This is a genomic window from Rossellomorea vietnamensis (genome assembly GCF_008180415.1).
GTDB classification, from domain to species: Bacteria; Bacillota; Bacilli; order Bacillales; family Bacillaceae_B; genus Rossellomorea; species Rossellomorea vietnamensis_C.
On record NZ_VTEI01000020.1, the window covers coordinates 1 to 47375 of the forward strand.

General features: G+C 43.4%; 49 protein-coding genes and 2 pseudogenes. 24 read left to right on the top strand and 27 right to left on the bottom strand.

What is annotated here, in order from left to right; genetic code table 11:
- The 4 genes and pseudogenes from FZC78_RS24055 to FZC78_RS21570 form a co-directional block, all read left to right on the top strand.
- Positions 1-263: pseudogene (locus FZC78_RS24055) on the top strand (IS4 family transposase); the annotation flags it as partial.
- 154 nt (positions 264-417) lie between these two features.
- Positions 418-789, top strand: a complete 372-nt coding sequence (locus FZC78_RS21560; RefSeq protein WP_148942141.1) for a helix-turn-helix domain-containing protein — start codon at positions 418-420, stop codon at positions 787-789.
- Positions 790-1130: 341 nt separating this feature from the next.
- Positions 1131-2018, top strand: coding sequence for an alpha/beta fold hydrolase (locus tag FZC78_RS21565; RefSeq protein ID WP_148942142.1), 888 nt, complete (start codon positions 1131-1133; stop codon positions 2016-2018).
- A 662-nt stretch (positions 2019-2680) separates the two neighbouring features.
- A complete protein-coding gene (locus FZC78_RS21570; RefSeq protein ID WP_148942143.1) occupies positions 2681-3850 on the top strand; it encodes a MalY/PatB family protein in 1170 nt (389 codons plus the stop codon).
- Between the two features lie 151 nt (positions 3851-4001).
- Here the strand turns inward: FZC78_RS21570 and FZC78_RS21575 are convergent, their stop codons facing one another.
- The 3 genes from FZC78_RS21575 to FZC78_RS21585 all read right to left on the bottom strand — a co-directional run bounded on the left by FZC78_RS21575 (position 4002) and on the right by FZC78_RS21585 (position 5945).
- The gene (locus FZC78_RS21575) at positions 4002-4535 is read right to left on the bottom strand and encodes a superoxide dismutase family protein (RefSeq protein ID WP_148942144.1); all 534 of its coding nucleotides are present in this window, start codon (positions 4533-4535) and stop codon (positions 4002-4004) included.
- A 335-nt stretch (positions 4536-4870) separates the two neighbouring features.
- Positions 4871-5080 carry a hypothetical protein gene (locus FZC78_RS21580; protein ID WP_148942145.1) on the bottom strand — a complete coding sequence of 70 codons (210 nt, stop codon included), beginning with the start codon at positions 5078-5080 and terminating at the stop codon, positions 4871-4873.
- 118 nt (positions 5081-5198) lie between these two features.
- The gene (locus FZC78_RS21585; RefSeq protein ID WP_148942146.1) at positions 5199-5945 is read right to left on the bottom strand and encodes a peptidylprolyl isomerase; all 747 of its coding nucleotides are present in this window, start codon (positions 5943-5945) and stop codon (positions 5199-5201) included.
- Positions 5946-6331: 386 nt separating this feature from the next.
- On the opposite strand from FZC78_RS21585, the gene FZC78_RS21590 reads away from it, so the two are divergent.
- A complete protein-coding gene (locus tag FZC78_RS21590) occupies positions 6332-6730 on the top strand; it encodes a kinase-associated lipoprotein B (protein WP_148942147.1) in 399 nt (132 codons plus the stop codon).
- Between the two features lie 40 nt (positions 6731-6770).
- On the opposite strand, the gene kapD is transcribed toward FZC78_RS21590, so the two are convergent.
- Positions 6771-7388: a 3'-5' exonuclease KapD gene (kapD, locus tag FZC78_RS21595; protein ID WP_187442843.1), complete on the bottom strand. Its 618-nt coding sequence runs from the start codon at positions 7386-7388 to the stop codon at positions 6771-6773.
- A gap of 401 nt (positions 7389-7789) precedes the next feature.
- On the opposite strand from kapD, the gene FZC78_RS21600 reads away from it, so the two are divergent.
- Together FZC78_RS21600 and FZC78_RS21605 are read left to right on the top strand one after the other, a co-directional pair.
- Positions 7790-8998 (top strand): MFS transporter, encoded by a 1209-nt coding sequence (locus tag FZC78_RS21600; protein WP_148942185.1) that lies wholly within the window; start codon positions 7790-7792, stop codon positions 8996-8998.
- A 46-nt stretch (positions 8999-9044) separates the two neighbouring features.
- A complete protein-coding gene (locus FZC78_RS21605; protein WP_148942149.1) occupies positions 9045-10895 on the top strand; it encodes a transglycosylase domain-containing protein in 1851 nt (616 codons plus the stop codon).
- A 466-nt stretch (positions 10896-11361) separates the two neighbouring features.
- Here the strand turns inward: FZC78_RS21605 and FZC78_RS21610 are convergent, their stop codons facing one another.
- The 3 genes from FZC78_RS21610 to FZC78_RS21620 form a co-directional block, all read right to left on the bottom strand.
- A complete protein-coding gene (locus tag FZC78_RS21610) occupies positions 11362-11565 on the bottom strand; it encodes a hypothetical protein (protein WP_187442842.1) in 204 nt (67 codons plus the stop codon).
- A 380-nt stretch (positions 11566-11945) separates the two neighbouring features.
- Positions 11946-12524: a DUF5366 family protein gene (locus FZC78_RS21615; RefSeq protein WP_252183704.1), complete on the bottom strand. Its 579-nt coding sequence runs from the start codon at positions 12522-12524 to the stop codon at positions 11946-11948.
- 122 nt (positions 12525-12646) lie between these two features.
- Positions 12647-12898 (bottom strand): hypothetical protein, encoded by a 252-nt coding sequence (locus tag FZC78_RS21620; protein WP_148942150.1) that lies wholly within the window; start codon positions 12896-12898, stop codon positions 12647-12649.
- Positions 12899-13243: 345 nt separating this feature from the next.
- On the opposite strand from FZC78_RS21620, the gene FZC78_RS21625 reads away from it, so the two are divergent.
- Genes FZC78_RS21625 through mnhG form a run of 7 tightly spaced genes read left to right on the top strand, consistent with a single transcriptional unit; the run spans position 13244 to position 18978 of the window.
- The gene (locus FZC78_RS21625) at positions 13244-15634 is read left to right on the top strand and encodes a Na+/H+ antiporter subunit A (protein WP_148942151.1); all 2391 of its coding nucleotides are present in this window, start codon (positions 13244-13246) and stop codon (positions 15632-15634) included.
- Positions 15631-16053, top strand: a complete 423-nt coding sequence (locus FZC78_RS21630) for a Na(+)/H(+) antiporter subunit B (RefSeq protein WP_148942152.1) — start codon at positions 15631-15633, stop codon at positions 16051-16053. Before FZC78_RS21625 ends, FZC78_RS21630 begins: the two co-directional genes overlap by 4 nt.
- Complete coding sequence (locus FZC78_RS21635; protein ID WP_148942153.1) at positions 16053-16394, top strand: Na(+)/H(+) antiporter subunit C; 342 nt, start codon at positions 16053-16055, stop codon at positions 16392-16394. Before FZC78_RS21630 ends, FZC78_RS21635 begins: the two co-directional genes overlap by 1 nt.
- A complete protein-coding gene (locus tag FZC78_RS21640) occupies positions 16387-17868 on the top strand; it encodes a Na+/H+ antiporter subunit D (RefSeq protein ID WP_148942154.1) in 1482 nt (493 codons plus the stop codon). Before FZC78_RS21635 ends, FZC78_RS21640 begins: the two co-directional genes overlap by 8 nt.
- 6 nt (positions 17869-17874) lie before the next feature.
- Positions 17875-18351, top strand: a complete 477-nt coding sequence (locus tag FZC78_RS21645) for a Na+/H+ antiporter subunit E (RefSeq protein ID WP_148942155.1) — start codon at positions 17875-17877, stop codon at positions 18349-18351.
- The gene (locus FZC78_RS21650) at positions 18351-18635 is read left to right on the top strand and encodes a Na(+)/H(+) antiporter subunit F1 (RefSeq protein ID WP_148942156.1); all 285 of its coding nucleotides are present in this window, start codon (positions 18351-18353) and stop codon (positions 18633-18635) included. The genes FZC78_RS21645 and FZC78_RS21650 overlap by 1 nt, the downstream gene beginning before the upstream one ends.
- Complete coding sequence (gene mnhG / locus FZC78_RS21655; protein WP_148942157.1) at positions 18619-18978, top strand: monovalent cation/H(+) antiporter subunit G; 360 nt, start codon at positions 18619-18621, stop codon at positions 18976-18978. The genes FZC78_RS21650 and mnhG overlap by 17 nt, the downstream gene beginning before the upstream one ends.
- A 154-nt stretch (positions 18979-19132) precedes the next feature.
- On the opposite strand, the gene FZC78_RS21660 is transcribed toward mnhG, so the two are convergent.
- The gene (locus FZC78_RS21660) at positions 19133-19501 is read right to left on the bottom strand and encodes a DUF2188 domain-containing protein (protein WP_148942158.1); all 369 of its coding nucleotides are present in this window, start codon (positions 19499-19501) and stop codon (positions 19133-19135) included.
- 116 nt (positions 19502-19617) lie between these two features.
- Entirely contained in the window at positions 19618-20007 is a 390-nt protein-coding gene (locus FZC78_RS21665) for a hotdog fold thioesterase (RefSeq protein WP_215727418.1), read from the bottom strand.
- Positions 20008-20266: 259 nt separating this feature from the next.
- Between FZC78_RS21665 and FZC78_RS21670 the strand changes: the two genes are divergently transcribed.
- Positions 20267-20662: a hypothetical protein gene (locus FZC78_RS21670; RefSeq protein ID WP_148942160.1), complete on the top strand. Its 396-nt coding sequence runs from the start codon at positions 20267-20269 to the stop codon at positions 20660-20662.
- A gap of 327 nt (positions 20663-20989) precedes the next feature.
- Here FZC78_RS21670 and FZC78_RS21675 read toward each other — a convergent pair whose 3' ends face one another.
- From FZC78_RS21675 to FZC78_RS21690, 3 genes are all read right to left on the bottom strand, one after another.
- Positions 20990-21250 (bottom strand): hypothetical protein, encoded by a 261-nt coding sequence (locus FZC78_RS21675; RefSeq protein ID WP_148942161.1) that lies wholly within the window; start codon positions 21248-21250, stop codon positions 20990-20992.
- Between the two features lie 460 nt (positions 21251-21710).
- Positions 21711-23027 (bottom strand): Na+/H+ antiporter family protein, encoded by a 1317-nt coding sequence (locus FZC78_RS21680; RefSeq protein WP_148942162.1) that lies wholly within the window; start codon positions 23025-23027, stop codon positions 21711-21713.
- Between the two features lie 1677 nt (positions 23028-24704).
- Positions 24705-26210, bottom strand: a complete 1506-nt coding sequence (locus FZC78_RS21690; RefSeq protein ID WP_148942163.1) for a leucyl aminopeptidase — start codon at positions 26208-26210, stop codon at positions 24705-24707.
- A 188-nt stretch (positions 26211-26398) separates the two neighbouring features.
- Here FZC78_RS21690 and FZC78_RS21695 point away from each other — a divergent pair, with 188 nt between their 5' ends.
- Both FZC78_RS21695 and FZC78_RS21700 read left to right on the top strand, forming a co-directional pair.
- The gene (locus FZC78_RS21695) at positions 26399-26872 is read left to right on the top strand and encodes a divergent PAP2 family protein (RefSeq protein WP_148942164.1); all 474 of its coding nucleotides are present in this window, start codon (positions 26399-26401) and stop codon (positions 26870-26872) included.
- A 14-nt stretch (positions 26873-26886) separates the two neighbouring features.
- Complete coding sequence (locus FZC78_RS21700) at positions 26887-27678, top strand: cobalamin-binding protein (protein WP_148942165.1); 792 nt, start codon at positions 26887-26889, stop codon at positions 27676-27678.
- Between the two features lie 39 nt (positions 27679-27717).
- Here the strand turns inward: FZC78_RS21700 and FZC78_RS21705 are convergent, their stop codons facing one another.
- The 5 genes from FZC78_RS21705 to FZC78_RS21720 form a co-directional block, all read right to left on the bottom strand.
- Positions 27718-28428 (bottom strand): 3D domain-containing protein, encoded by a 711-nt coding sequence (locus tag FZC78_RS21705; RefSeq protein WP_148942166.1) that lies wholly within the window; start codon positions 28426-28428, stop codon positions 27718-27720.
- 592 nt (positions 28429-29020) lie between these two features.
- Positions 29021-29344 (bottom strand): YuiB family protein, encoded by a 324-nt coding sequence (locus tag FZC78_RS21710; protein ID WP_148942167.1) that lies wholly within the window; start codon positions 29342-29344, stop codon positions 29021-29023.
- A gap of 603 nt (positions 29345-29947) precedes the next feature.
- On the bottom strand, positions 29948-30070 hold the full coding sequence (locus FZC78_RS24655; RefSeq protein ID WP_162785043.1) for a YuiA family protein: 123 nt from the start codon (positions 30068-30070) through the stop codon (positions 29948-29950).
- A gap of 162 nt (positions 30071-30232) precedes the next feature.
- Complete coding sequence (locus FZC78_RS21715; RefSeq protein WP_148942168.1) at positions 30233-30715, bottom strand: NUDIX hydrolase; 483 nt, start codon at positions 30713-30715, stop codon at positions 30233-30235.
- Positions 30716-30982: 267 nt separating this feature from the next.
- On the bottom strand, positions 30983-32200 hold the full coding sequence (locus FZC78_RS21720; protein WP_148942169.1) for an NAD(P)/FAD-dependent oxidoreductase: 1218 nt from the start codon (positions 32198-32200) through the stop codon (positions 30983-30985).
- 409 nt (positions 32201-32609) lie between these two features.
- On the opposite strand from FZC78_RS21720, the gene FZC78_RS21725 reads away from it, so the two are divergent.
- Entirely contained in the window at positions 32610-33605 is a 996-nt protein-coding gene (locus FZC78_RS21725; protein ID WP_148942170.1) for an NAD(P)/FAD-dependent oxidoreductase, read from the top strand.
- Positions 33606-33954: 349 nt separating this feature from the next.
- Positions 33955-34596 (top strand): SDR family oxidoreductase, encoded by a 642-nt coding sequence (locus FZC78_RS21735; protein WP_148942171.1) that lies wholly within the window; start codon positions 33955-33957, stop codon positions 34594-34596.
- Between the two features lie 688 nt (positions 34597-35284).
- On the opposite strand, the gene FZC78_RS21740 is transcribed toward FZC78_RS21735, so the two are convergent.
- Positions 35285-35647, bottom strand: coding sequence for a HesB/IscA family protein (locus tag FZC78_RS21740; protein WP_148942172.1), 363 nt, complete (start codon positions 35645-35647; stop codon positions 35285-35287).
- A 198-nt stretch (positions 35648-35845) separates the two neighbouring features.
- Here FZC78_RS21740 and FZC78_RS21745 point away from each other — a divergent pair, with 198 nt between their 5' ends.
- Positions 35846-36538, top strand: coding sequence for a DUF2225 domain-containing protein (locus FZC78_RS21745; protein WP_148942173.1), 693 nt, complete (start codon positions 35846-35848; stop codon positions 36536-36538).
- Between the two features lie 39 nt (positions 36539-36577).
- Here FZC78_RS21745 and FZC78_RS21750 read toward each other — a convergent pair whose 3' ends face one another.
- Entirely contained in the window at positions 36578-36967 is a 390-nt protein-coding gene (locus tag FZC78_RS21750; RefSeq protein ID WP_187445053.1) for a VOC family protein, read from the bottom strand.
- Positions 36968-37664: 697 nt separating this feature from the next.
- Positions 37665-37901: a YuzB family protein gene (locus FZC78_RS21755; protein WP_148942175.1), complete on the bottom strand. Its 237-nt coding sequence runs from the start codon at positions 37899-37901 to the stop codon at positions 37665-37667.
- A gap of 371 nt (positions 37902-38272) precedes the next feature.
- Between FZC78_RS21755 and FZC78_RS21760 the strand changes: the two genes are divergently transcribed.
- Positions 38273-39340 (top strand): NAD(P)/FAD-dependent oxidoreductase, encoded by a 1068-nt coding sequence (locus FZC78_RS21760; RefSeq protein WP_148942176.1) that lies wholly within the window; start codon positions 38273-38275, stop codon positions 39338-39340.
- 704 nt (positions 39341-40044) lie between these two features.
- On the opposite strand, the gene FZC78_RS21765 is transcribed toward FZC78_RS21760, so the two are convergent.
- Both FZC78_RS21765 and FZC78_RS21770 read right to left on the bottom strand, forming a co-directional pair.
- A complete protein-coding gene (locus FZC78_RS21765) occupies positions 40045-40425 on the bottom strand; it encodes an ester cyclase (protein ID WP_148942177.1) in 381 nt (126 codons plus the stop codon).
- A 342-nt stretch (positions 40426-40767) separates the two neighbouring features.
- Positions 40768-41094: a YuzD family protein gene (locus FZC78_RS21770; RefSeq protein ID WP_148942178.1), complete on the bottom strand. Its 327-nt coding sequence runs from the start codon at positions 41092-41094 to the stop codon at positions 40768-40770.
- Between the two features lie 265 nt (positions 41095-41359).
- Here FZC78_RS21770 and FZC78_RS21775 point away from each other — a divergent pair, with 265 nt between their 5' ends.
- On the top strand, positions 41360-41596 hold the full coding sequence (locus FZC78_RS21775; RefSeq protein ID WP_113926752.1) for a NifU family protein: 237 nt from the start codon (positions 41360-41362) through the stop codon (positions 41594-41596).
- A gap of 45 nt (positions 41597-41641) precedes the next feature.
- Here FZC78_RS21775 and FZC78_RS21780 read toward each other — a convergent pair whose 3' ends face one another.
- Entirely contained in the window at positions 41642-42610 is a 969-nt protein-coding gene (locus tag FZC78_RS21780; RefSeq protein ID WP_148942179.1) for a 2-hydroxyacid dehydrogenase, read from the bottom strand.
- Positions 42611-42678: 68 nt separating this feature from the next.
- On the bottom strand, positions 42679-43680 hold the full coding sequence (gene yutH / locus FZC78_RS21785; RefSeq protein ID WP_148942180.1) for a spore coat putative kinase YutH: 1002 nt from the start codon (positions 43678-43680) through the stop codon (positions 42679-42681).
- Between the two features lie 263 nt (positions 43681-43943).
- Here yutH and FZC78_RS21790 point away from each other — a divergent pair, with 263 nt between their 5' ends.
- Positions 43944-44444, top strand: coding sequence for a phosphatidylglycerophosphatase A family protein (locus FZC78_RS21790; protein ID WP_148942181.1), 501 nt, complete (start codon positions 43944-43946; stop codon positions 44442-44444).
- Between the two features lie 625 nt (positions 44445-45069).
- On the opposite strand, the gene FZC78_RS21795 is transcribed toward FZC78_RS21790, so the two are convergent.
- Together FZC78_RS21795 and FZC78_RS21800 are read right to left on the bottom strand one after the other, a co-directional pair.
- Positions 45070-45834 (bottom strand): TIGR01457 family HAD-type hydrolase, encoded by a 765-nt coding sequence (locus FZC78_RS21795; RefSeq protein WP_148942182.1) that lies wholly within the window; start codon positions 45832-45834, stop codon positions 45070-45072.
- A gap of 302 nt (positions 45835-46136) precedes the next feature.
- Positions 46137-46574: a DUF86 domain-containing protein gene (locus FZC78_RS21800; protein WP_148942183.1), complete on the bottom strand. Its 438-nt coding sequence runs from the start codon at positions 46572-46574 to the stop codon at positions 46137-46139.
- Between the two features lie 212 nt (positions 46575-46786).
- Here FZC78_RS21800 and FZC78_RS21805 point away from each other — a divergent pair, with 212 nt between their 5' ends.
- Positions 46787-47101: a cytosolic protein gene (locus tag FZC78_RS21805; protein ID WP_148942184.1), complete on the top strand. Its 315-nt coding sequence runs from the start codon at positions 46787-46789 to the stop codon at positions 47099-47101.
- 74 nt (positions 47102-47175) lie between these two features.
- On the opposite strand, the pseudogene FZC78_RS24060 reads toward FZC78_RS21805, so the two are convergent.
- Positions 47176-47375 (bottom strand): annotated as a pseudogene (locus tag FZC78_RS24060) (group II intron reverse transcriptase/maturase); the annotation flags it as partial.

The window sequence follows — 47375 nt, forward strand, 5'->3', positions numbered from 1 at the left end:
AAGGCAACCTGGACCTTTCTAACTTATTTGGCAACTCCCCAAACGCTGTTTATAGCCAGGTTTACGGGACTCTTATCAGCTACTTCTTATTACGCTGGGTTTACAATGAAACAAAAGAAGAATGGGAAATCCTGCATTCATACACTTTTATAGAATTTACGCGCCGCTATATAGCGCACACTTTACCGATGGAAGTAAGGTGTGCCATTAAATCACTGTTTGGAAAATGGGGGAGTCTGTGTGTATCTACTGGAAAAATATAGCTAATCAACACCCGTGGACTGTCCCTTATCGTGCGGTGAAGCGTTAAGTCAGCAAAGCAGATTCCCTCACATTTTGTTCAATGATACGATGACTGATAATGGCGCTTACATGGTAATATAATAGTATAAAGGTTAATTTGATGGAGGGATCTATATGTCTCATTTCGGTCAAAATTTAAAGTTATTGCGTGAAGAACGGAATATCAGCCAAGAAGAATTAGCCATGCGGGCAAGACTCGGAAAGAAAACGATTGAAAAGTATGAAAGCGGCAATCAAATCCCTGATACCCAAACCATCCTGAAGCTGTCCACAGTCCTCGATGTTCCGGCTTCTGAAATGATGGAAAAAGAACTGCTGGAAAACCATCCCCAAGGAATCGATCATGAAATCGAACAGCTGATCAGCGAGATTGGCACGAAAAAAGCAAAGCTCATCCTGCGAAAAGCAAAAGAATTCTCTGAGGATGACTTTCTGCGGGTCATGCAGATGCTTTATGAAATCAAATACGGTTCAACCGTAGAATAATTTTTTAAACAAAATGTATAATTTTCACCTCAAGGGGCAATGCTTTTACTAAGCTTTCTAAGTATTCCCCCTTTTGTTTTCATTGTGGACGATATTTTATTATCGTCCTTTTTTTGTCTTTCAGCGGCTCTTATTTACTTCCTCCTCGATGCAGACCTTCTTTATCAAACTTCAGTCTGTTGAACAGCCTTAAGACCCAGTGGTGTAAAGAAGCCCAGTCTGCCGGCACCGCGGCTCTGTCCCCCTCCTAAAACAACATCACAATAATGCAATTTAATGGTGTTTTTTTATTCATGCAGGGTAAGATACAAGTACGTATTCTTATCAGGAGTGAGAGTAAAATGAATGATATCACTTACAAGGAAACCATTAATGGAGCAGAAATATTCTATGAACACCACCGCCATCCGTCTGCCCGGGAAACGCTTGTCCTTCTTCACGGGTTTCTTTCCTCTACTTTCAGCTTCCGGCACCTGACTCCGCTGCTGAAGGAGCAATATAATGTCATATCCGTAGATCTTCCGCCTTTTGGACAAAGCGGCAAGAAAACTGATTTTATTTATTCATATGAAAATCTCGCCAAAACCGTTGTCCTGCTTATGGAAAAGCTAGAAATAGACAAAATCCATCTCATCGGCCATTCAATGGGGGGGCAGATCGCTCTCAATGTCATGAAACAAAAGCCGGATCTTGTGGAGAAAGGGATTCTGCTTTGCAGCTCAGGTTATCTGAAGAAAATGAACTGGCCGGTAATGATGTTGAGCTATATTCCATTTTTCCATGTGTATGTAAAACTATGGCTTTCAAAATCCGGCGTGCGCCAAAACCTCGAAAATGTAGTCCACGATGCCAAGATGATCAATGATGAGATGATGTACGGCTATCTGAAGCCATTCCTGGATGATGATATTTTCCGTGCACTCACAAGGATGATCCGCCACCGCGAAGGCGATTTAAGCCAGCAGGATCTTCAGCAGATACAGACCCCCTGTCTTCTGGTGTGGGGGAAGCATGACCGGGTTGTTCCGCTCAGCATAGGAAAGAGACTGGATAAGGACCTGCCTAATTCTAAATTGATAGTACTTGAGAAAACAGGTCACCTGGTACCTGAAGAACGGCCGGAAGATGTTTTCAATTACATCCGCTCTTTTACAGACCGGGAGTACGAAGAACAGAAGGCAGAAACGAAAAGCAAGAAACCGATTTCAAACACCTTGCCCGTCACTTAAGTACTGTTTAAAAGAACAGCATTCAAGACATTTAGTGGTTATGGAGATGCATATGCAGTTCAGCCACTGGAACAGACAGCCTCATGTAAAGTTAAGAAATTACTTTTAAGAAAGGCTATTTTCGCATTTATTGTTGCTTTCGGATATCCCCGGATACTAAAGAGTTTTAACTCTAAACAGGGAAGAGCAGCTCTTTTCTTGTAGGTTTTGCCAGATTTCATCTTCTTAATAGGGTTATTTTTTTGAAAATTAGTATAGAATAGCAACAAAGTTTACGAAAAGAGCCTTATGAAAAAGGGATGTTCACCTGGGAGAAATACAGCTTTTCGCCGGCAGTATTCTCCTGAATGAACATCCTTTTTTTACAGAAGCGAAAGCACAACTGGGTAATTCCTGCTTCTTTACAATGACCTTCGAAGCTTCTGGATTGTCCCGCAAAAAGCTTCCATGGCCCTGAAGAAAGGTATAGTCCTTTTGAAAGTTTCTCACATGTAGTATTCATCATTTTTACATGTATGAAGTATATTTCAAGCATATGTTTTTAATCTTGCTTCTATCTGTTTTACCATATGATCTATAATTCTTTTTTGTTTTAACCCATTAACCCGCTTAGCCAAAAGGTGGACTCAGAGTAAAGCAGGCTTAAACTTAAAAAGGATGTGATGATGATGCATAATTTTGATAGCTCTCCTGACCGCAAAGGAACCTCTTCCGTAAAGTGGGATCTAACCAAGACGGTTTTCGGCCGTGATGATGTGCTTCCCATGTGGGTGGCTGATATGGATTTTCCTCCCCCCCCAGAAGTTTTGGATGCACTCCATAAAAGAATCGAGCATGGAATATTCGGCTATACGTATACCGGCGACTCACTGGGAAAAGCAGTCTGCAGCTGGATGAAGGAGCGGCACAACTGGGAGATCAAGGAAAGTTCCCTGTTGTACAGTTCCGGCATTGTACCGGCCATCGCCACCATTATCAAGGCTTTTACCGAGAAAGGTGATGGCATCCTGATGCATTCCCCGGTGTATACACCTTTTTTCAGCCTGGCCGAAAGTAATGGCCGCATACCGATAAAAGCTCCGCTGGTAATCAAAGAAGGCCAATTCACTGTCGACTTTCATGCATTTGAAGAAGCCCTTAAACATGGCGTCAAACTCTTCCTGCTTTGCAGTCCCCATAACCCGGGCGGCCGTGTCTGGACACAGGAAGAACTGTTGAAGATGGCGGAACTCTGTAAAAAATATAATGTCCTTATCATTTCGGATGAAATTCACGCTGACCTTGTTCATAAGCCACATACGCACATCCCTATCGCTTCACTAAAAAAAGAGATTGAAGATATCACCCTTACACTTGCTGCTCCAAGTAAAACTTTTAATATCGCAGGACTTCAAGCATCTGTAATGATCATCCCCAATAAGGAACTCCAGGAAAAGGTTGCCGAAGAGCACCAAAAGCAAGGCATCTTCACTCTGAATACATTTGGTGTCGTCGGCATGGAAGCGGCCTACTTACATGGAGGAGACTGGCTGGACAGCTTGATGTCCTATCTGGCTGATAATATAGAGGAAGTGAAAACCTTTGTAAAAGCAGAACTTCCTGAGTTGTCCGTCATGGAACCAGAGGCCACTTATCTCTTATGGATCGATTTCCGCGATACAGGCAAAACAGAAACAGAACTCCAGGACCTGCTCCTGAATAAAGGAAAGCTGGCTCTTGAACCTGGCAGCAAATTCGGCGAGGACGGAGAAGGATTTTTCAGGATGAATATCGCCTGTACAAGGGAAACACTGAGAGACGGATTAGAGCGGATGAAAAAGGCGCTCTCCTGAAAAACAAGCAAGGGGCAGAAACCCTTGCTTGTTTTTATTTGTCCAAGTGCACCCCTTTAAATTCAGCACACTTCAACTAAATTCACTCTCTGCTTCTTATTCCGATCAAGATTTTAATAGAAAAAAACCGACAACCAATCGGTTATCAGTTTCATTCTTTTTCTTTCTCACTCGTGATTTCTCCGCAGGCAATCCTATTTCCTGAATCTCCGGCAGGCTGGGACATTCCATCATCCTGTCCTTCATTAATAACAATGGATGTTCCATCTTTAGTGAAAAGAGAAGTCGGCCCTTTGGAAAGCGTCACTAATGGAGCCATAATTTGCCCTTTAAAAGATCCATCATCTTCCACAATCAAATTGGGCAGATCTCCTGCATGAGCTCCTTCTGGATGCAGCAGGCCATGTTCCTTATCCTCCGGGTTGAAATGATTTCCTGCCGATTCAAAATCAGGCGGATCGCACTTCCCCAGCTCATGAATATGGATGGCGTGAACACCCGGCGGGAGACCCACGAGATCCATGTCCAGCTCCACACCGGAAGCCTGCTCCTGGATGATGACCGTTCCTAATGAATCACCAACAGGGTTCTTTACATCAACCTCTGTTTTCTTTGGGTTCTCCAGTGCGCACCCTTGCAGCATTACGATCGAAGCCAGCAGTCCTGTCACTAACTTTGTATGCATCCTATCTCCTCCAACAACAAAATCGTCTATACCATTGTTGCCTTTGCTGGAAAAAAATATTCTCATACAGCGATTTTGCCCGGCTGATACCACTCATAAGCGATTTTATATTGTGAAGTTCGGCTTCATACTCGTCTCACTCTCAAAACAGGTGCTCTTGACCGACGCTGGCTCTGCTTCGGACACATCTCACCCGCAAACGAACAGCCCTTGACCGACGGTGGCTCTGCTTCAAACATACCTCACCTGCTAACGAGCTTCTCTTGCCCTCACCAGACCGCCAAGGAAGAATTACTTTTTACACCCAAATACCAGAAGCAGCCGACCGCAAACGCTCAACTCCTGCGGTCTTCCTCAGCAGCCTTTCTCGCTTCCTCTTCGGCACGTTTCGTTTTCTCTTCTTCTTTTTTAGATATTTTAATGAACCAGCGGAATGTCAGGACTGCGGCAGCCCCAAATAAAATCATCCAAAATGCAGCTGGGATATATTCTGTTTTGTCTTCTGGAAAATATAGAAACAGATTCAAGATAAATGCTTGAAGCATAGTAGTCTCCTTTCAAACTTGCAAACTGTAGCTATTATATCAATTCCTCTGGTGTAAAACCATGTCCAAAAACCAAACAAAAGCAGCTGCCTTATGGCTCAGCTGCTCCCAACTTTTCTTATTCTTTAACGACCTCTATTTTCTCAATGACGACATCTTCGGCAGGCTTGTCGTTGGCACCTGTTTCTACAGCCGCAATTTCATCGACAACATCCATGCCTTCGATTACTTGTCCAAATACCGTGTGTTTGTTATCCAGGTGAGGTGTTCCACCTCGCTCCATATACGTTTCAATCGCTTTTTTACCGAAGCCCGCTTGAACCATCTGCTGCTCCAATGAAGGGTCAACACTTGAATTCTGGACGATAAAGAACTGGCTGCCGTTCGTGCCCGGACCTGCATTGGCCATGGAAAGGGCACCGCGGATATTCAGCAATTCTTTAGAAAACTCGTCCTCAAATGGTTCACCCCAGACGCTTTCCCCGCCTGTGCCGGTGCCTTGCGGGTCTCCTCCTTGTATCATGAAGTCAGAGATAACGCGGTGAAAAATGACACCTTCATAATACCCTTCCTTGCTGTGTGTCATGAAGTTCTCTACCGCTTTAGGAGCTTGTTCCGGGAATAATTTAATCGTGATATCCCCCATATTGGTTACCATTTTTACAGCCTTTTCATTCTCTTGGATTTCGTCTGTCAATTGTGGATAGACGACATCACTGTCATCCACCGCTTCTGCCGTTTCCTGTTCACTTTCTTCAGGCTGGCTGCTGCCGGTATTCTGGTTATCTTCCTGTTCAGTCGAAGTCCCGCAGGCTGACAATAACAAAAGTAAGGCTGCAGCGACGATTGCTAAGTACTTTTTCATCAAAATTCCTCCATCATTTAAAAATTGTTTTGTATGTATAATAGTTGATAGTCCCTTTATATGGCAACACTCTCTATTATGAATTAGAATGAAAGTAAATGCTATATGTAATTAAGGCTGTTTTCGTCTATATTGTTTCTATTAAAAGGGCTTTGGCTTCCAGTTGAAATAGATGAAGCCAATCATCTTTAAAAAGAACTCAGCAAGAAGCAGCCGAAATAAAAGGCTCTTTTCTAAAGGATTGTTGCTTCTTAATGCTTTTTAACCTACTCCCCTTTTTACATAGAAGGATCTTCACTGCAGGCATGCGACCTCCTGCGGGATTACTTTTAACAAACACAATCTTTGCGAATAGAGCCAAAATAAAAATACTAGGAGGACGGCACATGTCTGATTTCAAAAACGGAGACATCGTAACAGCTCTCTATAAAACAGGAAAATACATAGGGGAAGTAACAGATTCACGGCCGGGGGTTTATGTGGTCAAAGTTTTGGCAGTTTTAAAGCATCCGCGGCAAGGTGACCTGCATAATCCCAAAGAGGTAGATGTCCCTCTATTTCATGAACGGAAAGCACTGGCTTTCAGAGAACGGGCCAATATCCCGGAAAAAATGGTCAAACCTTTTGAAGGAGATATCCCCGAATATAATGAGTCCCTGTCCAGCACTTTCAATGAATTGAAGGAACAGCTGGCCTCTGAGGATTCGGCTTTTGCAGCCAAGAGCCTTGAAACCCTTGAGAGCATTCAAAGGGAATATGAGTTGATGTATTCCATCAAGCTTTAGAACAAGTTAAAACCCAAATCAGCTTTTGATTTGGGTTTTGTCATGCCATCTGGTTAAAAAGCTTGGACAAGTCTATACGATCGCCGATTGTTGTGGGCTCCGCTTTATCCAGGTACTTTTTATCCTTTTCTACTAATTTATAGATGTGGTAAGTGGTCAAGGCATCATCCAGCGCTTTGTGATGCTTGCCTACACCCTCACGCCCATATTCCTGGACGGCTTTCCATAGGCCGGTTTGGTTCTGGTCTCCGAAGAACCGCTTGTATTCCATCGATAAGTCAATGAATTCCCCTGTAAAAGGAAAACTGATTCCCGCCTTGCTGCAGTTATTCCGAAGCACCTTCATATCCATATTGCCCCACGTAATAATCTTGTTCTTTCCTCTCCGGTTCAGTTCACTCAGGTACTGAATCAATGAATGAAACGGGATCCCGTTATCCACATCCTGTTGAGAGATTGATAAGAACTGCTTGCATCGCTTCGTTAACACCGGGAACGCTGCGGGTTTTACATAGGATGAAAACTTATCGGTGACTTTTCCATTTTGAACTGCTACCAGGCCCGTCTCAATAATTTCAGGAAAAAAGCCCCTCGGGTTCTGGTGCCTCTCCGGCATCGAAAATTCAAAATCAATGATGATCAATTGACTGCCTTTCAACTGATTTCCCTCCCGACATTCGGTTATCCTTCAAGAAAAAATAACTGCCAAAAACCTCTGCGTCTTTATTCTATTTATTATATCATGATTACACCAAAAATTATGACAATTTAAAAACTTTTGTCTAAAAAGGAATCATGACTGATGTACAGGCTTTCCGGGTACTAATTAGTGACAGTCACGCCCCGAAATATGTCGAAACAAAAGTGGAAGCGCCCTGAACAGCCCCGACAGGCAAATGCTCTCAAGAGAAAAAAAGCGGGCTTTCCTAGAGGTTGATTGACATTTCCCTAACCAAAAAGTATCAATGGTTGCATAGACAGGAGTATAGTTTATACTATTAATATTTAGTAATCCGAAATATATAATAATATTATTACGAACTAAAGAAGGTGTTGTGTATCTCTATAGAAAAAAGAAACTTAACGATCATGTGGTTCGCCAACTTCCTTGTCGCAGCCAGTGCCACTATGGTCCTTCCGTTTCTCTCTTTGTATCTTGAGACCTTTGGGGACTATAATAATGCATTTGTCCAGCGGTGGTCAGGCTATGTATTCGGTATAACCTTTCTCGTCGCATTCTTTATTTCTCCTGTATGGGGAAGAATCGGAGACAAGTATGGATTCAAACCGATTTTGCTGATAACCGGCTATGGCATCTCTCTCTCGATTTTCATGATGGGCTTTGTCGATTCTGTCATGGGCTTATTTCTGCTGCGGATGGCTATGGGAGCTGTGACGGGATTCATCCCTACCTCTCTTGCTCTCATTTCTTCTCAGACACCTAAGGAAGTTGCCGGCAAGACGCTGGGCACCTTGCAGATGGGGACCGTATCAGGAGGACTGTTCGGCCCGGTCCTTGGAGGAGTGATGGCCGATTCTTTTGGATTTTCTTATACATTCATCATTACATCCATTGCCATTGCCCTAGCGGCGACGGGTGTCTTGTTCGGGATTCAGGAAGTCAGAAAAAGTCCGGGTAAGACCAAGGCGACCCGCTATTCCAGCAAACAGGTATTTCAGCATATCTTGAGACACAAACTTTTATTTACAGTGATGGTCATCTCCTTCATCATCCAGGTAGCGAACTTCAGCGTCCAGCCGCTTTTAGCCCTTTATGTGGATGAACTGACCGCCACAACCAATATTGCTTTCCTTGCCGGACTGGCCTTTTCTGCTACGGGGGTAGGAAATCTGCTGGCCACGAGGAAATGGGGAAAGCTTGGGGATGAAATCGGATATGAAAAGGTTCTGTCCATTTTACTGATCCTGGCATGTATCTTTATTATTCCACAGGCTTTGGCCGATGAACTATGGCAGCTGATCCTTTTCCGCTTCTTATTCGGAATTGCGATTGGCGGGATGATTCCAAGCGTCACTGCCTATATCAGGCAGGAAGCACCCCTTTCCATGCAGGGTGAAGTACTTGGCTATAACCAAAGTTTTCGCTTCCTGGGAAATGTTGCCGGTCCAGTATTAGGTGGAATTCTATCAGGATTTGCAGGAATTTCCTCTATTTTCTATATTACGGGTGCTTTATTCTTAGCGGCTTTTGGATTATTATGGTGGAGTATGCGTCATTCCGAAAGCCAGGTAAAAGAACAATATTAGTTCTTTGCCTTCCAAACCTTACTAAAGCATGAGATGAGTTGAAAGCATGAGAACCGCTGCCGGTTATATATTAGTATTTTCACTGTTTCCTTTTTTCCTGTTCATCCTTTTTTCCACGGCAAAAGAGATTAATAAAGTTCAAGGCTTTCAGGGAGCTCTTGAGCAGGCTGTCAGTGAAGATAAGTTCAATATCACGAAAACCAGCTTGCTGACCGATAAAGACGGCAAAGTTTTTTCCGAGATGAACAGGCCGTTCCGGCTGTATGCGGATGATGAGGATATTCCTGACTTTGTTAAAGAGATTCTCGTCGCCTCCGAAGACCAGCACTTCTATGACCATGTCGGTTTTGATGCAGGCGCCATTATCCGGGCACTTGTTAAAAATCTGGTCTTCACCCATATTCAGCAGGGAGGAAGTACGATCACACAGCAGCTGGCACGAAACCTTTATCTCGGCCAGGAAAAAACCTATAACCGCAAACTGACCGAGTTATTCTACGCGCATGAAATTGAAAAGACTCTGACCAAAGAGGAAATCATGGAACTGTACCTTAATATCATTTACTTCAGCAACGGCGTATATGGTATCGAAACAGCTTCACAATACTATTTCCAAAAAAAGCTTGGGGACCTGAACCAGGCAGAGCTTGCCTTCATTACAGCCATCCCCAACAACCCAAATAAATATGATCCTGTCGACCATTTTGATCAGACAAAGATCAGGCAGGAACGGCTGCTGGACATCATGCAGCAAACTGGAAAGCTGACAGAAAAAGAAGCCTCCGAGCTAAAAGAGGTTCCGATCAAATTGAATGTACGGAAAAAAGTCGATCACTACCCCGATTACGCTGTGTATGCTCAATCTGAATTGAGAGAGCTCGTTGCCAGCCAGGAAGGGTATTTAAAGAAGCTGGAAGCAGCCGCCAGCCCTGAACAGAAGCAGAAGATTTACGATGATTTCGATAGGCGGATGAGTGAAGTGATCAATTCAGGCATCATTATCCACACCTCTCTTCACCGTAAAATGCAGGAAAAAAGCAAATCTGCTTTCCAGAACAGGTTGAATTATAAAGAAATTGAAGGTGCCAGCATTACGGTTGATAACCAGTCGCGGCAAATTGTTGCGATGATCGGCGGAAAGGACTACCAAAAGTATAATTTCCACCATGCCTATCAAGCCTTCCGCCAGCCGGGATCTTCCATAAAGCCGCTGCTTGTGTACGGTCCATATATCGAAGAGACCGGGGCATCTATTGCGGAGAGAGTTAACGCAGATAATTATTGCATCGGTAATTACTGCCCGATCAACTACGGCGGCAGACAGTTCGGAACAGTGACGTTGAACACGGCTTTTTCACAGTCCTATAACACACCGGCACTTCGCCTATTCGAAAAAGTCGGAATAGACAAAGCGTTTGCTTTCCTTACAAAGTTCAATTTTGAAAAAGTCCAGGAACAGGATTACACCTATGCAGCTTCCATCGGCGGCTTCACCCACGGGATGTCGCCGCTTGAGATGACAGATGCCTATACTTCCTTCATAGATGGAAATTATCAGCCTTCGCGTTCAATCACAAGAGTGACGGACTATAATGGGAAGGTACTGTACGAATGGAATGAACCCAAAGAAACCATTTGGTCGCAAGGTACAACAGAGAAAGTAAGAGCAATGTTATCCAACTCCATGCAGAACGGAACAGGAAAATGGGCAAAAATAAACGCCCCTTATGCCGGTGTCAAAACCGGAACAACCAACAATTATCATGATTACTGGGTTCTTGGCCTGACCGATCTGTACACGACAGGCGTATGGATCGGGTCCGACATCCCGCAAAACATGGAAAAGATCGAAAGCGACCGTCCGAGCCATTTGATCTGGAGAGACATTATGAACTAACAAAGACCAGATTTTCTGGTCTTTCTTTGCGGAATGATTTAGAAACACTGAAATCACGTGGTCTCAGATGCAGGAATAATCCTCCTTTGACTATCCGCCATGCAGCCCTGGAAAACCCCGGCGAACAGGACAGACAAGGCTGCATTCTGACTTTGAGTAAGAAAAGAGCATAAAAAAAGTACCTGTTTGCTATTAAGCTTGCAGGTACCTTTTTATGTAAAAAAGTTTGTTAGGTTCAATTCGGCTTCTTTACTATTCATTCTCTTGAAGACCGACCCAGCAGCCCAAGAGTGATAAAGATTCCGATCCCCGCAGCTAATAGCATAAAGCTGGAGAAGGCTGAGGGATAAGTGTACCATCCAGCAATCAAGCACACTGAAATCAAGAAAATATTAAAGAGAATCCGCAGCTTTTTTCTTTGCCCCATCATCCTTCTCACCTCCAGAAAATTCAACAGCAGTGAAGGCTATTCGCCCCCTCCGCATCCACCGCCGTCGCCTCCTCCAAAACCGCCTGAGCTGTCACAGTTATTGGAATCACTGTAACTTCCCATAAAAAACGGAGAAGAAGCATCCCCTCCAGTTCCTCGCCGCTTCGCAGGCTGAGATAAACCGACCGCTATAAAAATAATGAGTAATGGGAGAAACATAAAAATAATTGTCGCTGACATTGTCATCACCTCTTACATAACTATACGATTGATTCGTCAGAAGGTTTCAAAAATTACAAAAAAGGAAAAGGTACCAAAACAAATTGCACTGATACCTCTATTTTGTTCGTATGGTCTACAAAGGACTCGGGCATTAACTAAGCGTAACCAAAAGATAACGGGAAGATTAGCTGGGAAACATACCATCAACCTGAGGAAATCAGAAGTTACAGGTACGATAAGCAAAAGAAATCACCAGCTCTTGGTGGGGTTTTCAAATATTTAAAAGATAATGCTCCTTTAACAAAGCTTACGGACCATTAAGATTTCCATTTCCACAGCATAAAGCCCGTAAACAGAGTTTACGGGCCTTTGAGATTGCTAGATTCAAAACAAACAGGTCAGTTCAGCTTAACCTCTGACATGATCGGCAGACTCGCCATCAGTCCGTTATACAGTTTCAAGAGAACTAAGAAAACTATCAAGAACAGCGAAGACCATGTAATCACCTGAAAGAAGATAACGCCGAGTAATCCTGGTTTTGTCAAAGAAGGGCTTATCTTGTAAATGAAATAAACAAAGTAGGCAATGGATGTCAATGCAAAAATCGCCAGAAGTCCCAAGAAGGATTTAAGGCTTACGACCGACACGAGGGCTCCGATGAAATACACCATTGATCCAGAACGGACTCTGTGGAGGATTTCCCCTTCATTATCCTGTGAGAAAAACAGAAGAGATACTTCATTTATTGTCTCAGCAATGAGTTTCAAAGCTGCAAACACCATGAAACAGACGATCATCAGGAGAATAAGGAGGATAAATTTCAATTCAAGATCGGAAAGAAACTCCCGCATTCCAGGATAAACACCGATTTTTTTAAAAAGATCCACAAACACATCAACACCATAGACAGAAAACGTCAAACTGAACAGAAGTATAGAAAATAATGGCAAATAGCCTGTTAAATATGTATTTCGCACGCAGTTCTCCCCTTGATTTAATTTACCGCATGTCCATCATAATCTTTTACGGCAAAATTGAAAAGGGAGGCCGGCGCCTAAGTATACCAAAAGCAGTGCTTCATAGGCGCCTGCTCTTTAAATTACTTTGCAAGACGAATATATTCCCTCGGTTTGAAGGGCTCCCGGGTGACTTCTTCCTGCAGGTCGGCAACAGGCTCTACCTCGATTGCCGCTTCTGCATCGACGACCTCACCATCCACGCCGGCCGGCTGCAGCAGGTTCTTGTTTGTCCATTGATTTTTCTTTTCCTCCTGCTCTTGCTCCTGAACATACCAGGCCCCTAAGAACATACTGGAAAAAATCATGGCTGAGACGGTTTTTTTCATTCTCATACTACATCACCACCTACGGATAGCATGCGCTTTTTTGGCTCATACTATTCGCATAAATAGACATTTCAAAGGATATGAACTCTCATTGGAAACGCTCACAGAAACAGAATGATGATTTTCTTTTAAAAAATTTAGCCCTTGTTATGCCGTGTTTCTACATATTTAATATCAAATTTCACCTTTTAGTCCAGGCAGCCTTTCATAAATGCACACCTCATTTTTTTACGTTATAATTTCTCAAGAGGTTTCTTTAGGAACGCAGGACTGGTATGAGCAGAAATAAGTTTAAATACAAGGAAGATGATAAGGTTGAAGATAAATAAAATTTTATAAGGGGGTTTTTCGGTGACATTATTACACTGGGCAATTATATCACCTTTTTTAGCAGCTATTCTTGTGCCATTTTTGTATAAAAAGCTGCGTTCTATACATACCGGATGGTTTGTCCTCATACTTCCCGCAGTGCTGTTTCTCTACTTTTTCCAATTTATCAGAATAACGGCAGATGGAAATGCGATTAAGGAAACGGTTGAATGGATGCCGTCTTTCGGAATCAATTTCACAGCCTACGTAGATGGGTTAAGTTTACTTTTCGCACTGCTGATTACAGGGATCGGTGCTTTAGTTGTTCTGTATTCCATTTATTATTTGTCTAAGGAAAAGGAACAGCTTCACAATTTCTATGTTTATCTGCTTCTATTTATGGGAGCGATGCTGGGTGTTGTTCTTTCCGACAACCTGATTGTTCTTTATATGTTCTGGGAGTTCACTTCCATTTCGTCTTTCCTGCTGATCGGTTATTGGTACCATCGTGAACGCTCCCGCTACGGGGCGCAAAAGTCGATGCTTATCACAGTGTTCGGCGGCCTCTCCATGCTCGGAGGATTTCTGCTTCTTTATTTAATGTCTGGCACTTTCAGTATACGGGAACTCGTCGGAATGGCCGATGAACTCATTGCTGATCCTCTATTCCTTGCTGCCTTGATTCTTGTCCTTCTTGGAGCTTTTACAAAATCGGCGCAATTTCCGTTCCATATCTGGCTGCCGGATGCGATGGAAGCTCCGACACCAGTCAGTGCCTACCTTCACTCTGCAACAATGGTCAAGGCGGGTATTTATCTTGTTGCCCGCATGAGTCCTGTTTTCGCTGAATCGGGCGTTTGGCTGTGGCTCGTTGCCAGTTTTGGGATTTTCACTTTGTTCTGGGGCTCTTTTAATGCTGTAAAACATACAGACTTGAAGGCGATCCTTGCTTATTCGACCATCAGTCAGCTCGGTTTGATCATGTCGCTGCTTGGAATCGGAGCTGCTGCCCTGCATTCCGATCACCTTGATGAAAATATCTACGGTGTGGCGACAATGGCAGCGGTGTTCCACTTGATTAATCACGCGACCTTTAAAGGCAGCCTTTTCATGGTTGTCGGTATCATTGACCATGAGACGGGGTCCAGAGATATCCGCAAACTCGGCGGGCTCATGAACTTCATGCCTATCACATTTACCATAGCGGTGATCGGTGCCTTTTCAATGGCAGGCATTCCTCCATTCAACGGATTCCTGAGTAAAGAAATGTTCTTTACAGGCATGATACAGGTTCTTGAAATGGATATTTTCAATCTCCAAACATGGGGTATTTTGTTCCCTGTTCTGGCTTGGGTTGGAAGTGTATTTACGTTCATTTACAGTATGATTGTTGTCTTTAAACCATTTACTGGAAAGTATCAGCCGGAAAAGCTTGACAAGACGCCTCATGAGGCACCGCTTGGCATGCTGATTCCGCCTGTAATCCTGGCATCTCTTGTCATAGTGTTCGGATTCTTCCCGAATATTCTTACAAGGACGATGATTGACCCAGCAGTATCGGCGATCACCAACCTAACTGTCGAAGAAACAGATATTTACTTCTGGCATGGATTCACGATTGAATTATTCATGACACTGGGTGTGTTCCTGTTCGGTGTCCTTCTGTATACACAGCTTCCAAAGTGGATCAGCCTTTACAACAGAATGCCGGAAAGGCTGACATTGAACTCGTTTTATGACAATGGACTGCTAAATGGTGAAAGAGGAGCCTATAAATTGACAAGCTCCTATATGACCGGCTTCATCAGGAGTTATCTGGTCTATATATTTACCTTTTTAATCGGAATTTTGGTTGTCACACTGGTAGTCAAAGATGCATTTTCCGTGGACACCACCGAGCTGGCCTCCATCGGGGTTTATGAAATTTTGATTGCTCTGGTCATGGTGGTCAGTGCTGTAGCTATACTATTTGCCAAATCCCGTCTGACCTCGATCATTGCACTGGGGGCAGTTGGATATTCTGTTGCGTTGTTCTTCGTCCTTTTCCGCGCTCCGGATCTGGCTTTGACACAGCTTGTAATCGAAACTGTGTCTGTTGCTCTGTTCTTGCTATGCTTCTATCACCTGCCTCCTTTAAGCAGGCATGAAGAAAGAATGAGCTTTAAGCTTGGGAATGCATTGATTGCAATCGGGGTTGGGGTGGTTGTCACACTTATTACCATTGCTTCATACAGCAACAAGCTGTCCAGTTCCATTTCGGAATATTATATTGAAAATGTTTATGAAGAAGCTGCAGGAAAGAACATGGTTAACGTAATCCTCGTTGACTTCCGCGGATTTGATACGTTATTTGAAATCTGCGTCCTCGCTATTGCTGCATTAGGCATTTTCGCGATGATCAAATTGAGGATGACAAGGAGGAAAGAAGAATGAAAACCAATGATGTAATCCTCCAAACAGTTACCACAATCGTGAGCTTTATCATTATCTTGTTTTCAATCCAGCTTTTCTTTGCAGGCCATTATACTCCCGGAGGAGGGTTCATTGGCGGATTGATGACATCAGGCGCTTTGGTACTTCTGCTGCTTGCCTATGACATCAAAACCGTGAGAACCATCCTGCCTATCGATTATAAGCTGCTGACAGCCATAGGCTTGCTGCTCGCAGTCGGCACAGGAGCGGGGGCGTTATTATTTAATGTCCCATTCCTGACTCATGCCTACGATTACTTCCATCTCCCTTTGCTGGGAGAAACGTCATTGCATACCGCTGTGATTTTTGATACTGGTGTCTATTTTGTTGTTATCGGAATAACGATGACCATTATTCAAACGATTGGAGTGAGCGAATAATGGAAATTTTAATGGCCATAGTAGTTGGCATTCTATTTACATGTGCTGTTTATTTGATGCTCTCTAAAAGTTTGCTGCGAATCATTATCGGTACCGCACTGCTCAGCCATGGAGCCCATTTGCTGCTCCTTTCCATCAGCGGACTGAAAGCTGGGGCACCACCTCTGTTAGGTGAACATGCAGCAGATTATGCGGATCCTTTGCCGCAGGCGTTGATATTGACGGCAATCGTTATCAGTTTTGGTGTTACTTCCTTTTTCCTTGTACTTGCTTATCGCGCTTACCAGGAACTAGGAACTGATAATGTGGATCAAATGAGAGGAAACGAAGGAAATGATTAATTTACCGATTTTACCGATTTTAATTCCGTTATTTGCAGCGATTATACTCATGTTTTTTGGAAAGAACATCACCATGCAAAAATGGATCGGGGCCATTGCAACAGCAGGAACAGTTGCAGCTTCTATCATATTGGTGAATGTTGTGCATACAGAAGGAATCCAGACGGTCGACCTTGGAAGCTGGGAGGCTCCTTTCGGGATTACAATGGTCTCTGATATGCTGTCTGCCCTGCTTGTGACAACAACAAGCATCATTACGTTCTTTGTGCTTCTCTACTCTTTCCGTTCCATCGGGAAAGACAGAGAACGGTTTTACTTTTATCCTGTGGTCCAGTTTCTGCTGGTCGGAGTGAACGGAGCTTTCACAACAGGAGATATTTTCAACTTGTTCGTATTCTTTGAAGTCATGCTGATGTCCTCTTACGTTCTTCTCGTTTTGGGTGGGACAAAGGTTCAGCTTAGGGAATCTATCAAGTACATCCTGGTGAACATCATTTCATCTGCATTATTCGTTGTGATGGTCGCCTACTTGTACTCGGTGATCGGTTCCTTGAATATGGCCGATATCTCTGTGAAAATTGCAGAATTCGACCAGCCTGGGATTGTTACCGTCATTGCCGTAATGTTCCTGGTTGTCTATGGACTAAAAGGGGCCATTTTCCCATTGTACTTCTGGCTTCCCGGTTCGTATAATGCACCCCCTGCACCGGTTCTGGCCTTGTTTGGGGCATTATTGACCAAGGTTGGAGTCTATTCCATCATCAGGACGTATACACTTTTCTTCTATCATGATACTGGCTATACACACGCCATCCTGGGCTGGCTTGCCATTCTAACCATTGTGGCAGGCTGTATCGGCGCCATAGCTTATTGGGATGTTAAGAAGATCCTTATCTACAATATCATCATAGCTGTTGGTGTCATTCTCTTTGGAGTTGCCGTTATGTCTCCTGAATCTCTTGAAGGTTCCGTTTACTATTTGATTCACGACATGATCATTAAAGCGGCACTGTTCCTGCTGGTTGGTGTCATGATAGCCATAACCGGAACGAGCAACCTGCGGAAGATGGGCGGGCTAATAAAGGATTACCCATGGCTTGGATGGACATTCCTGATTGCGACACTGACACTTGCAGGTATCCCGCCATTCAGTGGATTCATCGGAAAGCTGCTGCTGGTAAGAGGCAGTTTTGCAGCAGAAGCTTACCTTGGCGGCGCCCTGATCTTGTTATCGAGCCTCTTTGTTCTTTATTCCGTGATTAAGATTTTCTTGAATGGAATCTGGGGAGTTCCTAAGCAATACAACGGAAAGAACAAGCACAATGCGTTCTATCTGTGGGGCTCCACCGTCTTCCTGGTCATCCTTGCTGTTGGCTACGGAGTGGGTGCTGAAGCTGTACGTCCACTCATTGCGCAAGCATCAGAGGCACTGTCAGATCCGGGAATCTATATACAAGCAGTACTAAAGGAGTAATGTAGAATGGCCTTTCAAATATTATTGAATTTCTTTCTAGCTTTTGTCTGGATGTTTTTGACAGTATCCTTTACATCAAAGTCCTTTGTCATCGGATATATTCTTGGCTTGATCATCACGTTTGCCTTCAGGAGGTTCTTTAACTCAAGATTTTATATGGAACGGGTACTCGCGGTCATCAGCTTGATCCTATTGTTTTTAAAAGAACTGATTCTCTCTAATATCTCAGTTTTAAAGACTCTACTTAAACCAAAGCTGGATATTAAACCAGGGATCTTCGCATTACCGACGGATCTCACAAAAAATTGGGAAATCACGCTGCTGGCCAATTTGATCACTCTTACACCGGGAACACTGGTTGTGGATATCTCTTTTGATAACAAGATTCTCTACATCCATACTCTTGATATCCCCGATGTGGACGAAGCCATTGACGATATCAAGAATACATTCGAAAAAGCAATCATGGAGGTGAGCCGCTGATGCTTCATACAATCATACAGATTTCCTTGCTCGCCGTTTCCATTTCCATGGTTGGACTTGTTTATCGAGTCATCGTCGGCCCAACAACACCAGACAGAGTCGTTGCTTTGGATGCACTGGGAATCAACTTGATCGCCATCATTGCCTTGGTGTCCATGGTATTGCGGTCCCACTCTTTTCTTGAGGTTATCCTGCTTCTTGGGATACTGGCCTTCATCGGGACAGTGGCCTTCTCCAAATTTTTAGAGAAAGGGGAGATCATCGAGCATGACCGAAGTAATTAGATTCATCATTGGATTTTTCTTAGTTGTTGGATCATTCCTTACCCTGGTCACCGCTTTCGGCTTGATCCGGCTTCCGGATGTTTATACACGGAACCATGCGGCATCTAAAAGTGCTACCCTTGGAGTAATGTGTATCCTGCTTGCCACCTTCCTTTTCTTCTATATGGAAGAAGGGCATTTCAACTCCAGGCTGATCCTGGGAATCATCTTTATCTTTATCACTGCCCCTGTTGCCGGGCATTTAATTTCACGGGCTGCCTATAACAGCGGCGTTCCGCTTTGGGAAAAAAGTGTACGGGACGATTTAAAAGGAAAGCAGAAATACGAAGATAGAAATATGTAGGTGTAAAACTAAAATCAAGCAGCATGGAAAGGGGTTTCCCCTCTTTTCATCACTGCTTGATTTTTTTGTTGAAATAAAGAATCTTTTACCAAAACGAAAAACTCATTTAAAAAGGGCTGTAGAACTATTAACCATGTTCTGCAGCCCTTCTTAATCAGTTGTCATATAATGTGTCAGAAACATCGCCATCCGACTTGTGGACGACAAGGATGCCGTCATGATCATTTACATAAGGCTTGGCTTTTTCAAGTAAATCTTCTTTCGTGTCTTCTGTATAAATCGACTTTCCGCTGCCATCCTTCTTCAATTCCCATCCATCTCCATTGGATTGAACGTGGAACTTTGGTTTGTCTTCAGAATCGCCATCGACATATTTTTCGGCTCGATCTGTTGCAATGGCAATGGCTCTTCCATCTTCATATCCTTCACGAAGCAAGGCATTGCCTATTTCAATCGCCTTATTTCTGACATCCGCCGAAAGATTTTTCCATGAAGCCGGATAATCACTCTTTGACCAAGGCATGCAATCATCTCCTCATAACGTATTTTTATTAAATTTCCCCGTTCTTGAGAAGGTAAACATGCTCTACAAATACTAAGGCGGTGAAAGAAACCCTCCCCTTCACCGCACTAAAGTGTTTATTTTTTTGGCACAACCGCCATTGTACAACGTGATACGCAAATCAGGTTGTCCTCTTCGTCTGTAATTCGGATATCCCAAACCATCGTGCTTTTTCCTTGATGAATCACTTCAGCGGTTGCTGTCACAATTCCATCTTTCTTCGCCCTGATATGGTTGGCATTGATTTCCAAGCCAAAGCAGATTTCTTTTTCCAGATCAATCAGTTCTACTGCCCCTACGCTGGCAACCGTCTCGGCCAACGCTACCGAAGCACCTCCGTGCAGGTACCCGAAAGGCTGCCTTGTTCTTTCATCCACAGGCATAGTCGCCACCACTTTGCCTTTACCTAGTTCAATAAATTCCATTCCCAATGCACTAATCAGTGTATTTTTGTTATTCAAGATCATCACCCCTGCAAATTCTTTGTTTAAGCTACCTTTCTCTACTTCTATATAAAAATCCTCTTTTATCACTGGATTCTTTAAAATTTGATATCCGAAATTCAATTACCTTGAGCGGGAAACTTTCTAACCAGGCATCTAAGCCTCCTAATATAAGAGCTCAAAGCATACAGTCAAAATATCAAGCATATAGATTTTTAAGGAATCAGGAAATGTCTGTAAAAATCTTCACCTGCCCGTACACAGTTTAGGAAGGAGGCAGCAAATGAATAGATTTCATCCATTCTATACTCCCATACAACGCCCGCAAACGCCGAAATGGCCGCCTGTTAATCCCTATTATGCAGTGCACCGCCAACCCGTCCAGTATCCGCCTGTACAGCCTGAGCAATTCATGGATTCTGCCGGGAAGATGATACCTCTCCTTGACGATGCCAAAGTGATTATGAACAGGGTATCTCAATCAAAAGATTTTTCAGAGAAGCTGATGGATGCAGCTCAGAAATCAAACATGGGAGAACTTAATCGCCTTATAAAGAGTACCGGGGTTAAACATACGCCAGGCATTAAATTTGATCCAGATGGGTTCACCCTTATATTCAGCAACAAGACAGCCAACATCGACTGCTGTCATTTGACGATAATCCTCAGATGGAAATAAAAAGAGGCAGGGTCCTTTCAGCACCTGCCAGTAAATATTCCAAATATAAACCGTCTATAGTTTTGTTCTCTTTTCATTACGAGGCTTCAGATTCAGAACCGCTTCTTAATAATTTTTAAGACTCTTTTCGTAAACTTTGTTGCTGTTTGACACTGATTTCGAAAATTACGGAGATGAAATCTGGTAGCACCGAAAAGACAAGCGCTGCTCTTCCCTGCTTAGAGTTAAAACTCTTAGTATCCGGGGATAGCCGAAAGCAACAATATATACGAAAACAGCCATTTTTAAAAAGGAGCCGCTCTATATCCAGAGCAGCTCCTTCTCATATTAATAAGGGTATCCTCCTGGACCGCCGTACCCTGGGGCTCCATACCCCGGGTAACCATATCCGGGATAGCCGCCTCCTGGGCCGCCGTATCCGTATCCATAGCCATACCCGTAAGATGGCGGTCTGTAATAACGGGGTCTAACAAGTGCACCGCCCAGCACACCGCCTAACACCCCTCCAAGGAAAGGAAGGCCGAACCCCCATCCGAACCGGCTCTGTCCAAAATGCTGGTTCCTCGGTTGAAATCTTGGATGCATCATAATTGAAAACCTCCTCATCTATTTAAGGCTTCATTATCTATGTATGCAAACATGATCCCATCCGCATGGGCTTACTGGGGATAAATCTTTTTTCAGGTCCTAGAAAAGCAAGCTTTATGGAGATTGGCTGGGGCGGCTGGGCTTTCAGGGAACAGTGAGTTCTAGTTAAGCTCTGGATATTGGACCGCAAACCTGCTTTTATGGGCCATTGAGATTGAATATCGGACCGCGAACCTCTTTTACGAGCCATTGAGATTAAGAACGGCTTTGGATATTGGGTCGCAAACCGCTTATACGGGGCCGTTGAGATTGAAATTGGCTCTGGATATCGGGCCGTAAATCCTTTAATATAAGAAATTCTTAACTGGTTCGCATGACTTTAAAACATAACAAAAGACCCATCAACAGACAGGTCTTTTATCTAAACTATAGCGGAAACCCTCTCAAGGCATCTAGTTTCCTATAAGATTACTGCGGCAATCCAGCCGAACAAAATCATTGGAATATTAAAGTGCAGGAATGTCGGTACACAGGTATCCCAGATGTGGTTATGCTGCCCGTCTGCGTTTAACCCTGCAGTTGGCCCAAGGGTTGAATCCGATGCAGGTGATCCTGCATCTCCCAGCGCACCGGCAGTACCTACTAATGCAATCGTAGCAAGCGGACTGAAACCGAGCTCTAATGCGAGCGGTACAAAAATCGCCGCTATGATAGGGAKAGTTGCAAAAGAAGAACCGATCCCCATTGTAACAAGCAAACCGACAATCAACATCAGCAAGGCAGCGAGGGCTTGATTACCTCCGATGATATCCGTTGTTGCTTCTACAAGTGTATCTACGTGGCCAGTGGATTGAACAACTGCTGCAAAACCGTTTGCGGCAATCATGACAAACCCGATGAATGCCATCATTTTCATCCCTTCAGTAAGGACACCATCCGCATCCTTCCACTTTACAGAACCTGAAGCATACAGAATGGCAATACCCGCCAATGCACCAAAAATCATGGAATCTAATGCCAGCTGCACATACAAAGCAGCCACAATCGAAATGAGTGCAAACACAATGGCCTTATTAGAGTAGGTTGTTGTGTCTTCAGTTTTCGTTTCGGCCACTCTCTTATATTCTCTTGGCTTTCTATAACTAAAGAATACGGCTGTCAATAAACCGGCGACAAGGCCTGCTGTTGGCAAAAGCATTGCTTTCGGAATATCAGCCATTGAGATGGCAAGACCGCTCGCCTCCATGTTCTGGGCAATGATTTCATGGAACATGAACCCAAATCCATTCGGCAGCAAGATGTACGGTGCTGTCAGTCCAAACGTCAGGACCGATGCTATCATTCTTCGGTCTATTTCAAGCTCTGTCATCACTTTCAGTAATGGCGGTATCAAGATCGGTATGAAGGCTATGTGTATTGGAATCAGGTTCTGTGAAAAACAAGCCATTATTAATATAGAAAAAACAATTAGAGCTTTAGATAAGGCTTTTTTTCTAGAATCCTTCTCTTTGCCTACCAAGCGGATAACAAAGTCGACGAGCAGGTTCGGAATGCCTGTGTAGGAGATTGCGACAGCAAATCCTCCAAGCAATGCATAACTGATCGCAATGTTCGCGCCTCCTCCTAATCCATCTGTAAATACGCTGACTGTTTCATTTATCCCCAAACCGCCTGTCATTCCTCCAGCAAGTGCTCCGGCAACCAATGCGAACACGACATTCACACGGAGCAAGCTGAGGATCAGCATGACCAGGACAGCCACGATGACTGCATTCATGTTGAAAATCTCCTTTCATTTGATGTTTTTAATTTTTTCACTTTAAGAATAATATCGCCATGCGCTTTAACACGCTAAATCGGTAGAGAACTAAAATACTTTTATTAATCTATCAGAGAGAGTCATAGCTGTCAATGCTTTAGTCTGGTAAATTACTAAAATACCCTGCTCCAATATTTTCTATCATTTCGCTGCTTCTGTCTTTTTGAATGCCCGCTAAGATAAGCGGAGATTTTCTGTTTAAACGCAGAATTTAACTCAGTTTAGAAGATATAGAGGAAAATTTTTCTCTTAAGATGAAGTATGAAAAGCGATTTGGGGTGAATAAGGGAAGATTTTTCCCTTAAGCAAGGCAAAATGGTTCATTTGTCCAGTTTTATAGTGAATAGCGGAAACTATTTCCTCTATTTACGCTATTTTTGGGTCTATTTCTTAAATAAGGGAACTCTCTTCCCTTATTTATCTAAGTTTTAAGTTTACCGATAGTCCCGACAGGCAAATATTTCGGTGGTACGGGACCCCCAGCTGGATTCACTAATTTTTTCTCTGAATTTCTATAGATAATTATTTTTGAAAAGGCTGTTTTCGCAAAGATTGTGGCTGCTTTAGAAGAAATGGATTTCCGCTCCAGGCGGGCGGTGAGCCTCCTCGGCTTCATAAAAAGCGGAAGCGGCCGTTCAGCGACGTACAGATTTTAGGGCTCTCGTATGAGATAAAGGAATCACGAAGAGCGACAGCGATTCGATGATGACTTATCTTTATAAAGTGGAAAGGCCCCGCTCAGCGGCGTACGGACTGGACTGACTCCGCATGAGATAAAGGAAACACAACGAACATAGTGAGTTGATGTTGACTTATCGCAAGGAGGAGGCAGGGAAGTACGCTAGCCGCCTTAGGCCTTGCAGCTAGATTAGCAAGGAGAGAGACCGAAATCTGCTAGTCGCTGGCCGCTGGAGCTAGATTCGCCTGTATAAAAAGTGGAAGCGCCCTGATCAGCCCCGACAGGCAAATGTTCTCAAGAGAAAAAAAGGCGCTTTTCCCTTTTATTCTCTTGAGGTTATTTGACCTCGAGGGGCTGGGTGCTGGAACTAGATTGGGGGTCTCCCCTGTCTGCAAAAGTGGAAGCGCCCTGGTCAGCCCCGACAGGCAAATGTTCCTAAGAGAAAAAAAGGCGGTTTTCCTTTTATTCTCTTGAGGTTATTTGACCCCGGGGGGCTGGGCGCTGGAACTAGACGACCGCTAGTCCCGCAGGAGATCGTACGCCTGCAGCGAAGATCCTCCTACGTAAAGGAGGATGAAGGTAAAATGGCATTGAATCACAAATTAATTAGAAAAAACCTAGACGGTATTTCGTATTTAATTTTGCTTTTGGTAGAATTACACTCCGGATACTAAGATTTTTCTCTTTAAAAACAGGGGAGCAGTTCATTACTTTTGGCTAACCAAAATATAATGCGTAATCTTATGAAGATGATATAAAATAGCAACAAAGTTTACGAAAAGAGCCTTTTTCACTGTAAAGTTTATGTGATTTGGGTTGCAATACCTCTCAAGTAAACCGTTAAAAATCCGCAATCTTTAAACCCATGAGGAGTATTTACTCAACTGCTCATCAAACATTTCTTTTCAGAGCCACAAAAAAAGCCTGTCCCCTAAGAGACAAGCATTCTATACCAATTATTTTTCTGCAGGCTCAAATCGTTCAACAAGCAGAGCGAGCGTACGCGCCATGGAACCTGTTGCACCAGCCGGTCCGAGGTTGTGGTCGGACTTCGAAGTGGCCGTTCCCGCGATATCCAGGTGGACCCAAGGAGTGCCTTCAGCGAATTCCCCTACAAAAGCACCAGCCATGATAGCATGTCCTTCGCGGCCAGGAGAGTTATTCAAATCAGCGATCTTGCTGCCTCTGACCCTCTTCTTATCATTTTCCGTATAAGGAAGGCGCCAGATGAACTCTCCGGCTTCTGATGATGCTTCCAATACTTGTTCGAAAAGGTCTTCATCATTAGTCATCGCACCCGTTTTGTCGGTTCCAAGAGCTACAATGACGCCGCCTGTCAATGTTGCAACATCAATCAGATAGTTCGCTCCATGATGCTTGGCATACGTCATACCGTCTGCAAGGGCAAGGCGTCCTTCAGCATCTGTGTTCAGGACTTCAATGGTCTTGCCGCTCATTGCCGTAATGACATCGTCCGGCTTGAAGGCATTTCCGCTTACCATGTTATCTGTGGAAGGAATGACAGCCACAACGTTTTGTTCCGGCTTCAATTCACCGATGATTTCCATTGCACCTAGAACAGCAGCCGCGCCTCCCATGTCGGTTTTCATGCCGACAATGCCGTCTTTCGGCTTAAGGGAATAGCCGCCTGTATCGAAGGTAATCCCTTTTCCTACAAGGCCGATAACATCATCCCATTGGTCTCTTCCCTGATATTTCAGGACGATCATTTTCGGAGGCTCTACAGAACCTTGATTGACTGCCAGCAAGGCACCCATTCCGAGCTTTTCCATTTCTTCCTTCTCAAGGATTTCCACTTCAAACTCGTACTTCTTCCCGATTTCAGCCGCATAGTCTGCAAGCTTTGTTGCTGTGATGATATTTCCCGGTGCATTGACCAATGCACGGGCTGAATTTGTTCCTCTTCCATGTGCATAACCAACTTGAAGGGCGGCCTCGATCTCAGCACTGTCACCTTTTGAAAAGGCAGTCAGGTTTTTAATGAATGTTTCCGGGATATTCCCCTTGTGTTTATACCCTGGGAATCTGTATGTCGCCATCGTAAACGCTTCGCTGACAGCATGGGCAATGTCAGAAGCATCAAGCTGTTCGGTCTTGAATGTGTCCACTGCAACTGCGAAAGAAGAAATTTTCATTTCCTGGATCGCTTTTGAAGCAGCGCCGATTGCTTCTCTCAGTTCGTCGAAGGAAAGCTCTTTCGCTTTTCCCAGCCCTACAAACACAAGACGCTTTGCAGGAATCTTACCGAAAGTATGTACCTTTGAAACCGTGTTCAGCTTAGAAGAGAGGTCTCCGGATTTTACTAACTCCGTTAACTGTCCTTCAAACTTTTCATCCAATTCGGCAAGCTCTCCTGTAAATTCAGGGGCATTGAATAGACCGACAAGGATGCATTCCTGTTCATTGTTTAAAAAACCATTATTATCAACTGTAAATTTCATTTAAAAGCACCTCCGATTTTATTATATATAAATTTTCGGTATATTTCGAATGAGAGGGACCATCAGGACCGAATATATACGGGATTTCTTTTTCCATGATTTTCTATGGTATAATTGGGAATACATTTTATAAGTCAGAACGGGAATATAACTACTATTATCATAGGAAAGGATGTTTTTAGACAGCAATGGAATTACTTACAAACTTCCCATTTTGGGCCGCATTATTCGGTATCTTTTTCGCCCAGTTCATTAAAGTACCCATTCAATTCATGGCAACAAAGAAAATCGATTGGTCACTGCTCACCTCGACCGGCGGAATGCCAAGCTCCCATTCTGCAGCTGTTACGGCACTGTCTACTGGTGTTGCTCTTGAAACAGGCCTTGACTCTCCTATATTCGCTGTATCCGCCATCTTTGCCATTATTACAATGTTCGATGCAACCGGGGTCAGGCGCCAGGCTGGGGAACAGGCGATTGTCCTGAACCAATTGGTTGGCGACTTCCAGAAGTTTGTAGGCGAAGCAAAAGGCTGGCAGAAGAAACCTGAAGAGGTAAAGCGGAAAGAACTGAAAGAACTTCTTGGACACAAGCCGATTGAAGTCTTCTTCGGCGGTCTATCCGGCATCCTGTTGACGCTGGTTATTTATTACACGCTGTAAAAGGGGGAACTGTTATGAGAATCGTATCAATTTGCCCCAGCAATACCGAAGTCGTTGACTACTTGGGGCTGACTTCTTTCCTGGTCGGGGTCGATGATTTTTCCGATTTTCCGGAAGAAGTCAACACTCTTCCAAAATTGGGCCCGGACCTCAGCATTAATATGGATAAGGTCGAGGAACTTCAGCCTGATTTAATCCTTGCTTCTCTCAGTGTACCCGGTATGGAAAAAAATATTGAGGAACTGAAAAAGCGAAGCTTGCCTTATATTGTGACAGATCCTCAAAGCTTTGATGATATTGCCGATGATTTGCTGACAGTTGGAAAGGCCTGCGGGATTGAAACTAAGGCCAAAGAAATGCGAAAAGAGTTCAGGGAGAAAATTACTCTTTTAGAAGAAGCAGCTCGCATAACGGATTCTGCTCCAGAGCTGTATTGGGAATGGTGGCCCAAACCTGTTTTTACCCCAGGGAGAATAAACTGGCTGACAGAATTAAGCGTGCTGGCGGGTGCAAGAAATATTTATAGAGATGTAGAACTTTCCAGCATCCAGACGGATTGGGCAGATGTTCACAGCAGAAACCCTGATTACATATGTCTCGCCTGGGTAGGCGTAAGGCGTGAAAAAGTCAATCCGGCTGTCGTCAAAAAGAGAGCCGGATGGGATACCCTTCAGGCAGTTGCGGAGGACAGAATCCTAGTGCTTCAAGAGGAATTGTACTGCCGGCCCTCCCCTCGGCTGCTGGAAGGTGCATTGAAGCTCGGTCATATTCTGCATCCTGATCAGTACTCCCATATTAAATTTTAATGCAAAAAGAGGAAGAGCCGCGGCCCTTCCTCTTTCTTATTATTCTTGGGTTTTCTGAATATACTGCTGTCTGAAAACCTGCATGCTCTCATTCTCATTCAGGGCTGTCAGCTCTTCCTCAGTCAGCTTGCCTGTACCCTTCGTAACAACATAGACATCAAGGTCCTTCTTGCCCCAATTCTCGTATACTTCATCAACGGTATTGTAATATAAATCAAGCTTATGCCCTTTAATGGCACTCCCCGTATCCGCTACAACACCATATCCGTAATCCGGGATGAAAAGAATGGTTCCTACCGGAAACACATCCGGATCAGCGGCAACCGTTGAATACAAATCTCTTTTCACTTTCACACCTGAATATGTAATACCGTATGCCGGATCATCCGGAAGCTTACCTGTTGATTCAATCCCAGCTGTATATCCTGTCGCCGTAACAGTCGATTTTGGGTACTGAGACCAATCAACAGCTTCTTCAAGCGGCCTTGGCTTCGCAACTACCGGTTCTGAAGCTGATATTAATGTGGTAAGGCTTTTTGCCCTTTTAAATAACTTTTCTTTTAATGATAAAGTTTTATATGAATGCTCTTTCAAAACGCTTTCTGCTTTTTCTGCGCCTGTTTGTTCTGACAGCCAGCCGGAAAATGTCTCAGCCTTTACTCCAGAAATAGATTGGAATGTGACTAGCAAAGCTGCTGTAAACAATAGAGCCATAACCAGCCTCTTAGACCATTTTTTTAATATGTTCATGTAAGAATCACTCCTCCCATCACTATTACTTTCCCAAAAGAAAAGAATATATTCAGGAATTAGTTAAAAAGTCTAATAGTTTCAACTTTCTGAATAGGAGCGTAACTAAAAAAAGGGAAAAAAGACATTAGTTTTTGGGGGAAGTGATAGTTCTGAAGGCTTGCCGTTGTCAGGTTTTACAAAGCTGACCCAAGAAAAACAAGTTACTATTAATGAAGCGGCAATATGGATGTTTACGACTGTAAACTCTGGTGTATTTATTTGAAATTTATATTAAATAGCCAAAAAGAGGAATATTGGCAGTAACTTCTACGCAGCTACCTACCCCTGTGTCTTAGCATAAGGCTATTTTCTACAAGGTTGTTGCTTCGGAGACTATTTCAGCCTACTTCCCTATTACACAGAAGGATCTTCGCTGCAGGCGGACGACCTCCTGCGGGACTAGCGGTCGTCTAGTTCCAGCGCCTTGCCCCTCGGGGTCGTCTGCCTGGAGTGGAAATGCAATTCATTTAAACAGCCACAACTTCGCAAAAACAGCCTTTTGAAATGAGGAATAAAAAAACCCTTTGCCTATGAGCAAAGAGTTTTGAAATTAAAACATTTGATAGCCTTTTTTTCTAAGTATCCTCATGGTGATCCCCGATACAATCGCACCGGCGAGTCCACAAGAAAGAATAAGTACATCCACTGCAGTAAGTGCTCCGAATTTTGTCCCCAGTGCAGAAAATGATTCTCCTGCGTTTCTGAAATATTCTATGAATCTTACCTCATCCACAATAAAAATGGTGATAAGAGGATAGATGACCGCCATAATCCATGTCATTCTCAGCAGCATGTTCAGCAAGAAACCGATGCCAAAGAACAAAACAAAAAATAATAACATTGATATAATTACAACCGGAATTCCCATTTGCATTCCTGAAGCACCTCCATTGACACTAAAGTTTAGTTTACTCAATGTTTAATCTACCGTCAATAAACATTGGGACGAATTGAAGGTTCTTCACAAAATGAACATATTTTCACCCTGGGAACGGTGAACACTTTAAGACTTTGCCTAGAAGAGTGCTGCGTAGAAAGCCAGTTATTTTTCCTTCCCATTTTATATGAGGGGTGCACGGTGCAGTGAAAGTTCTGCGTTGCCATGGGGGGGAGTGCGGCAGCTAATACGTTATTTTAAATAATAGAGGGAATAATTCCCCTTATTTTAATTACAGCGTCTGAAATTGCTAAAATAGAGGGATAAATTCCCCTTATCAACCTTAAAACTCTAAAATATAAGAACTTTTCTTAATATAAAGGGAATAATTTCCCTTATTCAGCCTTAAATGAGCTTTAAATCTATACTTAAAGGGAAAATCTCCCCTTATTTTTACCGCTGACTACACAAAGGAAATGACATTCGTTTGACTCCCTCATCTACAAATGGGACCTTTAAGAACCAAAAACAGCATTTAACAAAAACAAAAAAGCCAGCCAATGGCCAGCCCCTAATATAGATAATAAGTGCACTTATTTATTATTTTTTACCGCTGCCGCTGCAGCATGGACATGTCTCAGAGCCGCCAAGAACGAGTTGGAAATACCCTTTACCTGAGCAATAATCACACTTCTTTGATGCCGTTTCAATCGCTGATCTCATCGTCCTTATCTCCCCTTTTTTCAAAAGTTTTTGGTGATTTCTGATAATATAACACCAATTTTTTTTTTAGAAAAGGGACAAAAACACGCGTGTACAGCCATGAAAGCGAATACATCATCTTGTTTCGCGAATTATCTAACTATTTCTTTAAATTTCAGAAAATTAAAAAAATAAATTGTAGCTGGTATAACCGAATTGTTCTCCAGGGTCAATCGGATCCAACCCGGACTTTAACAAGCTGAAATTATATTTAATCATCTCATGAATCATGACAGAAGTTTCCTCACACTGAAGAAGCTCTTCTTTTGTCTTCCATGCGACTTCAGAGATTTCTCCTTCACACGGGGCCGGCATTTGAGCGGAATCCTTTTGCTTCAAAAGAAACAGCACCATGTTGTCGCTGATTTTATCCTTAATCACTCCGGACCGGATTCCTATGATTCCCTCAACCGAGGTATCAAGCCCCGTTTCTTCTTTTACCTCACGCTGTGCTGCCTCATCAAGAGTTTCACCCTCATCCACAAAACCTGCAGGCAGGGACCACATCCCCTTCAGTCCGCCGTATCTTTTCTTGACCACCAGCCAACGGCCGTCTTCATCAATAAGCAAGCCTGCTGCCGCAAGCCAGACGTTTCCTCGCTTCACCTGATTCTCCTCCTATCCTATAGTGCTGTATCACCAATTTATAGTTTAGCTCAAGCACCATGGGTTTTTTCCTGTGATCACCTTACTTCAGCTACTTCGCTACCCCCATAGCAGGCTGTTTTGCAATTAATCCCCTTGCAGTTGCCACATCATTTTTGCCAGCGAAGATTCTTGTTCCGCCCTCTTGACCTAGTAAGGTTGAATCCAGCCTAAATCTTTCTATAAAAAAAGCAGAACGAAATGAATCGCTCTGCTTGTGCTTATTACTTAAAAGAACTTGAACTTACCTTTTTTCATAACAAGGCCTGCTCCGCCTACCATGTAAAGCGCACGGTTATCGACCATTTTCTTCATGAATGAAGCTTTAGTACCCATCAATTTCTTCCCGAATACAAGACCGATGGCATCGTCTTCACCCAGAGAACAAACAGTTCCCTTGATGTCCGGCTTGAATTGCTCAAGAGCATCATTGCCTTTGATCAATGCAGTGATATTGCGCGCACAAGTTTCACCCTGCTGCATCGCAATTTGAGCAGTCGGCGGGTATGGACGGTCAACTTCTTCGTTGATCATCAATGAACAGTCACCAATGACGAAGATGTTGTCGTGGCCCGGAGCTCGCAAATCTTTACCGACTTTAACGCGGGCTCTCATGTTTTCAATACCGGCTTTCTCGATAACAGGGTTTCCGCGGACTCCCGCCGCCCAAACGATCGTCCCAGCTTGGATTTCTTCCACTTCATCTTCACCTTTTGAGATGATGACAGAGTTTGCCGTAGCTTCTTTAAGCGGAGTACCGATGCGGAATTCCACACCTTTTTTCTCCAGCTTGGCACGTGCATACTTAACAAGTTCCGGATCGAAACCTGGAAGGATCATTGGTGCAGCTTCCACACATACGATTCTGACTTTCTTGAAGTCTACATCGTATTCTTTACAAAGCTCAGGGATACGGTTTCCTAGTTCTCCAAGGAATTCGATTCCTGTAAAGCCGGCACCGCCGACAACGATAGTCAAGCGCTCGTCTTTTTTGTCTTCTTCATTTCTATAAGTAGCAAATTGATACTCGATGTGTTCACGAAGCTGGCGTGCAGAATTGATATTGGCAATCATGAAAGCATGCTCATGAAGGCCTGTAATTCCGAATGTTTCCGATACAGCACCAAGAGCGACAACTAAGTAGTCGTACTCTACTTCGCCTTCAGCCGTGATGACTTTCTTCGCATCTGTCTGGATATCTTCCACCGTCGTCTGCATGAAATTCACTTTGTGGCTGTCAATAACGTCTTTGATATCATAACGAACTTTATCATGATGCAATGTTCCTGCGGAGGCCTCGTGCAGCCATGTTGTTTCATAATGGTAATCGTTCTTGTTGATCAGAACGATTTCCGCTTGATCTTTACTGAATTGTTTTTGCAGTCGAGTCACTGTCATCAAACCGCCATAACCGGCACCTAATACAACTATTCTTGGCTTTCTCAACTAAATCACATCCACCTTTTTCTTAGAATTTACGATGAATAATAAGATTAGCATCCACCGCAGGCAAGATTTTTATTTGAAAAATAGTAAATAAATAAAGAAAATAAATAAGTATGTGACATATTTCACGATTAGGAATAGAAAAAGAGTGAAAAATGTCATAAAATCTTAACATTATGCCCTACTCTACATATTATTCTTTTTACCTTTTATTTTCAAGATATAACCTTAAAGAATAAAACTTAAGAAAATTTAGAATATAAAGCCTGCTGGTTCCTGAAACCCGCCTCATCATGGAAGCGCACTCAATATAACTGATTATTCTAAATCTTAATACATATTTTGTGAAGAAGTGAGCTCATGTGGTAGAATAGATATTATATTGCAAAACAAACAGGAGGGAATTCATTTGAAAGAGGATCAAAAAGTATATGATATTACCATTATCGGTGGAGGTCCAACCGGACTGTTCACTGCTTTTTATGGCGGCATGAGGAAAGCGAGCGTCAAGATCATCGAGAGCCTGCCGCAGCTTGGTGGACAATTGTCTACCCTATATCCTGAAAAATACATCTATGATGTCGCAGGCTTCCCTAAAGTAAAAGCCCAGGATCTTGTCAATAACCTCAAGGAGCAAATGGCACAGTTCGAATCAACTGTCTGCCTTGAGCAAGCTGTTGAAAATGTCGAAAAACAGGCAGATGGTGTCTTCAAATTAACGACTGATAAAGAAGTCCACTATTCCAAGACGATCATCATCACTGCAGGAAACGGTGCGTTCCAGCCTAGAAGACTTGATTTAGAAGGCGCTTCTACATATGAAGGAAAAAATCTTCATTATTTCATAGATGACATGCAATATTTCGCAGGAAAGAAAGTCGTCATCTGCGGGGGCGGAGATTCTGCAGTCGATTGGGCATTGATGCTTGAGCCTATCGCTGAAAAGGTTACGCTTGTTCACCGCAGGGATAAATTCCGTGCCCATGAACACAGTGTAGATGAATTAAACAAATCATCTGTTGAAATCAAAACACCATTTGTCCCGACAGAAGTGATCGGCGACAATGAAAAAGTGAACCAGTTAGTATTGGAAGAAGTCCGCGGCGATGCTAAAGAAGCACTCGACCTGGATGAATTGATCGTGAACTTCGGTTTTGTCTCTTCTCTTGGACCGATCAAGGATTGGGGCTTAAACATCGAAAAGAACTCCATTGTCGTGAACTCTAAAATGGAGACGAACATCCCTGGAATCTACGCAGCAGGCGATGTTTCCACTTATGATGGAAAAGTCAAGCTGATTGCCAGCGGCTTCGGTGAGGCACCGACTGCTGTCAACAATGCGAAAGCGTACATGGATCCAGACGCACGCGTGCAGCCGCTTCACAGTACATCTTTATTCAATTAATTTCAAAAGCGGAAGCGCCTTGATCAGCCCCGGCAGGCAAATGTTCCAAAGAGAAAAAAAGGCGGTCTTCCCTTGTATTCTCCAGGGGTTATTTGACCCCGAGGGGCTAGGCGCTGGAGCTGGATTCAGAAACGCTCCCTAATTTTCAATTCTAAAGTTTTATATTTTTTTACTTTAAAAAGCTGGTACCTGAAGACATTCGTCTACGGTATCAGCTTTTTTATATGGCTCTGAGAATAAAACAGCCTCATGGAGTGACTCTATATAGGGTATACAGGCAAGCGTTTATTAACCACTGATCGGGGTAGACCCATTAATAAGAATACTTTTAAATAAGAGGATGATTCTCATGAATGTATTAGTTATCGGAGCAAACGGAAAAACCGGGAAATTGGTTATTTCTTCATTGGTCAATAGCAGCCAGCATTTTGCCAAGGCGATGATCCGAAAAGCCGGGCAGATTGATGCAATGGAAGAACTCGGTGCTAAACCGCTTGTAGGAGATCTGGAAGAAGACTTTTCCTATGTGTTCGATGGAGTGAACGCCGTTATTTTCGCAGCAGGATCCGGCAGTTCGACCGGGCCTGATAAAACAACAGCCGTTGACGAAGAGGGAGCAATCAAAGCAATCGATTTTGCAAAGGAAAAAGGGCTGGACCGCTTCATTATGCTGAGCTCTATGGGAGCCGACACCCCTTCGATCGCCCCAGATGCTATGGGGCATTACTTAAAAGCAAAAGGCCGTGCAGACCAGCACTTGCTTGAAAGCGGACTGAATTACACCATTGTCCGGCCAGGAGCTCTTGTTGACGGGGAGAAAACAGGAAAAATCATTGCTTCCCCATCCATTCCAGATAAAAGCGGAAGCATTACCCGAGAGGATGTGGCTGAAGTGCTGACCGCATGCCTGAACGAAACAGAAACCTACCATAAAACGTTCGAGATCCTCAATGGAGACACCCCTATCGATGAAGCATTGAAAAGAGTATAAAAAGAAGCCCCTTCCGAGAAAACATTCTGCTGGGAAGAGGGCACTGAAAATAAAGAAAATTTAGTATCAAATTCTCTTTAGTAAAGAAAGAGTCAACTATACTTCCTTAAATCGGAAGAAGGGTTGACTTTTTTCTTTGAATCCATTGAATGGGTTGCTCCTTTTATCTCATTAGCTTTAGGTCTTTTAATGATTATTGGAACATTCGCCAGCCGGGCCGGGATAGATACCGATTCAAGGATCTGGAACAGTGACCAGCGATACTGACCAGCCAGTTTCAGCACCTTGGCTAGTAATATAGAGGGAAAAATTCCCCTTATTTACTAAGAAAGCTTATAAAAAAGCTTAAATAGCGGGAGAAATTCCCCTTATTTGACTTCAAACCTAGAAAATAGGTTCAATTTCTGCAAATAAGGGGAAAAATTCCCTCTATTTACTCCTATATTAGCTTAGAAGTCGCAATTAGCGGGAAAATCTCCCCTTATTTTTACCGCTGAATACGTAATTAAGAAAATGAGCAGCCGCTTTCGCTATAAATCCCAGTGGAGCCGTTCAACTTAAACGGAAACCAACAATACTCACGAGAAAAGGCAGAATCGTTCTTAGAAATGAACGATTCTGCCTTTTAGATTTTTATCGGGCTTTTTCAGTGCCCACGCTTGGAAGGGGCTTTTTTATGATGAAGTTATTAACAATTCTCCGGCGTACCCGTATTCGTCGCAGTCCTGAACGACGACCCGCATCCGCAGTTCGCAATCGCATTAGGATTATCGATCGTGAAGCCGCCGCCCATCATGGATTGTTTGTAATCGATCTTGGTTCCATTCAGGATAGGAGCGTCCTGTTTATTTACGACAACCTTAATGCCTTCGATTTCAAGCTGGATGTCACCTTCGGCTGCTTCATGTTCAAATCCCATTCCGTATGAAAGTCCGCTGCAGCCGCCGCCTTTAATCGATACACGAATGAATGCACCTTCCTCTTCATTCTGTTTCATCATATCCTTGATCTGCAGAGCTGCCGCTTCTGTGATAACTACCACATCTGACATGTAAATCACCTCCGTCAAAAAATTTAGAAAATCTATCTTCTCACTATAGTTTATGACTATTATGTTTTCAGTATATACTTTTTCGCCCTTATCCTCAACCAATCTGCAAAATGGGCAGTTTAGAACTTAATAGTTCTTTATACCTTATTTATGAGTTATAATATAAGTACAATGAACTATACAGGTGGAGGGTGAACGATGACTGAAATTACACCTTTTTATCAAAAAAATATAGAGTGCCTCTCTTGCAAGAACTCATTTCGGACCACAAAAATCCGGTCCCGTTTCATCAAACTGCGCTGTCACGAGACTGACTTTCGCCCTGTATATCAAGATGAGAAAATCAATCCCCTCTTATATAATGTGAATGTATGCCCGGCGTGCGGCTTTTCATTTACGGATGATTTCAACAGGTATATTGTTCCCGCAGTAAGAACCGAAATCCAGGAAAAACTTTCGGCCCACTGGACGGAACAGGATTTTTGCGGAAGCCGGTCAACCCTGGAGGCCATCAACACTTACAAGCTCGCGATTCTGTCAGGCACGCTAAAAAGAGAAAAGAGCGTAACAATGGCCGGGCTTTACCTGAGGACCGCCTGGCTGTACCGATCTATTGAAAATGAAGAACAAGAAAACAGATTCATGACGCTTGCCATGAACACCTATATCACAACCTATACCAATGAAGATTTTGCAGGCATGGGAATGTCAGAGACCAAAATTCTATATCTGATAGCTGAACTGCAATTAAGACTGCAGAACTATCGCGAGGCTGCCTCTTACTTTTCCAAGGTACTCTCCAAACAAAAAAACTCCCTTGAACCAAGGATTGTTGAAATGGCCAGAGACCGCTGGCAGGAGATGAGAGAAGACTATAGAAAAGCGACATAAAGACAAGGGGAGCCGGGTTTTCAGGCTCCTCTTCCTCAATCAATCATAAATTCCCGGGCAAAAAGCTTCCAGCATGTTTCCATCGGAGTCATAGAATTTAAAGTGGCCTTTATGAGAAGGACTCTCTTCCACCTCTACATCATTCTTTTTCAATTCATTATAGAGATCCCCGCAGTGTTCCTTTGAAATCCCCAGTACCGGGTGGGTCGTATTTCTTCCAGTCTCAGCATCCTTACTTTCAATCAAGCATAGTACAGGAATCCCGCTCTTCCCCTCATCATAGGAAGGTGAGTCACCGAAAGCCAAAATCACTGTCGTCCCGTAATCAGCCGCAATAGTGAAGCCCAGAATATCCTGATACCATTTTGATGCCTGATTGATATCCTTTACATATAAATTTGTTTGCAGCAGTCCTGTAAAATACGCCATGATTATAATCTCCTTTACTAACAATTTTTCGTCTAACATTAAAAAGCTTAAGCACACCTTTTAGCCCCGATAGGAAGAAGTTGCAACAAGAAAAAAGGTGTTATTTCCTTTTATTTACCCTGAGGGTTCGTCTGGGTAAGGACCTTCAGGGGAAATCTGGATTCAGAAACGTTCCTAATTACCATATTGATTTTACTTATCTTTTTAAAAGTCTTTTTTAGTGAAAAATGTTGTTATTTACTTCTATTTTCTTAACTCATAGGTAACAAGCTTTCTAATCCATTTTAAATTAATAATAGCGCTCTTTCTTTCAGCAGCATTGATTGTAGTGGAAGACGTTCGACCTCCTGCGGGATTAGCGGGCAGGTGAGACCCGCAGGCGAATCTAGCTCCAGCGGCCAGCGACTAGCAGATTTCGGTCTCTCTCCTTGCGATAAGTCATCATCGAATCGCTGTCGCTCTTCGTGATTCCTTTATCTCATACGAGAGCCCTAAAATCTGTACGTCGCTGAACGGCCGCTTCCGCTTTTTATGAAGCCGAGGAGGCTCACCGCCCGCCCCGCGGAGTCGGGCGTCTGGAACGAAGATCAATACCTTTGTATTAACTACAGCAATCTTTAACAAAAACCTATAAAAAAACAGGCAGAAAAAGACTTGCTCTTTCTGCCTGCTCATTGTTGCGTAATTGATTTATGCGTTAAAACATCGGGTTTTCTTCTAAGTATTGATAAATATTCTCCACAAGCTCATCCGGGCTGTCTCCCGTTACCACATCACCGTTGACAAGCGCAAAGAAGGCTGAAGCGCACTTTCCGCAGTATCCCAAACAGCCATATTCGACCACATCCAGATTAGGGTCCCTTTCAAGAGCTTCCAGTGCCTTTTGTGCCCCGCTTGCAAGATTGCTAATGCAAAACTCAATGATTGGTTTCACTTTCTTCACCTCGCTAATGCTACAAGATTATGCTACCTTTTTTCCTGTACAACGTCAATGAATACTCTTGAGCCAATGCTGGCTTTTTATAGATATCCATTAGGGGGTCAAGGGCCCAAAACAGCTCTTTTATGTGAATAATTTGTCATAATTCTGTTGTGAAAAATCTATTATTTCGATATACTTTTTAGTGATTACGTTTTGTTATATAGAGAAAAAGAAGAATATATGTCTATTATTGAAAGTGCTTACTTAACCTGTCCCTCATTTCGATAGCTTTGCATCTCCCCGCATTTAGAAACAGCCGGGCTTTTCTGCATAGTGTGACGAAAATGAGTTTCAACATTAATGCTAAAAGGGGAAATTATTTTATGAAAAATTTAGTCCTGCTCGGAGGCGGCTACGGAAATATGCGGGTGCTTCTTCGCCTGCTTCCTAACCAGCTTCCCGATGATGTTTCGATCACCCTTATCGACCGGGTGCCTTATCACTGTTTAAAAACTGAATACTACGCCCTTGCTGCGGGAACGATATCCGACCAGCATGTTCGAGTGGACTTCCCGGAACACTCCCGGCTGACTGTTAAATATGGTGACGTCACCAAAATTGATGCAGCGAACAAGCTGGTTCATTTGGATGGCGAAGAAGCGGTCACCTATGACGATTTAATCATCGGCCTCGGCTGTGAAGACAAGTACCATGGTGTACCCGGCGCGGATGAATTCACTTACAGCATTCAATCCATCGAAAAATCCCGCAAAACATATGAGGCACTTTGCAATCTTCCTGCAGGGTCTGTGGTCGGCATCGTGGGAGCAGGCTTGAGTGGAATTGAATTGGCCAGTGAACTTCGTGAAAGCCGTTCCGATCTGGACATCAAACTTTTCGACCGTGGATCGAGAATCCTGGGCAGCTTCCCTGAAAGGCTAAGCTCCTATGTCCACAAATGGTTCGAGGAAAATAACGTGGACATTGTTAATAATTCCAGCATCACCAAGGTGGAACCGAATACCCTCTTCAACCATGAAGACAGCATCCACTGTGATGCCATCGTTTGGACAGCCGGCATACAGCCTAATAAAATTGTCCGTGAAATGGAAGTGGAGAAAGATAAGCAAGGCAGAGTCGTGCTGACGAAATATCATAATATCCCTGAAAATGAACATGTCTATGTCGTCGGAGACTGCGCAAGCCTTTCACAGGCACCAAGTGCACAGCTTGCTGAAGGTCAAGCGGAACAAATCGTTACGGTCCTCCTAAAACGCTGGAAAGGCGAGGAGCTTCCGGAAGAACTTCCGCGCATCAAACTGAAGGGCATCCTAGGATCTCTTGGCAAGAAGCACGGTTTCGGACTGGTGAACGAACGCTCCATTACCGGACGAGTAGCAAGGCTGCTAAAGTCAGGTGTGCTTTGGATGTATAAATACCATAATGGATGATTGACTGAAATCGAAAACCCAACGGCTTGGGCGGAGGGGACTGAAGATCTACCGAATTTTATAGTCTACTTGCTTTAACCTAAGATAAAGTCAACTATTTTTCCTTAAAGAGGAAGAATAGTTGACTTTTTTCTTGCTCTCTATCCTGCATCAGCTTTAGAATCTTTTGGTATTTTTTATTTGCCTGCCACCGCTGGAAAGATAGATGGGTGCTAGCTTAAGGCAGTGGCCGGTGGTGCTTAACTAACTATGTAGTTCAGTGTTTTGGATAGTAAATAGAGGAAAGAAATTCCCTTATTTCTTACAAAACTCTAAGAAAAGCTAAAATAGGAGAATAAATTACCCTTAATTAGCTTAATACGCTAGAAAAATTGCGCTTTTATCATATAAAGGAAAAAAGTTCCTCTATTTCCCCCATAATAAGCTTGAAATTGCAGATAAGGGAAAAAAGCTCCCTTATCCACGGCTGAGTACTCAATTGAGGGAATGACTGGACAATTTCTCTCTAAAGCCTATTACAATATTCACCCCACCAAGCGGCGTGGGCCTCCTCCATACAAAACCAGCACTCTTTCAGAAACTTTTATGAAAAAGGCAGAATCGCTCTTAGAGTGAGCGATTCTGCCTTTAAACTAATTATTGGACTTTTCAGTGTTCTCGCTTGGGCGCTGTTGGTTTTTTGAAGAGCTGCTATTCAAAATTCACTAAAAAACTTTATGGGTGTTTTTTCGCAAAGCTCCCAGCTCAAATAGAATAGCTGCATCACTGTTTTCACACCAAAGTTCCCTTACCTTGTCACCTTTAAAATAAAAAATCATCATGCCTGTTTCTTTTACCCGCTGATTTTCTGAAGGAATGTCAAACCATCCACCCTTATAGGTCATCTCCCCAGTATACCGGACTGCCAGTTTCTGCTCCTGCTCTATAAGATCATTCATTTCCCACGTATCCTCTTGAAAAACTGAGCGATACCACTTCATGAATTCTTTCATCTTTTCTTTTGAGTTCTCGCCGTTTCGAGAATGATAAACAAAATCCTCTGTTGTAAGTTCATCCAGGATTTCTAAGTTTCCCTTAGTAATCATTAAACCATTTTTCAGCCACTTGGCGTTTTGCAGAACTTATCATATCTATTCCCCCTGCATCAGAGTGCGTATACCGAATACTTACTTGCTGTCCGTTTCATCCTCGTCGATATTCTTGCCCCACTCAAATCCTGCCTTACCCATATAATAAAGAACCGCTGCGGAAGTTAAAATACCTAATAATGTTAAGGTAAGTCCCACTATGTCCCTCCTCCGGATAACTTTATCCTTATTTTAACATATTGATTTAATTGGACTTCGATATCCTGCAAAAAAACGCACTGAGAGCTTATCAGTGCGTCCTGCTAGTCATATTCAGTTTTCGTCTATAGAGAATCACTATCACCCAGCTTGATATCCGAATTTCTCAAGCTCGGCAAATACCATTTTCAGTTTCGGATTTCCTTCACCGACCACCTTACCCGAGATCAAAACCACCGGGTAAAACATATCTTCGTCGATGACGCGGGAAGCAAATTCCTGCAGTTCCTCGTCTTCTGGAGGATTGAATATATCAACATACTTAATTGTAAATGATTGCTCTGGAAATTTCCTTGAGATAGCGGCATCCAGCCACTCATAGGTTTCCTTGGATGTCGGCAGGTTGACACAGCTTGCACAGACTTTCTCAGCTCCGTAGACGATGATTTCCGCTTCTTTTCTTTCCATCACTACACCCCTTTATCTTCCTAACTCTTATTTTACAGAACTTTCCCGTTAATCGTAAATCAAAAGTTTTTTGATATTATTTATCGAGCGCAGGAGGAAAATGGTAAAAGATAAGTCAGCTTTCTATCCTTTAAAGAGGGTAAACACGATAACCGCTTACAAAAAAAACTCCAAGGCAAAATTTAACACATGAAATCGGTTCAACAGATAGATTTTTTCCGCATATATTATTATAATAGAGAGTAAGGAAAGGAGTCGATTTTACATGACACAACAAGAATTAGTACCTCAAGTACAAGAGGTGTTAGATAAATTGCGTCCCTTCTTGCTTCGTGATGGCGGGGATTGTGAATTGGTCGATGTCGAGGATGGCATTGTAAAGCTTCGTCTTCTTGGTGCTTGCGGAAGCTGCCCGAGCTCAACCATTACTTTGAAAGCTGGTATTGAGCGCGCGCTATTGGAAGAGGTTCCAGGGATCGTTGAAGTAGAACAAGTCTTTTAATTTAACAAGGATGACCTGCTTCCGCAGGTCATCCTTTTATTTTTTTCAATCTTTATTCACTAGTGTATTCGGAATGTGCCCTTCAAGAACTGCTCTGATGTTGCTGACACAGAGCTCCATCATTTCCATTCTTGTTTCTACTGAGGAGCTTCCGATGTGAGGCAGTGCGAAGACATTTTTTAACGATAGTAATGGATGATGCTCATCAATCGGCTCTTTTTCAAAAACATCCAGCCCTGCTCCGGCGATGTCACCGTTCACAAGCGCATCGTATAATGCATCCTCATTCACGATCGGCCCCCTGGCAGCATTGACAAAGACTGCCGATGATTTCATTCTTTGGAATTGCTCTTTCTGCAGAAGACCTTTTGTTTCAGGTGTCAACGGTGCGAGGCAGACAACAAAATCCGATTGGGTCAGCAGTTCATCAAGATCCGCATATTTTGCTCCGAGTGTCTCTTCTGCTTCGGGTTTTCTGGAGCGGTTGTGATACAGGATGTCCATATCAAAGCCTTTTGCTCTCTTGGCAAAGGCTTCCCCTATGCTCCCCATTCCAATGATCCCTACCGTTTTATGATGGATATCCATTCCCGCCATCAAAAGCGGTGACCAGCTTTTCCACTTTCCTTCCCTGACATACCGGTCTGCCTCAATCAAACGTCTGGCCGCTGCCATCATCAGGCCAAACGTCAGATCGGCCGTTGTATCTGTCAGCACATCCGGCGTGTTACAGACCGACGCACCTTTTTCATTTGCTGCTGCCAGATCGATATTATCATATCCTACAGCAAGGTTCGCCACGACCTTCAAATTGGGTGACTGTTCAAAAAGCTCCTTATCAATGGTATCGGACAGCATAGATAAAATCCCGGAAGCTTTTTGTGCTTTCTCAAGCAAGATGTCACGCGGTACAGAACTATTTTCATCCTCCCACATCTCGACTTCATATTGATCCAGAAGAGGCCGCAAAACTTCCTCAGGCAGCTTTCGTGTTATATAGATATACGGCTTCATGCTTTCAACCCCTGTTATCTTTTTTCTATATTTTAGCAATATAGAGGAGTGTTGGAAAGCAAGTCGTTTCAGCTGAGCCAGGTCACTGCCGGAATACCGTAGGACTTAACGGGAACCTCGCCAACCTGATAAAAACTGCCAAGAAACCGCTCGTATTGACGGGTTGAATTCAAATATCCCTGCAGTTTGTCTTCCAGCTGGAAGTGCTGCCCTTCAGAATTAGAGAGATAGTAGTTCTCAATGGTTTCGAAGTAGTGGAGCGGAAACAAGAGCCTTGCATATACCAGCCTCCATGAGAAAGAAGACAGAGGAGCCACAGACTGATATTCACGGAAAAATTGCTGGATGTCAGGCTGGTGGGTAGTTTGTCTTTTAAAATACCGTTCGCGGACACTTTCCGCAATATCCCTTCCACAATGATCGAATACCCAGTCAAAGGGATTGCGTATGCTGAGCTCCCTTCCCCATACTCCCTCTAAGAAACGCTCATGGCAGACAGTTCCTGAATCTGTGTAGACAGGATTATCATCCATTTCAGTATCTACCAAATATTGCACGGCATTTTCAGCGAGTCCCAGGTAATACGGACAGCTGTCGATGAACATCCTCTCAAATTCATCTCCCGGACGATTTTCTATGACTAATTGAAAGGCCTTCTCCATCTGCTCAATCCGTTTTTCCCATAGAGATTTCCACTGGCCGATGCGGCTGATATGGCTGACCTTTTCTTCAATCGCAAGCCCTCTCTGATGAAACTTCGCCAGCTTCCTTCCAAGCCTGTCACCCGGATCACCGCTGTGGTATTCATTCTTCAGGACCGTGAAATCCTGTTCGTTTTCCGAAACCAGAAACCTGCCCTCCGTTGTGGGTACAAACGAAGAAACATACCGGTCGCCATATTTTTTCATATGTTCCGTTATTTTATATAGCTCCAACAGGGTGTCCTGTTCCATCTTCGTCACATTCACAATAGTATATATTGACCCATCCGCCATATATCTCTGGTCTCTTCCGTCCTTAAATGACCTTTCCGGCTGAAGTCCATAATGCTTCGTTAATAGATCCTCCATCGATTTCTCCCCCCAAAATTTCCGTTTATCCTAAGTATATGTAACAGAAAGGATCATTCATGATGAGAAAATCCTTGGAGATCAATATATGCTGGACGCTTCTAAAACTGCAGCACCTGTCATATGACTATAAGTACACCCTGAATTTCCTGCGATTTTGCAGATTCATCACTATCCTGACAAAATAAGGGCAATAATAACGGAATGACAGCCTCTTGAGTGGATAAGGTTCAAAGAATAAATTTCAGAAAAAGGTGACGTAGATGAAGGATAAAGAGTCCAAAGAATTATCGGAAGAAACGGCACGCAGATGGCTGCATGAACGCGGTGTCGAAATAGATGATATCGCTGAACTTGTCCTGTTCCTGCAAAAAAAGTACCATCCAAATCTGGGGATTCAAGAATGCCGGGATAATATTGAACGGGTATTATCCAAAAGGGAAGTCCAAAACGCTATCCTTACAGGGATTCAATTAGACAGACTTGCCGAAAGAGGAATGCTTGAAGAGCCTTTACAATCCATCATTGAAGTCGACGAAAGCCTGTATGGCGTCGATGAAATTCTTGCCTTCTCCATAGTGAATGTTTACGGGTCGATCGGCTTTACCAATTACGGCTACATCGATAAGCAAAAACCGGGTATCCTGGAAAAATTAAATGACAAGTCATCAGACAAATGCCACACATTCCTTGATGACATCGTCGGCGCTATCGCTGCTGCCGCCTCTTCCAGGCTTGCGCACCGGTATGAAGAAGCTGAATAACTTTATTTTCATGTGAAGGCTCTCCGCCTTCTTTTTTATTTTTGAAATTAGGTTTGTTGTATTGATGTTAGAAATCTTTTAGAGTACTTTTGGTAGAGATATCCTTTTTGTTCGGGTTTCTATGGCCATTTTGGGTGATACCTCAGCCGGATGGATTTTCGGCCGCTCCTCGAGGGACACCTGGACCTCGTTTTTAGAGCTTTGGTGTCCTTCAACCTCTCCTCGAGGGACACCTGGACCTCGTTTTCTGAGCTTTGGTGTCCTTCACACCCTCCTCGAGGGACACCTACTCTTCGATTTTTAGACTTTGGTGTCCTTCACACCCTCCTCGAGAGACACCTACTCTTCGATTTTTGGACTTTGGTGTCCTTCACACGCTCATCGAGAGACACCTACTCTTCAATTTTTGGACTTTGGTGTCCTTCACACGCTCATCGAGGGTACACCTGGACTACGATCTGGGCTTTGCTGTCCTTGATTTACTTTTCTGTGAAACACCCATAATCTTATTTGGTAATCCGCACGTCAAACATCCCCTTGCTTCTAATCTCTGCCTTCAAATGACAGTCTCCAATTCCAGGCCATCAAAAAAAGGAAGGCTCTCCGCCTTCCTTCAAAACAATAATCAAACTTCCCATTCATCAAGGGAATTGATGGTGTACGTCGGTTGTACTTCTTTTTCACTCAGAATCTCTCTTGTGGTGACGCCTGTATGAACGAGCAGCGTATCCAGGCCGGCATTGATCCCTGCCAGAATGTCGGTATCATAGTTGTCCCCGACCATCAGCGTATTCTCTTTCGGTACCCCCAATACTTCCTGCGCTTGTTCCATGATAATGGACTCCGGTTTACCGATGAAGATTGGCTGTGTTTGCGTGGAAACGGTGATGACCGATGTCAATGATCCATTGCCTGGCAGCAAACCTCTTTCTGTCGGAATCGCGATATCTCCATTTGTGGAAATGAACGTAGCGCCGTTCCGTACACCCAGGCATGCCAGTGCGAGCTTTTCATAATTGATGGAACGGTCAATTCCGACTACGACGAAATCCGGATTATCCTCTACAATACGGTGGCCGTTTTCTTCCAGTGCAGAACGGATGCCTTCTTCTCCGATAACATAAGCCGTGGCTCCCTGCTTTTTCTCTGAGATGAATTTCGCTGTAGCCATTGATGTTGTAAATACTTGATGTGGTTGGGCAGGTATATCAAAATCCCTTAATTTTTCTGCAACCTTCTCAGGGGTTGCCGATGAATTATTGGTAACAAATAGATAAGGCAGCCCTTTTTGAATCAGGCGGTTCACAAAATCTCCCGCTTCTTCAATTTTTTCTTTTCCTCTGTACATCGTTCCGTCGAGATCGATTAAGTATCCTTGATAGTTCTTCATAATTACCTCCAGCATGGCTCCCTTTGAAAGACTGTTTTCGAATATATTGTTGCTTTCGGAAAAATCCTAAGAGCCGGATTTTTCCCCGAATACTAAGAATTTTAACTCTAAACGGTGAAGAGCAGCTCTTTTCTTTTCGGTGTTACCAGATTTCATATCCGTAATAGAATTATTTTTTCGAAATCAGATCAACTAGCAACAAAGTTTACGAAAAGAGCCAATTGAAAAGAGCATCATTTATGTTTAGTTATGTTAGTTTCCACTGCATTTTTAGGTCTTGGCTGAGCTCCGGGCTTTATACCTCAGTTTCTAAAAGCAGAAACAGGACCCAGTTCATTGATCAAATACTCTCTTACGCGTCCAGGGAAAGATTGCAGTGAATCCATATGGTTTGAAAAAGTCTTTTCAACATTTTCATGGTCAATTTGAGTGTATTCCTGCACGATCATTTTGCGATAGAGGATAACTTCTTTCAGGCCTGATTCCATTTCTTTAGTGATGACTTTTTCATCGAGAAGAATATCAATAATATCTTCGTAGCTGCCCGGGTCTCTCATAATGAATCCATCGATCATCGCATTGCCTGTATCAAGGATGGATTCGATCAATGTGTGTGAAATACGTTCCAGCGCAAGCTTTTCAAGGGGAGATTTCCATTGAGACTGAGCCCGTAATAACTCCAGCTGACTCTCCATATATAACAGAATTTCTTCAATTTTTTCACGGTCAACAAAATACATTCTGCAGCACCTCGCCTAGTAATGACAAGACCTCCCGCAATCACCATTGCTTTTTACTTTTCTGCAGATAAAAAGCAACCCTTATACGATGACAGTCTTTGTCTAGTTTTCAACTTATAGTGTAACATATTCCTGCAAAATTCTTCTTCATAATCCTACCAGCATGATATAGCCGCACATCCATATACTATAAAATATCGGAGGTGGCTGAAATGTTTTTTAACAAGGAAAAACGCACCCTTGATAAAGAAGAAAAAGTGTACTCGGATTTTTCCAACGTGGAGACCATGCGGAACTTCCTGGTGCCTGAACAAACTCCTGAAGGGCCATATGGTGCCCCGAGGGGAAAATATACACCGGTTGAAAATAAATCAACTCCATGGAAGGAAGGACAGCGTTATTACAGTGCCTTCAACTATGAGTTTAAGTCCCTGCATCAGGACATCCCGAGGCAGGATCCCGGTTCCCATCCGGTCCATGCCGATCCTGACCGCAATGAAGAGCCCCCTTATACAGAAAATAAATAATCGAGTAGGAGGGGGTGACTAACCCCCGACCTCTCACACCACCGTACGTACCGTTCGGTATACGGCGGTTTCAATTAAGTCAAACGCAAAGTTTGATATCTCATAAGCAGACTCTTGAGCCCTTGATTCGACCAGTATTGGTTATCAAGGGCTCTATCTAAGATGGGGCTTTTAGCGATACGCCAATAACCCAACCTAGTATTTGCCCATTCCCAAGCCTTGTTAGTTTGTATTCCTAACTTCGTTAGGTTTCTATGTTTTGTTTTAACTTTCT

Coding starts and splice junctions, on each gene's coding strand:
- FZC78_RS21620 (WP_148942150.1), bottom strand. CDS start 12,898: ATGAGAATGAAAAAAACCGTCTCAGCCATGATTTTTTCCAGTATGTTC.
- FZC78_RS21690 (WP_148942163.1), bottom strand. CDS start 26,210: ATGAAATTTACAGTTGATAATAATGGTTTTTTAAACAATGAACAGGAA.
- FZC78_RS21780 (WP_148942179.1), bottom strand. CDS start 42,610: ATGAAGCCGTATATCTATATAACACGAAAGCTGCCTGAGGAAGTTTTG.
- FZC78_RS21640 (WP_148942154.1), top strand. CDS start 16,387: ATGATTAATTTACCGATTTTACCGATTTTAATTCCGTTATTTGCAGCG.
- FZC78_RS21770 (WP_148942178.1), bottom strand. CDS start 41,094: ATGGAAAGAAAAGAAGCGGAAATCATCGTCTACGGAGCTGAGAAAGTC.
- FZC78_RS21670 (WP_148942160.1), top strand. CDS start 20,267: ATGAATAGATTTCATCCATTCTATACTCCCATACAACGCCCGCAAACG.
- FZC78_RS21650 (WP_148942156.1), top strand. CDS start 18,351: ATGCTTCATACAATCATACAGATTTCCTTGCTCGCCGTTTCCATTTCC.
- FZC78_RS21665 (WP_215727418.1), bottom strand. CDS start 20,007: ATGATCTTGAATAACAAAAATACACTGATTAGTGCATTGGGAATGGAA.
- FZC78_RS21585 (WP_148942146.1), bottom strand. CDS start 5,945: ATGAAAAAGTACTTAGCAATCGTCGCTGCAGCCTTACTTTTGTTATTG.
- FZC78_RS21805 (WP_148942184.1), top strand. CDS start 46,787: ATGTTTTTTAACAAGGAAAAACGCACCCTTGATAAAGAAGAAAAAGTG.
- FZC78_RS21745 (WP_148942173.1), top strand. CDS start 35,846: ATGACTGAAATTACACCTTTTTATCAAAAAAATATAGAGTGCCTCTCT.
- mnhG (WP_148942157.1), top strand. CDS start 18,619: ATGACCGAAGTAATTAGATTCATCATTGGATTTTTCTTAGTTGTTGGA.
- FZC78_RS21760 (WP_148942176.1), top strand. CDS start 38,273: ATGAAAAATTTAGTCCTGCTCGGAGGCGGCTACGGAAATATGCGGGTG.
- FZC78_RS21645 (WP_148942155.1), top strand. CDS start 17,875: ATGGCCTTTCAAATATTATTGAATTTCTTTCTAGCTTTTGTCTGGATG.
- FZC78_RS21660 (WP_148942158.1), bottom strand. CDS start 19,501: ATGCCTTGGTCAAAGAGTGATTATCCGGCTTCATGGAAAAATCTTTCG.
- FZC78_RS21705 (WP_148942166.1), bottom strand. CDS start 28,428: ATGAACATATTAAAAAAATGGTCTAAGAGGCTGGTTATGGCTCTATTG.
- FZC78_RS24655 (WP_162785043.1), bottom strand. CDS start 30,070: ATGAGATCAGCGATTGAAACGGCATCAAAGAAGTGTGATTATTGCTCA.
- FZC78_RS21740 (WP_148942172.1), bottom strand. CDS start 35,647: ATGTCAGATGTGGTAGTTATCACAGAAGCGGCAGCTCTGCAGATCAAG.
- FZC78_RS21570 (WP_148942143.1), top strand. CDS start 2,681: ATGATGATGCATAATTTTGATAGCTCTCCTGACCGCAAAGGAACCTCT.
- FZC78_RS21700 (WP_148942165.1), top strand. CDS start 26,887: ATGAGAATCGTATCAATTTGCCCCAGCAATACCGAAGTCGTTGACTAC.
- FZC78_RS21560 (WP_148942141.1), top strand. CDS start 418: ATGTCTCATTTCGGTCAAAATTTAAAGTTATTGCGTGAAGAACGGAAT.
- FZC78_RS21590 (WP_148942147.1), top strand. CDS start 6,332: ATGTCTGATTTCAAAAACGGAGACATCGTAACAGCTCTCTATAAAACA.
- FZC78_RS21695 (WP_148942164.1), top strand. CDS start 26,399: ATGGAATTACTTACAAACTTCCCATTTTGGGCCGCATTATTCGGTATC.
- FZC78_RS21735 (WP_148942171.1), top strand. CDS start 33,955: ATGAATGTATTAGTTATCGGAGCAAACGGAAAAACCGGGAAATTGGTT.
- FZC78_RS21775 (WP_113926752.1), top strand. CDS start 41,360: ATGACACAACAAGAATTAGTACCTCAAGTACAAGAGGTGTTAGATAAA.
- FZC78_RS21610 (WP_187442842.1), bottom strand. CDS start 11,565: ATGTCAGCGACAATTATTTTTATGTTTCTCCCATTACTCATTATTTTT.
- FZC78_RS21675 (WP_148942161.1), bottom strand. CDS start 21,250: ATGATGCATCCAAGATTTCAACCGAGGAACCAGCATTTTGGACAGAGC.
- FZC78_RS21765 (WP_148942177.1), bottom strand. CDS start 40,425: ATGATTACTAAGGGAAACTTAGAAATCCTGGATGAACTTACAACAGAG.
- yutH (WP_148942180.1), bottom strand. CDS start 43,680: ATGGAGGATCTATTAACGAAGCATTATGGACTTCAGCCGGAAAGGTCA.
- FZC78_RS21710 (WP_148942167.1), bottom strand. CDS start 29,344: ATGCAAATGGGAATTCCGGTTGTAATTATATCAATGTTATTATTTTTT.
- FZC78_RS21790 (WP_148942181.1), top strand. CDS start 43,944: ATGAAGGATAAAGAGTCCAAAGAATTATCGGAAGAAACGGCACGCAGA.
- FZC78_RS21575 (WP_148942144.1), bottom strand. CDS start 4,535: ATGCATACAAAGTTAGTGACAGGACTGCTGGCTTCGATCGTAATGCTG.
- FZC78_RS21605 (WP_148942149.1), top strand. CDS start 9,045: ATGAGAACCGCTGCCGGTTATATATTAGTATTTTCACTGTTTCCTTTT.
- FZC78_RS21800 (WP_148942183.1), bottom strand. CDS start 46,574: ATGTATTTTGTTGACCGTGAAAAAATTGAAGAAATTCTGTTATATATG.
- FZC78_RS21795 (WP_148942182.1), bottom strand. CDS start 45,834: ATGAAGAACTATCAAGGATACTTAATCGATCTCGACGGAACGATGTAC.
- FZC78_RS21635 (WP_148942153.1), top strand. CDS start 16,053: ATGGAAATTTTAATGGCCATAGTAGTTGGCATTCTATTTACATGTGCT.
- FZC78_RS21580 (WP_148942145.1), bottom strand. CDS start 5,080: ATGCTTCAAGCATTTATCTTGAATCTGTTTCTATATTTTCCAGAAGAC.
- FZC78_RS21750 (WP_187445053.1), bottom strand. CDS start 36,967: ATGGCGTATTTTACAGGACTGCTGCAAACAAATTTATATGTAAAGGAT.
- FZC78_RS21565 (WP_148942142.1), top strand. CDS start 1,131: ATGAATGATATCACTTACAAGGAAACCATTAATGGAGCAGAAATATTC.
- FZC78_RS21630 (WP_148942152.1), top strand. CDS start 15,631: ATGAAAACCAATGATGTAATCCTCCAAACAGTTACCACAATCGTGAGC.